At 63.4% G+C, this 57,020-nt stretch carries 49 protein-coding genes (1 of these 49 running past the window's edge); 21 read left to right on the top strand and 28 right to left on the bottom strand.

Features of this window, described 5'->3' with window-relative positions; genetic code table 11:
- Positions 1-2,280: the 3' portion of a winged helix-turn-helix domain-containing protein gene (locus EA187_RS19330; protein ID WP_127781354.1), read on the top strand. Its footprint begins 741 nt before the window's first position; 2,280 of the gene's 3,021 nt are visible here — the last part of the coding sequence; its start codon lies off the left edge, out of view; it ends in the stop codon at positions 2,278-2,280.
- Between the two features lie 35 nt (positions 2,281-2,315).
- Here the strand turns inward: EA187_RS19330 and EA187_RS19325 are convergent, their stop codons facing one another.
- Positions 2,316-3,200, bottom strand: coding sequence for a hypothetical protein (locus EA187_RS19325; RefSeq protein WP_127781353.1), 885 nt, complete (start codon positions 3,198-3,200; stop codon positions 2,316-2,318).
- Between the two features lie 155 nt (positions 3,201-3,355).
- On the opposite strand from EA187_RS19325, the gene EA187_RS19320 reads away from it, so the two are divergent.
- Positions 3,356-3,736, top strand: coding sequence for a hypothetical protein (locus EA187_RS19320; RefSeq protein ID WP_127781352.1), 381 nt, complete (start codon positions 3,356-3,358; stop codon positions 3,734-3,736).
- 126 nt (positions 3,737-3,862) lie between these two features.
- Here the strand turns inward: EA187_RS19320 and EA187_RS19315 are convergent, their stop codons facing one another.
- The 7 genes from EA187_RS19315 to EA187_RS19285 all read right to left on the bottom strand — a co-directional run bounded on the left by EA187_RS19315 (position 3,863) and on the right by EA187_RS19285 (position 12,368).
- A complete protein-coding gene (locus EA187_RS19315; RefSeq protein ID WP_115608268.1) occupies positions 3,863-5,335 on the bottom strand; it encodes a hypothetical protein in 1,473 nt (490 codons plus the stop codon).
- A gap of 235 nt (positions 5,336-5,570) precedes the next feature.
- The gene (locus EA187_RS19310) at positions 5,571-6,452 is read right to left on the bottom strand and encodes a helix-turn-helix transcriptional regulator (RefSeq protein WP_127781351.1); all 882 of its coding nucleotides are present in this window, start codon (positions 6,450-6,452) and stop codon (positions 5,571-5,573) included.
- Positions 6,453-6,640: 188 nt separating this feature from the next.
- Positions 6,641-7,693: a coproporphyrinogen III oxidase gene (locus EA187_RS19305; RefSeq protein WP_115608271.1), complete on the bottom strand. Its 1,053-nt coding sequence runs from the start codon at positions 7,691-7,693 to the stop codon at positions 6,641-6,643.
- Between the two features lie 107 nt (positions 7,694-7,800).
- Positions 7,801-9,258: an LA_2272 family surface repeat-containing protein gene (locus EA187_RS19300; RefSeq protein WP_127781350.1), complete on the bottom strand. Its 1,458-nt coding sequence runs from the start codon at positions 9,256-9,258 to the stop codon at positions 7,801-7,803.
- Positions 9,259-10,734 carry a hypothetical protein gene (locus EA187_RS19295; RefSeq protein WP_127781349.1) on the bottom strand — a complete coding sequence of 492 codons (1,476 nt, stop codon included), beginning with the start codon at positions 10,732-10,734 and terminating at the stop codon, positions 9,259-9,261.
- Entirely contained in the window at positions 10,731-11,297 is a 567-nt protein-coding gene (locus EA187_RS19290; RefSeq protein WP_127781348.1) for an RNA polymerase sigma factor, read from the bottom strand. Before EA187_RS19290 ends, EA187_RS19295 begins: the two co-directional genes overlap by 4 nt.
- 120 nt (positions 11,298-11,417) lie before the next feature.
- Positions 11,418-12,368 carry a DUF7107 domain-containing protein gene (locus EA187_RS19285; RefSeq protein WP_127781347.1) on the bottom strand — a complete coding sequence of 317 codons (951 nt, stop codon included), beginning with the start codon at positions 12,366-12,368 and terminating at the stop codon, positions 11,418-11,420.
- 149 nt (positions 12,369-12,517) lie between these two features.
- Here EA187_RS19285 and EA187_RS19280 point away from each other — a divergent pair, with 149 nt between their 5' ends.
- The gene (locus EA187_RS19280) at positions 12,518-13,201 is read left to right on the top strand and encodes a hypothetical protein (RefSeq protein ID WP_127781346.1); all 684 of its coding nucleotides are present in this window, start codon (positions 12,518-12,520) and stop codon (positions 13,199-13,201) included.
- Between the two features lie 196 nt (positions 13,202-13,397).
- On the opposite strand, the gene EA187_RS19275 is transcribed toward EA187_RS19280, so the two are convergent.
- Positions 13,398-13,901, bottom strand: a complete 504-nt coding sequence (locus tag EA187_RS19275) for an FKBP-type peptidyl-prolyl cis-trans isomerase (RefSeq protein ID WP_115608280.1) — start codon at positions 13,899-13,901, stop codon at positions 13,398-13,400.
- Positions 13,902-13,947: 46 nt separating this feature from the next.
- Complete coding sequence (locus EA187_RS19270; RefSeq protein ID WP_127781345.1) at positions 13,948-15,249, bottom strand: tetratricopeptide repeat protein; 1,302 nt, start codon at positions 15,247-15,249, stop codon at positions 13,948-13,950.
- A 62-nt stretch (positions 15,250-15,311) separates the two neighbouring features.
- On the opposite strand from EA187_RS19270, the gene folK reads away from it, so the two are divergent.
- Positions 15,312-15,851 carry a 2-amino-4-hydroxy-6-hydroxymethyldihydropteridine diphosphokinase gene (gene folK / locus EA187_RS19265; protein WP_115608283.1) on the top strand — a complete coding sequence of 180 codons (540 nt, stop codon included), beginning with the start codon at positions 15,312-15,314 and terminating at the stop codon, positions 15,849-15,851.
- Between the two features lie 249 nt (positions 15,852-16,100).
- Here folK and uvrB read toward each other — a convergent pair whose 3' ends face one another.
- Entirely contained in the window at positions 16,101-18,146 is a 2,046-nt protein-coding gene (gene uvrB / locus EA187_RS19260; RefSeq protein ID WP_127781344.1) for an excinuclease ABC subunit UvrB, read from the bottom strand.
- Positions 18,147-18,677: 531 nt separating this feature from the next.
- On the opposite strand from uvrB, the gene EA187_RS19255 reads away from it, so the two are divergent.
- Genes EA187_RS19255 through EA187_RS19245 form a run of 3 tightly spaced genes read left to right on the top strand, consistent with a single transcriptional unit; the run spans position 18,678 to position 19,746 of the window.
- On the top strand, positions 18,678-19,283 hold the full coding sequence (locus EA187_RS19255; protein WP_127781343.1) for a hypothetical protein: 606 nt from the start codon (positions 18,678-18,680) through the stop codon (positions 19,281-19,283).
- Positions 19,284-19,296: 13 nt separating this feature from the next.
- Positions 19,297-19,500 (top strand): hypothetical protein, encoded by a 204-nt coding sequence (locus EA187_RS19250; RefSeq protein WP_115608286.1) that lies wholly within the window; start codon positions 19,297-19,299, stop codon positions 19,498-19,500.
- A gap of 42 nt (positions 19,501-19,542) precedes the next feature.
- Positions 19,543-19,746 (top strand): hypothetical protein, encoded by a 204-nt coding sequence (locus EA187_RS19245; protein ID WP_127781342.1) that lies wholly within the window; start codon positions 19,543-19,545, stop codon positions 19,744-19,746.
- 96 nt (positions 19,747-19,842) lie between these two features.
- Here the strand turns inward: EA187_RS19245 and EA187_RS20500 are convergent, their stop codons facing one another.
- Positions 19,843-20,007, bottom strand: coding sequence for a hypothetical protein (locus EA187_RS20500; protein ID WP_164856412.1), 165 nt, complete (start codon positions 20,005-20,007; stop codon positions 19,843-19,845).
- A gap of 163 nt (positions 20,008-20,170) precedes the next feature.
- Positions 20,171-20,692, bottom strand: a complete 522-nt coding sequence (locus EA187_RS19240; protein WP_127781341.1) for a hypothetical protein — start codon at positions 20,690-20,692, stop codon at positions 20,171-20,173.
- A gap of 190 nt (positions 20,693-20,882) precedes the next feature.
- On the opposite strand from EA187_RS19240, the gene EA187_RS19235 reads away from it, so the two are divergent.
- Positions 20,883-21,239, top strand: a complete 357-nt coding sequence (locus EA187_RS19235) for a hypothetical protein (protein WP_115608296.1) — start codon at positions 20,883-20,885, stop codon at positions 21,237-21,239.
- A gap of 399 nt (positions 21,240-21,638) precedes the next feature.
- Here EA187_RS19235 and EA187_RS19230 read toward each other — a convergent pair whose 3' ends face one another.
- Together EA187_RS19230 and EA187_RS19225 are read right to left on the bottom strand one after the other, a co-directional pair.
- On the bottom strand, positions 21,639-22,877 hold the full coding sequence (locus EA187_RS19230) for a hypothetical protein (RefSeq protein WP_115608298.1): 1,239 nt from the start codon (positions 22,875-22,877) through the stop codon (positions 21,639-21,641).
- A gap of 319 nt (positions 22,878-23,196) precedes the next feature.
- Positions 23,197-23,538 (bottom strand): hypothetical protein, encoded by a 342-nt coding sequence (locus tag EA187_RS19225; RefSeq protein WP_127781340.1) that lies wholly within the window; start codon positions 23,536-23,538, stop codon positions 23,197-23,199.
- 106 nt (positions 23,539-23,644) lie between these two features.
- Between EA187_RS19225 and EA187_RS19220 the strand changes: the two genes are divergently transcribed.
- A complete protein-coding gene (locus tag EA187_RS19220) occupies positions 23,645-24,547 on the top strand; it encodes an AlbA family DNA-binding domain-containing protein (RefSeq protein WP_164856411.1) in 903 nt (300 codons plus the stop codon).
- A gap of 69 nt (positions 24,548-24,616) precedes the next feature.
- On the opposite strand, the gene EA187_RS19215 is transcribed toward EA187_RS19220, so the two are convergent.
- The 5 genes from EA187_RS19215 to EA187_RS19195 all read right to left on the bottom strand — a co-directional run bounded on the left by EA187_RS19215 (position 24,617) and on the right by EA187_RS19195 (position 34,433).
- Positions 24,617-27,031 (bottom strand): ATPase, T2SS/T4P/T4SS family, encoded by a 2,415-nt coding sequence (locus EA187_RS19215; RefSeq protein ID WP_127781338.1) that lies wholly within the window; start codon positions 27,029-27,031, stop codon positions 24,617-24,619.
- A gap of 277 nt (positions 27,032-27,308) precedes the next feature.
- On the bottom strand, positions 27,309-28,832 hold the full coding sequence (cysS, locus tag EA187_RS19210) for a cysteine--tRNA ligase (RefSeq protein ID WP_127781337.1): 1,524 nt from the start codon (positions 28,830-28,832) through the stop codon (positions 27,309-27,311).
- Between the two features lie 427 nt (positions 28,833-29,259).
- Positions 29,260-30,945: an AIM24 family protein gene (locus tag EA187_RS19205; protein WP_127781336.1), complete on the bottom strand. Its 1,686-nt coding sequence runs from the start codon at positions 30,943-30,945 to the stop codon at positions 29,260-29,262.
- A 169-nt stretch (positions 30,946-31,114) separates the two neighbouring features.
- Entirely contained in the window at positions 31,115-31,912 is a 798-nt protein-coding gene (locus tag EA187_RS19200) for a hypothetical protein (RefSeq protein WP_127781335.1), read from the bottom strand.
- 769 nt (positions 31,913-32,681) lie between these two features.
- Entirely contained in the window at positions 32,682-34,433 is a 1,752-nt protein-coding gene (locus tag EA187_RS19195) for a hypothetical protein (protein ID WP_127781334.1), read from the bottom strand.
- A 713-nt stretch (positions 34,434-35,146) separates the two neighbouring features.
- Between EA187_RS19195 and EA187_RS19190 the strand changes: the two genes are divergently transcribed.
- A complete protein-coding gene (locus EA187_RS19190) occupies positions 35,147-36,286 on the top strand; it encodes a DegT/DnrJ/EryC1/StrS family aminotransferase (protein WP_127781333.1) in 1,140 nt (379 codons plus the stop codon).
- 22 nt (positions 36,287-36,308) lie between these two features.
- Here EA187_RS19190 and EA187_RS19185 read toward each other — a convergent pair whose 3' ends face one another.
- Complete coding sequence (locus EA187_RS19185; protein WP_164856410.1) at positions 36,309-37,040, bottom strand: sigma-70 family RNA polymerase sigma factor; 732 nt, start codon at positions 37,038-37,040, stop codon at positions 36,309-36,311.
- Between the two features lie 371 nt (positions 37,041-37,411).
- Between EA187_RS19185 and EA187_RS19180 the strand changes: the two genes are divergently transcribed.
- The 5 genes from EA187_RS19180 (at position 37,412) to EA187_RS19160 (ending at position 42,074) form a co-directional block, all read left to right on the top strand.
- Positions 37,412-38,014 (top strand): RNA polymerase sigma factor, encoded by a 603-nt coding sequence (locus tag EA187_RS19180; RefSeq protein WP_115608442.1) that lies wholly within the window; start codon positions 37,412-37,414, stop codon positions 38,012-38,014.
- A gap of 113 nt (positions 38,015-38,127) precedes the next feature.
- Positions 38,128-39,324 (top strand): anti-sigma factor, encoded by a 1,197-nt coding sequence (locus EA187_RS19175; RefSeq protein WP_127781331.1) that lies wholly within the window; start codon positions 38,128-38,130, stop codon positions 39,322-39,324.
- A gap of 81 nt (positions 39,325-39,405) precedes the next feature.
- A complete protein-coding gene (locus EA187_RS19170) occupies positions 39,406-39,846 on the top strand; it encodes a hypothetical protein (protein WP_115608418.1) in 441 nt (146 codons plus the stop codon).
- Between the two features lie 234 nt (positions 39,847-40,080).
- A complete protein-coding gene (locus EA187_RS19165) occupies positions 40,081-40,902 on the top strand; it encodes an FHA domain-containing protein (RefSeq protein WP_164856409.1) in 822 nt (273 codons plus the stop codon).
- Between the two features lie 149 nt (positions 40,903-41,051).
- Complete coding sequence (locus tag EA187_RS19160; RefSeq protein ID WP_127781329.1) at positions 41,052-42,074, top strand: MBL fold metallo-hydrolase; 1,023 nt, start codon at positions 41,052-41,054, stop codon at positions 42,072-42,074.
- Here the strand turns inward: EA187_RS19160 and EA187_RS19155 are convergent.
- Positions 41,996-42,460, bottom strand: coding sequence for a hypothetical protein (locus tag EA187_RS19155; protein ID WP_127781328.1), 465 nt, complete (start codon positions 42,458-42,460; stop codon positions 41,996-41,998). The genes EA187_RS19160 and EA187_RS19155 overlap by 79 nt on opposite strands.
- A complete protein-coding gene (locus EA187_RS19150) occupies positions 42,457-43,224 on the bottom strand; it encodes a tRNA1(Val) (adenine(37)-N6)-methyltransferase (protein ID WP_127781327.1) in 768 nt (255 codons plus the stop codon). The genes EA187_RS19155 and EA187_RS19150 overlap by 4 nt, the downstream gene beginning before the upstream one ends.
- A 285-nt stretch (positions 43,225-43,509) precedes the next feature.
- On the opposite strand from EA187_RS19150, the gene EA187_RS19145 reads away from it, so the two are divergent.
- The 4 genes from EA187_RS19145 to EA187_RS19130 are packed head-to-tail and all read left to right on the top strand — an operon-like array spanning position 43,510 to position 46,782.
- Positions 43,510-44,856 carry a 5'-deoxyadenosine deaminase gene (locus tag EA187_RS19145; protein WP_127781326.1) on the top strand — a complete coding sequence of 449 codons (1,347 nt, stop codon included), beginning with the start codon at positions 43,510-43,512 and terminating at the stop codon, positions 44,854-44,856.
- A 23-nt stretch (positions 44,857-44,879) separates the two neighbouring features.
- Positions 44,880-45,671 carry a DUF455 family protein gene (locus EA187_RS19140; RefSeq protein WP_115608428.1) on the top strand — a complete coding sequence of 264 codons (792 nt, stop codon included), beginning with the start codon at positions 44,880-44,882 and terminating at the stop codon, positions 45,669-45,671.
- Positions 45,672-45,695: 24 nt separating this feature from the next.
- On the top strand, positions 45,696-45,902 hold the full coding sequence (locus tag EA187_RS19135; RefSeq protein ID WP_115608430.1) for a hypothetical protein: 207 nt from the start codon (positions 45,696-45,698) through the stop codon (positions 45,900-45,902).
- A 58-nt stretch (positions 45,903-45,960) separates the two neighbouring features.
- On the top strand, positions 45,961-46,782 hold the full coding sequence (locus EA187_RS19130) for an MBL fold metallo-hydrolase (RefSeq protein WP_127781325.1): 822 nt from the start codon (positions 45,961-45,963) through the stop codon (positions 46,780-46,782).
- 98 nt (positions 46,783-46,880) lie between these two features.
- On the opposite strand, the gene EA187_RS19125 is transcribed toward EA187_RS19130, so the two are convergent.
- Both EA187_RS19125 and EA187_RS19120 read right to left on the bottom strand, forming a co-directional pair.
- Entirely contained in the window at positions 46,881-48,674 is a 1,794-nt protein-coding gene (locus EA187_RS19125; RefSeq protein WP_206524431.1) for an acyl-CoA dehydrogenase family protein, read from the bottom strand.
- A gap of 232 nt (positions 48,675-48,906) precedes the next feature.
- Positions 48,907-51,846 carry a 1-acyl-sn-glycerol-3-phosphate acyltransferase gene (locus EA187_RS19120; protein WP_127781323.1) on the bottom strand — a complete coding sequence of 980 codons (2,940 nt, stop codon included), beginning with the start codon at positions 51,844-51,846 and terminating at the stop codon, positions 48,907-48,909.
- A 303-nt stretch (positions 51,847-52,149) separates the two neighbouring features.
- Between EA187_RS19120 and EA187_RS19115 the strand changes: the two genes are divergently transcribed.
- Complete coding sequence (locus EA187_RS19115) at positions 52,150-53,163, top strand: hypothetical protein (protein ID WP_127781322.1); 1,014 nt, start codon at positions 52,150-52,152, stop codon at positions 53,161-53,163.
- 66 nt (positions 53,164-53,229) lie between these two features.
- Positions 53,230-53,796, top strand: a complete 567-nt coding sequence (locus EA187_RS19110; protein ID WP_127781321.1) for a putative metal-binding motif-containing protein — start codon at positions 53,230-53,232, stop codon at positions 53,794-53,796.
- Between the two features lie 82 nt (positions 53,797-53,878).
- Here EA187_RS19110 and EA187_RS19105 read toward each other — a convergent pair whose 3' ends face one another.
- From EA187_RS19105 to rsmD, 3 genes are all read right to left on the bottom strand, one after another.
- Positions 53,879-55,075, bottom strand: a complete 1,197-nt coding sequence (locus tag EA187_RS19105) for a pyridoxal phosphate-dependent aminotransferase (RefSeq protein WP_206524430.1) — start codon at positions 55,073-55,075, stop codon at positions 53,879-53,881.
- A gap of 87 nt (positions 55,076-55,162) precedes the next feature.
- Complete coding sequence (coaD, locus tag EA187_RS19100; protein ID WP_127781320.1) at positions 55,163-55,648, bottom strand: pantetheine-phosphate adenylyltransferase; 486 nt, start codon at positions 55,646-55,648, stop codon at positions 55,163-55,165.
- Positions 55,649-55,757: 109 nt separating this feature from the next.
- A complete protein-coding gene (gene rsmD / locus EA187_RS19095; RefSeq protein ID WP_115608441.1) occupies positions 55,758-56,360 on the bottom strand; it encodes a 16S rRNA (guanine(966)-N(2))-methyltransferase RsmD in 603 nt (200 codons plus the stop codon).
- Positions 56,361-57,020: the final 660 nt, after the last annotated feature.

Below are 57,020 nucleotides of genomic sequence, written 5' to 3'. Positions count from 1 at the left end.
CCCGGAGAGCTGGCTCTGCTGGCCGGGATGGCGGCGCTGAAACGAGCGCTTTATGCCCGGGCATTCTGGCGTCATATCGATCGGGACGAGGTACGCCGGGCGCTGGAGCAGGGGCTTTTGGTGGAGGAACTCGACCAGGTGCGCCTGGCTACCTCGCTCCTGGCGAGGTTGGAGGCGCCAGCGTTGACCCATGCGCAGCACTGGCGGCTCTTACAGGTGGTGCTTGATGATTTTGAGGCGCGCGAGCGCCTTGCCCCCGGGGGCTACGCCTTTGCCGAGGATGTGTTGGTGCTGCTTCGGGCTTTTGCGCTGGTCTGCGCAGACCCGGCGCTGGTGGAGGAAGAGCTGAATGAGGAGCAGACCCGGAGCTTTGAGGAGCTCTGTAGCCGGATTCATAAGGCCTCTCGCCAGCTGAGCGCGCGGCGCTACGCGTTGGAGGCGCAGGCCTGCCTTCAGCGCGCGCCAGACTGGGTGCTGCGCGCGATCCCCGAGGTGCGCCTGCGCCTGGGACAGCTCCTGAGAAGGGTGGGGCGCGTGGCCGAGGGAGATAAGCTGCTGCGCAGCCTGCTCCGATTGCGCAAACACGAGACAGGCAAACGAGCCTTCCTCTGGGCTCAGACCATGGCGGCCAACGAAGGCTGTGCCGACGAGGCGATCGAGGCGTTGCGGGACTTCATTGCCAGCCTCGACCGTGAGGATCCCCTTTATGCGTTTGCATGCCTGACGCTGGCGCGGGTGCTGATGGAGCGGGGGGCCTTCCGCAGCGCGCTTTCGGTACTTGAAGAGGGCATCTACACCGCTGGAGCTGACATCTGGACGTTGGAGTTATTGCGCAGCTGGCAGGGGATGTGCCTGTGTTTTACTGGCGAGCCGGAGGCGGCCCTCTATCAGGTTTCCGATGCGGTGGAGCGTCTGGCGGTGCCGGGGCTGGAGCTGGCCCAGGCGGAGGCCCTTCATGTGTTGGGGACGATGTATTTTGAGTTGGAGCGCTATGACCATGCGCGCGAGGTGCTGCGCCGTTCCGGTGCGCTTTATGTGCGCTTTGGTGATGTGCGAAATCTGAAGATGGTGGAGGTGGCCGAGTGCCTCATCTCGCTGATGCTTGGCGAGGAAGATCCGCCTGATCGCGCGGAGCTGGCCCGGACGCCGGCGGCCAGCTACTGGGCGTATTATCAGGCGGAGTTGAGCTTTGCCGAGGCGGTGCACGCGCTGCGTTCCGGGGAGAGGGCTGTGGCGCGGGAGAGGTTTGCGGAGGCCGTGCACCAGCATCAGGTGTCGGGCAGCATGCACGCGCTCTGGCGCGTGCTGCGCTCGTATGCGCCGCTGCTTATGGAGGGTGGCGAGGTCGGACCGGCGCGAGAGCTGGTGGCGATTTTGGGTTCGCCGGCGGCTCGGGAGAGCGCGCCGGAGGAGGCACCCGAGGCGCTGAGGGCGCTGGCTGGCCTGGGCGGCGATCTGAGCATGTGGGCACATATCGAGGCGGGGGCCCCGGACACCGCAGGGGCACCGACGCTCTTGCCGCGCGATGAGCGAGGGGGCCGGTGGCTGATGCGCTGGCGGGAGTGTTGGGAGGAGGTCCTCACGCATCCGAGCGGGCCGCTGCCCCGGGAGATCGAAGCGTATCCGGAGCTTGGGGCGGTGGCCCGGGCGTGGCGGGCTCTGGCTCAGGGCGACACGCTGGCCTGCCGCCGCGAGCTGGTCCAAAGCCAGGAGTTGACGCTTGCCGGAAGCCTCTTTGGCATGGTGCGTGGGCTGCTCTATCTGGCGCTGGGTTCGGAGGCCCTGCCCACGCAGCGCGCCGAGATGCTGGCCTTCTGGCGGAGTCTTTCTTCGGCGCAGGTGGTCGAGCAGCTCCGCTACTGGGAGGCCTTGCAGAGGAGCGGAGCGCTGGATCTGGATCCAGAGAGGGTGCTCTCCCGAACGCTTATGCGCTGGCTGACGATCGTGGAGCGTTGGCGTGTCAACGGAGAACTGCTTATCGATCGGGGGCGCGGCGTGGTCTACGCGGGGGAGCGCTACCACGAGCTGGGGGCGGATACGATGGGGTTTGCGATGCTCTGCTTTCTGGCAGAGCGCCAACCGGAGCGGGTGCCTATGGAGGCGCTTTTTGAGGGGGTGTGGCAACGCTCTTTCAGCCCGCCTTCGAGCACCAACAGCGTGTACGTGACGGTGCGCGCGCTGCGCCAGGAGCTCGACGATGGGCAGTGTGCCGAGTCGCTGATCGGCGTGGAGCGTGGGGAGGGTTATGTGTTGAGGGTGCCCGCGATGCTGGTGGGATGAGCCGCGTGGTGCGGAAGGTCTGCCCGTGGACGAGGCTAAGGATGCGCGAGGTGCGGCGATGTTGGCAATCCCTGTTTTGTGGGATGGGGCTGATCGGCCACCAGGGCGGGCTCGTAGACTTCGAAGAGGCGTTTTAGCTGGTCGGCGAAGAGCGCGTCGGTGCCGTCGATATGGCGTCGAATCCAGAAACCCACGGCGGATTTCACGACGTTGCCCTCATAGACCCCGCCGTCAAAACCACGGTTATAGAAGTAGTTGAAGTCGGCCTCGGGCGCGTCGAAAAAGTGGGGGTTCATCATGAAGAAGTAGCGCTCGTAGTGGTCGCGCGGCACGCCCTGCGGGCTCTGCATGGCGAGTTGCAGGCGCGTGGCCTCGGCCTGCAGGTACTCCGGGTGCTGCTGGAGGCGCTGGTAGGTGGCCCACAGGGTGGTGGCCAGGGGGCGCACCGCCTCGGTGTAGACCGCGCGGGTCCGGGGGAGCAGGGCCGGGTGGGTGGCCGCCGGAAGCGCCCAGTCGGCCAGGCGGCTCACAAACGCGGGGTTGTAGTGGCCAAAGCTGTCGGTGGCGTCGCGCACCAGCGTGCCCTGGTGGGGGCCGCTCTCAAAGACGGGGAGGTCGGTGTTGGCCAGCAGGGCCTCCGCGCTCAAAAAGGTGCGGGCCCGGCAGTAAAAGGTGTAGATGCCGCCGGCCGGGAAGTAGTCGAAGGTCTCGCAGGTATGCCGGGTTTGATCGAAGTGGAGCCAGGCGTGGGTGGCCAGCGCGCGCAGATCGAGGGTGAGGGTGGAAGAGGCGGCGGCCTCGGAGTTCGGCGCTGCCGCGTCGCTGGCGAGTGGGTTGGAGGCGCAGGCAGCGGCCCCGAGGAGCAGGCCGAGCAGGGCGGTCGGGACGAGGAGGCGGCGGGGAAGGAAAGAGAGGCGCATTATGATCTTTTTTTCAGGGAGTGGGCATGAACGAGGATGTCAATCCGGGGAGTCTATGCACAAGGGCAGGGATGCGTCGACGTGGTTTGAAGACTTCGTTACGCTCAAGGGGACGAAGCACCCGAGAGGGTTCGTGTAAAATGAGGAGAGACGCGATGCGATCAAGGATGATGCGAGGGATGCTGGCCGCCGGGGTCATGATCTTTATGGCGACCAACGCGGTGATGCTCGGGCTGATGTGGGGCATCTATTTTGACGAGATCATCACGGATGTGGACCAGGACCATGTGATCGTGCTCACCCGGGATCTCGGCGCTGGTGAGCGCCTCGGGCCGGCCAACTCGGTGATCGCCAACCTGCCGGTGCGGGAGATCCCCGCGCACGCGGTGCGCTCCAAAGATGTGATCTTTCACCAGCGCGACGTCCTCCAGCATGAGGGGCGCGCCGGCCAGATCCTCACCTACGATGTGCTGGTGGAGCGGCCGGTGTGGCGCGCGGAGAGTCGCCAGAGCCTGGAGCGGATGCTCGGGCAATGAAACTGCGTTTGGGCGCGTCATTAAAGGCTGATGTGCGACCCGGAGTCGGGGCATTGAGGCCCCCGGTCGGTGCGAATCATCCAACGAAGGTTGTGTGAAAAGACCGAGCGGGGGAGGTGCGCAGTGTCAATGGGCGCAGTAAGTCGCCATAAAGAGCTGACCGTTCATGGGATTGGGATCGCTGTCGATGCGCATCCAGGCCAGGGCCATGAAGTCTCCCAGGTTGGCCAGGATCGGTACGGAGGTGGAGACGCCTTGCTCAAAGGCGATCGGTTCGTCGCGAGGCGCGCCGCTGGCGTCGAATTCCTGGAGAATAAGCGCGCCCTGGTCGCGCCAGCTCAGCGCGATGGCACCGCCGGTCCAGGTGGCGTGGGTATCGTAGGTGTTCGCGCTGGTCGTGGTCAGGTCTTCATCGACAAGCACCGCTTCGCCATCGGCATCAAGGGTGTTGAGCAGGAAGTAGCGCGCATTGAGGATGCTGACGATCGCGTAGTGCTCGCCAGTCCACATCACCCAGGGGGTGTACGATTGGGAGTCGCCGACACGAATCGGAGCCTCGTCGATGGGGTCGGCCAGGGCATCGAAACGTTGGAAGAAGGTCGCGTCATTCTCGGCAGCCGCATTGGTATAGCCGCGCCAGACAAGGGCGGCGTGGTCTTCAACCCAGATCATATGCGGGGCGCTGTCGGCCTGATAGGTCGTCAGATCGATGGGACCGGCAAGAAGCTCACCGGTGGCGCTGAGGGCGGCCAGGCGGTGTGTCCAGTGGTAGTCACCACCTTCAACCAGACTCTCTTTCCAGGAGAGTAGCCAGCCCTGGTCGGTCGCGACGAGGTTAGGGCTGACGATGGCGCGATCCTCGACCAGCGGGGCGCTTACGCCCAGAGATTGCCCCTGCGCGTCAAAGCGTTCCAAAAAGAGGCTCTCTTTATTCTGAGTCGCGCTGAACTCGATGCGGGCCAACGCAAACATCTCACCATCGGATGCCAGCGCGTGCGGTCCGATCTCGTCGAAGAAGGGGGAGTCGGTCAGGGCGATGTTGTCGCCGATCTGCTGACCATCACGATCAAAACGCGCCATATAAAGGTCGGTGTTGGTCGAGTTTTCACCCAGGTCATCGCTCCAGACCACCGCGTAGGTCGCGCCAAGACCGGCGATAGCGCGCGGGGAGTAAACGTTGGTGTTAGAAGTGTCGGCGAGTAGCTGCGCCTCGCTCAAACCCTGCGCGTCGCAGAAGGGCTCCAGGCATTGATCACCGACCTCCACCAGCCCCTCGTCGCAGAGGCAGGTGATGGCATCGTCGACAACCTCGCAGCTGGTGCGCCCCTCCTCGGTGCAGGAGTCTTCCTGGCAGGTCGGGGGCTCCTCGGCGTCGGGTTCGTCGTCGACGTCAGGGGTATCATCGGTGTCAGGTTCGTCGTTGGCGTCAGGGGTATCATCGGTGTCGGGCTCGTTTGTGTCGGGCTCATTGGCATCGGGGCCGGTGTCGCTGAGATCGGTGTCGGGCTCCTGCGGGTTGGGGGCGTCAGGGTCATCGGAGCAGGCCGCAGCGAGCAGCGCGAAGATAAGCAGCGTAGACAGGGATGTTCGAATGTTCATCGGGTACCTCCAGAAATGTGAGGGTCATGCATCCATTCAGCAAGAAACCGAGGTCAGGCCGCTGAGCCGCATAGAATAAAGCGCTCATGCACGTTGCGAGGCCCTGTGAGGGCTCACTCGTGGCCGGACTCGGTGTCAGGGGCATCTCTTTAAGCAGAGATCATGCCACTCTTCTGGAGGGGGGACGGCACGTCGGGGTGGATGCGCGAGCTTTGCTCCAGACGACGCGCTCGCTTCAGGCCGGCGCCTTCTCCACCATCTCGGCGCTGCGCAGCCCCCGGGCTCCGACAAGCGCGGAATGAAGCGGGAAGGGGAGCATATCCTCAAAGATCTGGCCGGCGATGAGCCACTCGCTCATCAACTGGGCCCGGCTATTGAGGCCGAGCTTCTGGTAGATGCGCGAGACGTACTGATGGGCCGAGCGAGGCGTGAGACCCATGACCTCGGCGATCTCACGCTCGGTGAGCGAGTCGAGCAGAAGTTCGTAGCACTCCCGCTCGCGCGGGGTCAGCGGGTTCTGGTGGGGGAGCAGCCCGTGGCTGATGAGCAGGCGAACCAGATAGGGGCCACAGCGCTCGAAGAAGCATGCGAGCTGGGCGCGATCTTCCTCGTCGAATTCAGGTGCACCCGGCGGGCGATCGACGCCGATGATGATCTCGACGGTGTCTCCCAGGGGCAGCCCGCCCATCATCCGGTCCCCGGAGCCCAGCAGTGCCATCAACTCGCCGGTGGGGGTCTCCTCCCAGCGTCGTTCGCCGATGAGTTCAGGGCGCAGGAGCACCCGGAGCCGCCCGGCCGAGCGGGCGATGGCCACCGAGGATGGGAGATCGTTCAGGGGATTGCGTTGGCGCATCAGCTCACGGATGTGCGCCTGGTACTTCGGAGGCGTCGGCGGGCTGTAGCGATGGATCGGGGTCCAGCCCTGAATCGGCTCGTTTTGAAGGTTGCGGGGCAGCACCCGGTTGCGGGTCATCAGCAACACAAAGGCGCGGTGCCCGCCGGTGGCGCGTGCGGCCTGGTGGGCCAGGCACTCGGCGATGAGGTTGGGATGGTGTTGAGGGGCCCTGGCGAGCGCGCTGAGCGCGTCGCAGAGGCGTTGCCAGCGATCGGGGTGCATGAGGGCTCGGAGCAAAACATCGTGCCCGGGGCGCCCGGAGCGATTCCAGAGATCGCAAGAGGCGCCGCGCGTGGCGAGTAGGGCTCCAATCCTCGGCGGGGGCTCTGGAGGATGTCAAGGGGGGAGGGCCCTGCGGGCTTGGGGCTCGGGCGTATGTGGCCGGGGGAGAGGCCCGAAGCCCGCAGGGATCAGCGCGGTTTGAGGTGGTTGTCGACCGTAGGCGGGAGCGTGTTGCCGCTGGCCTGGAGGTCGAGGGCCTCGGGGTGGCGCTGGTAGTGCGCCCGCACGATGTTGGCCAGCTGTGCGCGCGTGGCGTTATCGACCGGGGCGGGGTGAGCGTCGGGGAGCGCATCGGCCAGCGCCTCCACAAGCTCATGCTGCGGGGCGGGAACCCTGGAGGCCCAGCTCCGCAGGAGTTCGCGATCGACGGCGGCCGGGAGCGAGCCCATGATGCCCACATCGTTCTGGTCGTGGACGAGCAGCCCGGAGGTGGTGCCGCGATCCAGCGTGAGCACCTGAAAGAGATAGAGCGTGTGGTAGTCAAGCTGGCGACGGCGCTCGTCGTCGGTGGGAGCCGGCGCGTCTTTGAGGCTCTCTTCGAGCAGCGCTCCGTAGGTCGTGATCACGGCCTCGCCATAGGCGCGGGCCAGGCGAAGATCGGCATCGAAGTCGCCGCTGGAGTAGCCCTCCAGGTAGAAGTGGGCCACTCCGCGGGTGCGCTCCAGCGCGGGGATATCGAAGTAGCGGTCGCCCTGGGCGTTGCCCTCGTCAAAGAGCTCGGCGTTGACGTCGCGAAGCGCGCTCAAAAAACGCGAGGTCTGCGTCTCATCGGGATGTGAGGGGTTTAAATCGGCCATGATGCGCCAGGTGCCCTGGCCGTCTTTGAGCTCGGTCCAGCTGATATGCATATGCATTGAGCTGGCGCGCGGGTGGGCCGGATGCACGATCGTGGAGATGGCCGTGGCCGAGGCCAGGCGTTTCTCGGGAAGGTCGTCGTAGTGCACGCATGAGACGTTGACCGAGGCGCGATTGAAGGTGGGAGTATCGGCCGTGGCAAGGCGTGTTCCGCCACCGTGGGTGCCCTCATCGCGCAGCCAGGAGATGGGCTTAAAGTCGGGTTCATCGTCGTTGGGTGCGGCGGCGACCAGACGAGCGGCGAGTTGGGCTTGAAGGGATTCGACGAGCTCCAGAGCGCGGGTGGCGCGGGGCGACTGGGGAGTGGTGCGATCGGTCGAGGTCATGAGGGCTCAGGGGCAAAAGGTTCAGGCAGGAAGCGCCTGATCGCGTTAGTGCGGGATCGAGGCGAAGACTCATCGGGGGCGTCAGACCGCCGGTCTAAGGCGGCCCATTAGAAGACGACGCCCACCATAAGATCCACCCAGAACTGGAAAAGCTCGTTCTGTTGTTGCGCCTCGATAAGGGCCACCGATGAAGCATAGGTGTGTGTCGACGAGGAGCCCGCGAAGAAAGCGTTGAAGGAGGGCCCGGCGATCAGCGCGAAACGCCTGGCGAAACGCCAGCCCAGAGGCGCTCGAAGATGCACCTGCAACCCCGAGGCTCCGTTGGAGGAGTCGGCGAACATGAGCACCGCGTCGATGTCGGCGAAGTAGGGGTGATCGTCAAAGGGCAGATGCAGTCCCAGCCCGGCACCGATGGCGCTGGCACCACCCAGCAGGGCGGTGCCGCTTTGAAAGAGATAGCGCAGCCGCCGCCCGCCCATGCTCAGGCCCGTGTAGAGGTGGCCGGGCAGCGCGTAGTAGCCAAATAACCTCGGGGGGTAATCCGTGGCGATGTTCACCAGTCCGACCGGCCAGTTGGCGTTTTGCGAGATGTTCACCACCCCGACCTGGGTGCCTGTAAGCTCGCCGGCGATGTTGACAATTCCGACCTGGGCGCCTCGCTGGGTATCGCTGACGTTGACTGCGGCGACCTGCGCCCCGTCGATGCGCCGGGAGTAGTTGAAGGCCGAGGCGACCTGGGCGCCTTCAAAATCGCCGTCGTTCCAGCTGGCTATGAACCCGATCTGGGTGCCGGAGCCCTGGCGCGCGGTGTGGTTGAACAGGCCGATCTGCGCGCCTTCGGCGCGCTCATGGCTGCCCACGACATTCAGCGTCAGCGGGGCGCTGGTCGGCCCCAGGCTCACGCCGGGAAGAAGTCCCAGACGAAGTGACCCGGGGGGCTCCCGTTCAGCGCGCGGCAAAGGCGCTTGAGGGGGGGCGGACTCGGCAACCTCGCGGGTACGCATCGTCGAGAGGTTGGCCAGGGATGCGGCTCTGCGGGCTGTCTCCCAGCGTACTTCGTCGTTGATACGGGCGTCGACGGAGGCGTCGGCGCGCACCTCCACAAGAGCGTTGGTCAGCGCGATGCTTTCCAGCGCGCGGGCGCGGCCCCGGGTGCGGGCCTCATCGCTGTGGGCCTGGTGTGCGGCGGTGATCACCCAGGCCAGGCGGCTTGCGGCCTCCCGGATCGCCTCGGAGTTGGCCTGGGGGCCGAGGGATGCGCGGTGTTCCAGGCTGGGCGTGCGCAGAATCACCACGCAGCGATCGCTTCCCTCCGGTACCCAGAAGAGGCGCCAGCGCGCCGGTGAGCTGTGGGTGGAGGTGGGGGCGTTGTCGGAAACATCGAGATCGGGAAGACGCAGCGCGAGCTCGGCACGCAGCTCGTCGGCTGCGTCTGTGTCAGCGCAGGCCGAGACGGTTTGCAACTCCAGACGCCCCCCGGAGGGCTGCGCCAGCGCCACAGCGGAGTGGGAGAGGTGGGCCGCGAGGAGCGCGAGGGTGAAAAGGGGGGCAAGCCTCGCGCGCACTCAGCGCCCCCCGCAGTGAGGGCTCTGCGCGCGGCGATCGTCCAGGAGCCGGCAGAGCTCGTTGATGGCGATGGGCGCGGCCATATCGTCGGGCCAGGTGTCGGCAAAGTAGGTCAGGTGGTCGATGGCGCGGCGCTCATCGCCCAGCTGACGGTAGTAGAGCAACGCCAGATCCAGGCGCACCGTGGCCGCGGCCCGGTCGCGGGGGCCGAGCACCTCGAGAAGATCTTCGTAGCGGTCGGCAGCCTCGGCGAAGTTGCGTCGGCGCATGGCTTCTTCGGCCTCCAGACGCAGGGTGGCCGGGCCGGGGGCGCGGGCGGTGGAGCCTTTCGCAGAGGTGGGGCGAGTGGAGGGAGGGCGCATGGTGATGCCGGCGTTTCGGGTCGGCGCGGCGCTCAGGTCGTCTGCCGACGATGGCGTGCTCGCGTGGGCCCGGGCGGCCTCGCGTGCCAGGGCCTGACGCGCTCTGTGGCTCTCCGGGTCGACGTGGGTGGTCACCGACTCCCAGCGTGTGGGGGTAATGGGGCGCTGCACTCCTTCGGCCCAGGCGCTGCCACCGAGCACCGCCTCCTCATCGCCCTCCTCGCCACGCACGACCACCTCGCCGGTGATCACACCGAGCTCCGACTGGTCCGCGTCGACATAAAAGGCCGTGCCCACCACGGTGGCCTCCCCGCCGGGAAAGCGCACCTGCAGGGTCTGATTCTCGTCGGGCAAAAACTCCAGCACGAGCGTGCCCTGGCGGGCCTCGATCTCCCAGCCCTGCTCCAGCACCGAGATGCCCCAGCGGGTGTCGTCGGAGGCAAAGAGGCGCAGCGCGTCGAGCTCCACGGTGGGCGCGCTCTCGGCGGCATCGGGCGTCGGTGCGGCTGACGGCGTTTGTGAGTCGGCCACCCCGGCGATCTTCGCCTCGGCGCTGGAAGCGACCCCCTCGTTCGCCGCGTCGGGAGCATCCGGGGAGTCGACCCAGCCTGAGAAGATCAGCGGCCAGGCCAAAAAGGCCACCAGCGCTGCGGCCAGCGCGATGATCAGGTGGGCGGCCGAGGCGCTGCGGCGGTTGGGCGCGTCGTCTTCGCTGGAGGTTGCTTTCGAAGACGCGCCACTCGGAGGTGGTCCGATGCGGCCGGTGGGCGTAAGGCGATGGGCCGGGCGCTCGCCAGTGGGCGGGGCGGCTGGCCAGGCTTCGCCAGGGGAGCCCAGGCGCGCGTCGTCGCCGCGAGTTACCCCGGTGTGGGGCGCATCCAGGGTCTGTTCGATGCGCGAGAAGAGCGCGTCGGCGTCAAAGGGCACCGGATCGGCCGGATCCCAGATGGTGGCCTCGTCGAGCATATCGCCCAGGCGTTCGACGTAGTTGCGGCACCCTGCGCAATGCTCCACATGCGCATCCAGGGTGGCCAGATCGCTGCCGGAGAGCTCCCCGCGGCGCAGATCGAAGGCATCGATCTGGATCTTTTTGCAGAGCTCGTTGCTGCTCATGGCCGCTCTCCACGTTGGGTGGCTTCGAGCACCTCGCGTAGCTCCTGGCGAGCGCGGCGAACCCGGGAAGCTACGGTGTTGAGCGGGTCGCCGGTCAGATCGGCGATTTCGCGCAACTTCATGCCCTCGATCTCGTAGAGCACAAAGGCTTCGCGATGATCCAGAGGCATCTTTTCCATGGCGGCGTAGAGGGCGCGCAGCTGATCGCGGGCTTCCAGTCGCCGCCAGGAGCTGCCGGACTGGCGCAGCGGGCGCCAGTCGTCAAGTGAGACGGTTTTCTTTCGCCGTCGCAGGTGATCGATGGCCACATTGCGGGCCACCCGGTAGAGCCAGGTCGTAAAGGTGCAGTCGCCGCGGTAGTCGCGCAGGCAGCGGTGCACCTGCACGAAGACCTCCTGAACCACGTCTTCCAGATCGCCGCCGGGCCCGACCAGCCGACCCACATGATGCGCCACATAGCCGACGTGGCGCTCATAGAGCTGCCGAAACGCAACGCGATCCCCGCCAGCTGCGCGGGTGATCAACGTCGCGTCGACGTCAAACTGGGGTTCGGTCTGGGCCATAATGACGGCTCAACATCGGTCAACGGCTAGGGTGGCGCCGGGTGTCGGCGGATCTTCGGAGAAAGTCCGAAGCGTTGCAAGCGCTTACACTTGTGGCCGACACCCGGGCATGGCTTCTTCTTAGAAGGGTACGCACAGACCATCGAGGCAGCGCGAGTTATCTGCACAGTCACTGCTCACGGTGCACTCCGGATTGCTCTCGTGGGCGGCCACACAGTAGCCCTCCACGCAGGTATCTCCGGTGCCGCCGATGATCTCGCAGTCTTCGTCGCAGGTGCAGGCGGAGCGGCATCGCGCGTTGACGCAGTCTTCATCGGGGTTGCAATCCGCGCCTACCCGGCACTGGGGACCCGGGCGGTGATCGGGGCGGCAGACACCGGCGCGACAATACTCGCCCTCGCCGCAGGCCGCGTCGCTCTCGCAGCGGTCCAGGCAGAAGCCGTTGATGCAGCGTCCTTCGCCGCAATCCTCATCGTAGACACACTGGTCGCCGCCCTCACGATCGGGCTGGCAGATGCCGTCCTGGCAGACCTCGGAGGTGGGGCAATGAAGATCGTCGGTGCAGGTGACCTGGCAGCGCCCGTCGAGGCAGAGCGAGCCGAAGGGGCATTCGTTGTTGAGCACGCAGCCGTCCAGAGGGCCGCAGCCGGCCTGGCCCCCATCATCGACCGGGCAGTCGGCATCGTCGCCGCTATCGGAGCCATCATCGCCGGAGTCGGTGCCCCCGTCGCTATCGTCGCCAGGGCCGGCATCGCTGCCGCCATCGCCTGTATCGGCGCCATCATCGCCGGGGCCAGCATCGCTGCCGGTGTCGTCATCATAAGGGCTGTCACTGTCGCGGCAGCGGCCGTTCACGCAGCGCTCATCGTCGTTGCAATCCGAGCTCCAGCTGCACTCCGCCTCGGCGCAGACATCGTCGTCACAGACGCCGCTAAAACAGTCGCTGTCCCGATCGCACTCGCAACCGACTTCGCCCTCGCCTCCCCAGGCGTGGCCCTCTTCGACAATCAGGCAGGCGCTCGAGAAGAGCAGCAACCCCATCACCATCAACAGCTTGAGCAGATGTACCATGGTCGACCTCCAGAAGAAGTGGGTCGGGCGGTCGATTTTTCGCCCGTTTTTTCACACAATGACGAGCGCCCCTCGATCGAGGCCTCAAACCCTTGGTCGAAGATGCGGCGAGTTTTTGTGCGAACCTTTTCACGCGCTCTGGAGACAGTATGACCCCACCCCTCTCACCACCGCTTCGTTGGCCGATGATTCTCCTTCTGGCCGGCGTGCTCGCCTGTGGTGACTCCACAGATTCGCCCGATGCCAGCGAGCCCGATGCTGGCGAGCCCGATACCAGCGAGCCCGATGCAGACGAAGAGCCCGTGGATGTGGATATCTCTACGGGGGAGGGACCCCGGGTGGAACCCACCGAGACTGCGCCCACGCTGGAGATCGGGGGGCAGAGTTACGTCTTCTCCCGCGCCTACTTCGGCCTGACCCATCCCGATGCCAGCGACTCCGGGCGCACCGAACTCTACATCGAAGCTCTGGAGGGCGGAGATGAGGGCTGCCCCACCGAGACCGGTGCTTCGCCGGCGCGCAACATGCTCGTGCAGGGCGTCTTTCTTGATGACGAGGGCGTGCCCGGCGCCGAAGACGCCGGGCTGATTATCCTCGATTACATGGGGGATTTTGTGCCGCCGGAGGCCAACCCGCCCGTCTTGCGCAACGATGGCAGCCCGCAGTTCACCCTCGTAGAGGCCGAGATCTGCGAGAGCTGCGTCGGCGAGCCTCAGCCCGAGGGCTTTCTCAAACTCTTTGTGGCCAGTGACACCACCGAGGGCGGTGTGATCCGTGGCATGATCGAAGCCACCCATTGCGAATCCCTCGACCTGCTACCGCCCGCCGGCTGACCCGAGGCGCGCGTACCGTTGAAGTCTCAATGCGGCGGTTGTGTGTGTTGTAGGGTGTTGTTTTTAAAGGGTTTTTGGTGCCCCTGTGTGCGGAGCACCCTTCGCCCTGACTGAAAAAACAAAAAAAGCGAACGCTGCTTCGGGGCAGCGTTCGCTTTTTTTGTTCGATCGGCTCCGGCGGTGCCGGCGGCCTCGCTCAGTGCGAGTGGGTGCCGTCGATGCCGTGCGGGTGACCGTGGTCAAGCTCGTCGGCGTTGGCGTCGCGGATGCCCTCGATCTTCACGTCGAAGAAGAGGGTTTCGCCTGCCAGGGGATGGTTGTTGTCGACCATGATCTTGTCGCCTTCGATTCCCACGACCCACAGGGGCATCTGGGAGCCGTCGGGCATCTGGGCGGCGAACATCATGCCTTCGTGAATCTCGGCGCCGGGGGGGAAGGCGCTGCGCTCGACGGGCTGCGGGCCGGGGCCCTGCTTCTCGCCATAACCATCGGCCGGGGCGACCTCGGCTTTGAAGGCGTCGCCGACTTTTTTGCCGGTCATCTGGCTCTCCAGGCCGGGCACGATGTTGCCGGCGCCGTGGAGGTAGGCCATCGGCTCCTGACCTTCGGAGGAGTCGAGGACTTCGCCCTCTTTGTCGGTCAGGGTGTAGTGAAAGATGACGACTTTGTCGTCGGCGACGACAGCGTTGAGGTCGGACATAAAAGCTCCTGAAACGTGAGCGTGTTTGTGATGCCAAAAGATCAGGTCAAGGCGTCAAAAGCGCGTCGACGCCAACCCGTTCGGCGTAGCGTGGGTCCAGCTCCTGGACCTTTTGGAGCAAGCTAGTTGCGAGAGGGCGATCATTCAAGCGCCGCAGGGCTATCATCGCCAGCTCATAGGCCTGCCGGGCGTTGAGAGCGGGTTGTTTTTGCAAGAGCTCGATCTGGCTGCGCACCATCGCGTCGGGGGCGCCGGAGCGCGAGGCGATCTGCAAAAGCCCCAGCCCGGCGGCGATGTTATTGGGCTCGAACTCCAGGGCGCGGCGGAAGTAGCGCTGGGCTTCTTCAAAATGATCTTCGCCGCGGGCCATGGTGATTTGCCCGTCGGCCACCATGATGGCGGCCTGCTGTTGCGGACCGGGAGCGGAGGGCTGAAGCACCGCGGAGTTTTGCGCCGTCGGAAGTTGATTCAGTGCGAGCGGGGGTTGATTCTGCGCGGCCGGGGGTTGCGCGGTGGGAAGTTCGTTTTGCGCGACCGGATTTTGAGCGACCGGGGGTTGGCTTTCTTCGCCCGAATTCTGCTCCGCGGTGGGCTGGTTTTGCGCGACCGGGGGTTGCGCCTCAGCGTTATTCTGTGCGGTGTTTTCGGTGTTTGCGCTGCTCACGGCGTTCTGGGTGGCCCCGGTGGTGCGAGCCTGGCGGGCCTCCAGCCGGTTGATCTGCTCGGCGATGCCCGCGGCGTTGAGTCCGCGGAAAGGGCCAAAGGCCGGGTCGAGCTGGCGGGCGCGCTTAAAGGACGCAAGCGCCTGGCCGGCCGCCGAGCTGTCGCGCTCCATGCGTGCCAGCTGCAGGCTGGCGTCGAGCACGTGCACCACCGCCTCGTCGCCACGTGTGGCTTTGAGCTGATCAATAAGCTCGCGGGCCTGGGGTTCTTGCCCCAGCTGCACATAGCTCCAGGCCAGTGCCGGAGCGGCCGGGGAGGCGGGGCCGCCGGCCTCCACCGCGTCCTGATAAAGCGCCACAAGCTCCATGTAGCGCCCGGTGAGCAAAAAGACCTGCTCAATCGACTCCAGGCGCTGCACCACATCGGGGCGCGTGAGCAGCGTGGGGGCGTTTTGCACAAAGCTGTCCGCGATTTCTCGGTAGTTGGCGCGCTCGGCCTCCGAGAGCCGCGTTGGCGCGGAGGCGCGGGCGGGCTCGGCCTGAAGATCGCGTCCCGACCAGGGGCTTAAGTACACAAGCGAGTCCGCCTCTGGTAGGTCTGCTTCCGAGCAGCCGGCGGTGACCAGGGCGATGGCGCCCAGGAGCGTCAGGCGCAGCGCGCGGCCAGCAAGTCGATGTCGCGTCATCAGTTCAGTCATCAGGGTGCCAGACATGGCGTCCTCGTTTTGAGCCCGGGAGCAGCGAGACGTTGAGCAAACTCACTACAGCCAGAAAGCCTTCCCGGGCGATCATCGCGCTGGGCACCAACCTGGGCGATCGGGCCCTGGCGCTCAAGCGCGCGCTCGACGCCCTCGACCACCTGCCGTGCAGCCGCCTGGGCGCGCTCAGCGCGTTTTATGAGACGCAGCCGCGCATTGTCGAGGACCAACCGCTCTTTTTAAACGCCTGCGCCGAGCTCTTCACCGAGCTCGCTCCGCTCGATCTTCTCGACGGCCTGCTCGCCATTGAGCGCGCGATGGGGCGAGTGCGGCTGCAGCCCAAAGGACCGCGGGCCATTGATCTGGATCTTTTGTTTTATGAGGACCAGATCCTCGATCATGCCCGGCTAACGCTTCCGCATCCGGCGATTGCGGAGCGCGCTTTTGTGCTCGTGCCCCTCTGCGATATCGCCTCCGATCTCACGCACCCGGTGCTTGGCGTCAGCGCCCAAAACCTTCTCGAAGGCTGCGATGATGCGGGCTGGGTGCGGGTGTTCGAAGAGGCGCCGGCGCTGAAGGTGTTGTTGTGATTGCGTTGGATACTTCAATGAAATCAGTGGCTTGATGGGTTCGCTATGATCGGGTGCCAGGCACCCGATCATGGTCAAGAAGATCGAATGCCTGGCACCCGATCGTGGTCAAGAAGATCGAATGCCTGGCACCCGATTATGGTCAAGAAGATCGAATGCCTGGCACCCGATCATGGCTGGAAAACGATCGAACGCCTGGCACCCGATCATGGGCAATGTGATCGAATGCCTGGCACCCGATCGACCTGATTAACCCACCCCCAAAAACCTCGCCTGCACCGCACGCAACTCATCGCGCAACTTGGCAGCATCCTCGAAACGCAGCTCGCGGGCGGCGACCTTCATCGCCTCGCGCAACTTCTCGATGCGCTTTTCCAGAAGTTGCGGCGTCTCTTCGGCGTCGGGGCTCAGCACGCCGGAGGTGTCGTCGAGCAGGGCAGCGGCCTTCTCGTAGGGGCTGGCGTCGGGAGCTGCGTCGGGATCCGGCGGCACATGCTGCTCCAGATCCGAGATCTTTTTGGTGATCGTGCGCGGGGTGATGCCGTGTGTTTCGTTGTACGCCTGCTGAATCTCGCGACGACGGTTGGTCTCCTCGACCGCCTCTTTGATCGAGCGGGTGAGGGTGTCGGCATAGAGGATGACCTTGCCTTTGGAGTTACGCGCCGCTCGCCCGATGGTCTGAATCAGGCTGCGCGTCGAGCGCAAAAAGCCTTCTTTATCGGCGTCGAGGATTGCCACCAATGAGACCTCGGGGATGTCCAGCCCCTCGCGCAGAAGGTTGATGCCGATGAGCACGTCGAAGACGCCTTTTCGCAGGTCGCGAATCAGGTTCATGCGCTCAATGGTGTCGATGTCGCTGTGCAGGTAGCGCACCTTCACGCCGAGCTCTTCGAGGTATTCGGTGAGATCTTCGCTCATGCGTTTGGTGAGCGTGGTCACCAGGACGCGCTCCCCGGCGTCGACGCGCTGGCGAATCTCGCCATAGACGTCGTCGACCTGCTCGAGGGCCGGGCGGATCTCGATCTCAGGGTCGATAAGGCCGGTGGGGCGGATGATCTGCTCGACGACCACGCCCTCGCATTTCTCAAGCTCGTAGTCGCCCGGGGTGGCCGAGACGAAGATCACCTGGTTGATGTGATTCTCCCACTCCTCGAACTTCATCGGGCGGTTGTCCATCGCGCTGGGCAGGCGAAAGCCGTGCTCCACCAGCGTGGTCTTGCGGGAGCGGTCGCCGCGGTACATGCCGCCGATCTGCGGCACAGTGACGTGCGACTCGTCGATGACCAGCAGGTAATCGTCGGGAAAGTAGTCGAACAAACAGGGCGGGGCGGCGCCCGGGTCGCGGCCGGAGAAGTGGCGCGAGTAGTTCTCAATCCCGTTGCAGAAGCCCATCGTCGCGATCATCTCCAGGTCGAACTGCGTGCGCTGCTCCAGGCGCTGGGCCTCCAGCAGCATCCCGCGCGCCACAAGCTCCTCGAGGCGCTCGCGCAGCTCGGCCTTGATGGACTCCATCGCCAGCTTCTTCTTCTCGGGGAGCACGGCGTAGTGGGTGTTGGGGTAGACGGCGATCTTCTCAAGCTGGCGCAGGCGCTTTCCGCGCAAAGGATCGATCTCGTAGATCGCCTCCACCTCATCGCCGAAAAACTCGATGCGAATCGCCTTATCCTCCTCGTGCGCCGGGAAGATCTCGACCACGTCGCCCCGCACCCGAAAGGTACCGCGGTGGAAGTCCATGTCGCGACGCTTGAACTGCATCTCCACCAACTTCTCCAGCACGCTGTCGCGGCGCACCTCATCGCCCTCCTCCAAAAAGAGCAACATCCCCATATAGGCCTCGCCACTCCCCAGGCCGTAGATGCAGCTGACCGAGGCCACGATGAGCACGTCGTTGCGCTCAAAGAGGCTGCGCGTGGCGGAGTGGCGCATGCGGTCGATGGCGTCGTTGATCGCCGAGTCCTTCTCGATGAAGGTGTCGGTCGAGGGGATGTACGCCTCGGGCTGGTAGTAGTCGTAATAACTTACGAAATACTCCACGGCGTTATGAGGAAAGAGCTCCTTGAACTCCGCGTAGAGCTGGGCGGCCAGCGTCTTATTGGGCGCCATGACCAGGGTGGGTTTGTTGACCTGCGCCACCGTGTTGGCGATCGCAAAGGTCTTACCCGTGCCGGTGGCGCCGAGCAGCGTCTGGTAGCGCTCCCCACGCTGCAATCCCTCGACCATCTGCTTGATCGCCGTGGGCTGGTCGCCCTCTGGCGAGTACTCGGTCACAAGCTCAAACGTTTTGGACTCACGCACGGCCACACCTCTACGTCATTCCGGTTTACCACCGCTTCGCCACGGCGACTCTGCGCCGGCGCATCACCACCTGTGATCCGGCGCGTGTTCACATGAATGGTAAGCGCCAGAATGCCGGTACATCTGTACAGGCGTGGGTGGTGAAGATCAACGGTTGGGTCCGAGAACTATTCCACCCGATGGTCAGCCCTTGCGTCCCATCAACATACCGCTCCCATCTCGTAGAGGCGCCCCTTGTGGGCGCCCATTCGCCCCCCGAGCACCGATCCCGTAAAAGCCTTTGTGTAAGGCCCAACACACCGACACATCGAGAAGGGGGCGGGCACAAGACCCGCCCCTACGACATGGTAGGGGAATGACCGAATCCACCTCTCCCGTAGGGGCGCCTCTCGTGGGCGCCCCCGCGAACCTCGATGAACGGAGCGACTGATAAGTTTTTGATTTTATTTGGTTTCCTGTTGCGACTTCGGCTGCGGCGAGCGATGAGAGAGAGGTAGGCTCGCCGAACGCAACTGCTTTCAGGAAGGAGCGATGACTTCATTTCAACGACTTGATTATCAACGCACGATCATCGGGTACCACGGCTGCGATAAGGCTGTGGCGGCCGAGGTCTTGCAGAATCATCAACATCTACGCCCCAGCGAAAATACCTACGACTGGCTCGGCAAGGGCGTCTACTTCTGGGAGCACGCACCCCGGCGCGCGCTGGAGTTTGCCCACGAACAGAAGCGCCGTGGCAAGGTCGAGGAACCCGCGGTCCTGGGTGCTTACATTCATCTGGGACGGTGTTTCGACCTCACGGATGTGGAGCACACGCGGCAGCTGGGGGTGGCCTATGGTGACTTTAAAGACATTCTGACAGATGAAGGCCAGCCAGTGCCGATGAATCGAGCAGCGTCAAGCGACGACCATGACCTCCTCTTGCGAGAGCTCGATTGCGCGCTCATCAACTGGTACATGCGTCGGTTGGACAGGCAGGCTGGAGTTCCTTACGCTTATCAGACGCTGCGCGGCGTGTTTCAGGAAGGTGCTGCGGCCTTTAACGGTTCAACGATACGAGAAAAGTCGCACATCCAGATCTGCGTGCGAGATACCCAATGCGTCATCGGATACTTCTTGCCGACCACGCATTTTTGAGTAGGAGAAGACGATGAGTGAAAGCCCCTACGACATTTTCGCCAATTACGACTACCGCAAGACTGACGAGTATAAGCTGCACGAGCGGGCAATGGCGCGTGTTCGTGCGATGACCCGGGAAGAGAGGCGCCAGACGATGATCGACGCCGGGATTCTCAGCGAAGATGGCGAGCTCGTGGAGCGCTACGGGGGTACCGCGCCCAATCCGGAGGATTGAAGCGTTCGGAGCACCTGATGCGTCTTTGAGCAGGACAAGACGATGAGCAAAGACCCCTACGACATCTTCGCCAACTACGACTACCGCCAGACGGAAGAGTACAAGCGGCATGAGCGGGCAATGGAAGAGCTTGACGCCATGACCCCTGAGGAGCAGCGCCAGACGCTGATCGACGCCGGAATTCTCAACGAGGACGGCGAGCTTGTGGAGCGTTACGGGGGCACCGCGCCCAATCCGGAAGATTGAGCGACGCGCCTTCTGGTTGAGAGCAAAAAGACGCCGGTGTGGCCTTGAGGGCCGCGCCGGCTTTTTTGTGTGGCGAGCTGGTGTGCCTTTCAGGCGTCAATTCCCCGCCGGCGCCTCCACCTCGCTGGCCTCTGCGGAGCTGGCTTCGGCGGAGCCGACTTCTGTGGTGTCGGAAGTCTTGGGTTGGCCATCCAACGCGAGCACGATGGCGATCACCGCAATGAGCGCGACGATGGCGAGTGTGATCAGAACCTGTTTCATCGCCTCCCTCCTGGCGAGTGGGTGGGGCGCCCGGGCGTTCGCTGATGGCGTGGCGCGCGGGTGGTCTGCCCCGGTCTGGGTAGTCAATGAGGTCAGACTACCGCGAAGGGGGGATGATAGGAAGTGGCGAGACGTAGCGAATGGTGAAGGAGGAGGGGCACGCCTAGAACCCGACAGGAATTCGCACCTCTGCAGGCAGCGCGTCGTGGATCCGATGCACCTCGGAGGGCGTATACGAACCGTCGCCATAGGCCTGAATCAACGCGTCAAAGCACCAGCGAAGCGCCTTTTTGCCCGCCACCTGCCGCGCCACGATGTTGAGGATCGCCGCGCCAATCTGCTCCTCGCCGTCGACGCAATAACGCCGAAACGCTGCGCGCGTTGCATACCCCTTCAGGATCGCCAGCGTGATCTCGCCCAGACCGCCGGGGATCTTTTCAAAATTGATCAGTCGCTCACCATCGACCGTGGCCACCTCCAGCGCGCGGCAGAAGTAGGCGGCGAGCACCGCGAAGGTGATGTCGTCGTCGAGCTCCAGGCCCGGTGCGTCGCGGAGGTCGAGGGCGGCTTCAACGAGGCGGGCGGTGAGGGGATCGGCAGAAAGTTCGCTCTGGTGGAACCAACGCGCGGTCTCGGGGGAGAGCAGGTCGAGGGATTGGGGATCGAGGGAGAGTGGGGGAGTCATGGGACCTCCGGAGCGTCGGGGCAAAGCCAGAGTGGCGCGAAGTGTTCTCTCGATATAGCAGGCCGACCGGTGGGCGGCGAACCGTCAAATGATCGTTATACGACCACCTGATGTTTCGCAGATCTGGGTGCGCCCCGCTATCAGGAGGTGAAAGGGCCCAACACCCCACCCCAACACCTCAGGAGTTTCGATGAGCTTCTTCATCCCCGACCGCAGCAACCGCCCCACCGACGCCGACGACCCCACCGGCGGCACCCGTGAGCTGGCCACCGACAACCCTCCTAAAACCATCGAGTTGGCTGATGGTCGGGTGGCAGTCGTGGAGGCTGCCAACGTCGATGGTTTTCATATGGTCTACTATTACTTCGACGCCACGGGCCTGGAGGGTGCCACCACCGCGGATCTGCAAGCGTTTATGGCGCGCTCGGGGTATCGCTTTGGCGCCGAGCAGCATCCGGAGGTCTCGATGTACTTTTCGAGCTCGGCGACGAGAGACGCGCAGGGGAGGGGGATCTGGGAGTTTTGTGTGACGTATGAGTGGGGGTGATCGAAGGGGAAGGGCGGAGGCGTCCGGCCCCTGAGGTAAAAATTTCTCTCCCGGGGCGGAAGCTTCCGGCTCCCGAGGTAAAAATTTCTCTCCTGAGACGGAAGGCTCCGGGCATGGAGCGAAAAATCTGCGCACAAGTGCGGAAAGCTCCGATGTTCTGGCGAAAAATCTGCGCATAAGTGCGGAAAGCTCCGGGCCTGGGGCGAAAAATTCATCTCCCGAGGCGGAAAGCTCCGGGCCTGGGGCGAAAAATTTATCTCCCGAGGCGGAAGGCTCCGGGCCTGGGGCGAAAAATTTATCTCCCGAGGCGGAAGGCTCCGTGTTTTCTGTGAGATGTTTCGTCTCCCCCCCCTACCGCTCTCCCCTAATTGAGAAAATTCACCGGCTTTTTCGGCAGGATCACGCCGGGGCCGGCGAGAGCGAGGGTGTGCCTGGAGTATTGAGGGAAGCGGCGTGGGACCAGGTCGCGCGTTTCTGCTCGATGGCGGACTTGAGTGTGGCAAGCTCTTCGATACTCAGGCCGTCCCCGAAGACGGCAAAACTTGCTGTGTTCCAGCGGACTACAAGATGGTTGTCTTCGAGCATTCCTAACCACGAGCCCAGCGCACCGCGGTTAATGAAGAGTTTGTTAAGGTCTTCAAAAGGAATTCGGGCCTGTTGACGGACCGATGTTGGGCCAGACTCGATGAGTATGAGGCCGTCATCGTCGATCAGCAGGGTTCGAGCCCCGTAAGCGCGAAACAGGTCTTTAAATGTGTAAATTGTCAGGAGATAGAGTGCGGCGAAAAGCGTGCCACCCACCGTGGCAATAATGAGGAAGGGTAGAAGAAAGGATTGATCTAAAAGAGGAGAAAGGAACGCGTTTAAGTTTGTGGTTAGTTTATATAGTAGAACAATTGCCAATACGACGAGGGGCACAACAAACAGGCTTCCGAAGAGGGCGCTGATTATCGCCGGCCCCTTTGGATAGGGAGGAAGGTCAAAACTCGTCGGGTACTCAGGCGATGACATGCTGTCAGGTGTTTCGCTGGTTGAGCCGTTAGCGGTTAGTGGCGAAATGAGGCCACTTTCATAGCTGATATGGGAGATGTGTTCCGAAAAAGTTAAGCATACATCGTGGGCTTCTAAAAGGCTGTCGTAGATCGCGAGGCCATGTGTCCGAACGTCGTTTTCAAATAAATTTATATTCAACAAGGTACGGAAGGAGGCGCCTTGTTCGGTAGACCCGAGATCGACCGACGCAGGTTGACGTAGGGAACGTGGCTTTTTTGAGAATAACGTCCAGAGGCTTCGCTGCTGAAATGTGGCGGGTTCCGGTGAACGTTTGAACGTCCACGCTACAGGGTCAGTTTTTGTTTTTGCGTAGGCTGAGGCAATGATTGGCAGGAAGAGTAGGGTAAGCGGGATAATGGAAACATAAATAAAGCTGGATTCGTCCGAAAATGCGCTCCAGCCGTAGGTGTCCAAAACATCGAAGAATGCTATTAACGCCACCGTCGCCAGGATAAGCATGAACATGAACCCCGGCTTATTACGATGGAAAAGGGTGGTTTGAAGGGCATAGGGGGTTCTTTCGATGTGAATCGCATCGTCGTCAAGTTTAGCTTGGAGAACGGGTGGGGCGTTTCGAATGTACATAATGGCTCTTTGGCTGGTTAATGGGGGCATTGTCGTCTGATTATTTAGCGATGATGAAGCTCAGGGTTTGAAGCACGCTCAGGGAGGGCGATGTTTTGCGAGAGGAATCCATTTGGATTCAGCGCCGAGAAAACGCTTTTCACAGCGCACAACGCTATGTGGGGGAAACTCCCAGATTTCCGTGTCGGCACTGAAGTCGTTGGGAATCAGGAGTCGGAAACGGTCACCTCCCAGGCGCTGCGCGGGAACGGGGCGCCAGGCGTCCAGTCCTTCGTCGAGGAGGCGGACATATATTGTGGTGGTTGAGGTCATGAGCAAATCACAGGTCTTTCAGGTCTTCAGCAAGGTCGCCCACGAGCTTATTCGGTACGCGGTGCCACCACCAGCTCAGGTCGCTCTTGTCTCGGGAGTGCTTCCAGGGTGGAGATTCAACGAAGGTTGTGACGCGACGATATACGTCATCGAGCACCTCAACTCTTTGTTGGATGAGAGCACTGACGGAGTCCGAGTTGAGTTCAACAAACATTCGCTCCAAATGATCGCGAATCGATAAATCATTCTCATAATCGTAAATGGTGAAGGTGTAGCCACGCGCGACATCACGTATAAAGTCGGCCCACCTATCTAGGAGAGATTGAGGTCTTTCGGTGTTGGAGTTCATTATATCTTCGAGGTTCTCGATAATTGGTTGATGATTCCGAAAAGATTATCTGATAAGATGTAGGGAATCTTATTAAACAATCGGCTACATACATTGCGGAGGCAACGTGAATGAAAAGGATTTGTTGGACCTCTTGGGTAATAGCGAGTCTGAGTGGCTGGATTATAAGCAGCAATGGCCAGACAACACAGTCACTCTGATTCACGACCTTCTTTGTCTTATGAATGCCTATGCAGAGAGTGATAGGTTTCTCGTTTTTGGTGTGGATGATTCCCAAAACGTGGTTGGTGTTGAAAGTGATGACAATAGAAAGAGTGCTGCCGAAGTCCATGACTTGATTAGAAACTCGAAGTTTAATCGTTCTACCTCACTCAATGTGAAGTCATTTGACGTGCACGGAAAAACTGTAGATGTTGTCATTATTGCCGACCGTCCGGATAAGCCGTTTTATCTTAAAGCAGACAAGCGAAAGGGAAAGGAAACGATTCGGGCGGGCGTTATTTATACACGTTTGGGGAGCACGAACATTCCTTTGAAGGAATGTGCGCCAGATGACTTAGTTGAGTTGATGTGGCGAGAGCGATTTGGCTTCGATTTAACACCACTTGAGCGTTTTGAACGGCTGGTCGATGAAAGAAGTGAATGGGTTCATGTTGAAGATGATAGTTATATTTACCATAATAAATATCCTGAGTTTACGATATGTGACGGCAAGGGCCTGAATCTTGATTTTAAGGAGAGCTGGACGGTGAAGTTTATGTCGTGTCGCGCCTCGAGCTTTGAGGTAGAGCTTAAATATCACTCTACAATCTTGAAGAGGTTAGTTTTTGTGAATTGTGATGGCGGTCGTTATCGTCTCCCGTTGCCGGATCCTATTCACAAGGACAACGGTGGCGGATATAAGATTGAAAAAGATAGTCTCGCGTTTCGAGTTGCTCATCTTTTTTCGCAGGCATTTGATGATATTGAGACGATACTTAGAGGTGCTGGAGTGAATATTATAGAATAAGGATCCTCTTGGATGACTAGGATTAAGGCCGGCGACCCTTCTCCGGTTTCCCCCCTCCACCGCCCTCCCCTAATTCAAAAAATTCACCAACTCCTCCGGCGGGATCACCCCCTGGCGGGCCAGGTCGATGGCGCGCTCGGAGAGCGGTGTGAGGCCGGAGGCTTCAGCGGCCTGGCGCAGGCCGGAGGAGGGTTCGTCGGCGGCCAGGGCGGCGCGGAGCTGGTCGGTCAGGGGCAGAAGCTCGACGACCGGGGTGCGGCCGCGGGTGCCGTCGCCGGCGCAGGCCGGGCAGCCGGCGCCGCGGTAGGTTTTAAAGCCCATCGGGGCCCCTTCGGGGAAGAGCTTTTGGGTGAAGGCGGCCGGGGCGGTGAAGGGTTCGCGGCAGTTGTCGCAGATGCGGGCGGCGCTGCGCTGGGTGAGGATGGCGCTTAGGCCGTGGGCCAGGGCTTCGACCGGGACGCCGAACTCGCGCAGACCCTGCAAGACGTGCAGGGCGCTCTTGCCGTGCAGGACGCCGACCACGCGCACGCCGCGGCGCGCAAGGTTCAGCGCCTGCATGACGGTTTGCGGGTCGGGAAAGTCGCCGATGCCGAGGACGTCGACGTCAAAGCGCACGAACTCGGAGATGGCGGCGTCGAAGCCAAAGCCGCGCTCGGGTTGGATGAGCGCCTGCTGCACGCCGGGGATGGTGGCCAGGATGTCGTCTTCCAGCGAGGCGACCTTGAGGCGGCGGTCGGCGCCCAGGCGTTTGAGGAGCGCGTAGAAGGTCTGGGATTTTTGTTCGTGGCGCGGGCCGACAATGAGAAAGAGGCCCGGGGGCCCCTGGAGGACGGCGTCGAGATCGCCGACCACCTCCGCGTCGAAGCCGAGCTCTTCGAGTCCCGCAGGCTCCTCGCCGCGGGAGAGCAGCTTGATGGAGAGCTGTTCGCCGAGGATCGAGGGCATCACGTGGATGTGCAGGTGGTAGGTGCGGGCGTCGCGCACCCAGGAGAGGCGCCCGCGCTGGGGGATGACCTGCTCCAGGGGGTCGAGATGCGCGCTCATCTTCAAAAATTCGACGAGGTAGGTGATCTCGGGGGCGTCAAAAGCCAGCTCGGCCACCTCAGTCAGGCCGGAGGCCATGCGCAGACGTACCGAGGCGCCGTCGGGCTGGTTGTCGATGTGGATGGTGGAGGCGGAGACGCGGTGGGCGGCGCGCAGCACGTTTTCGAACTTCTGCTCGACGCGGGTTTTCAGGTTGTCTTCGTGCACGTCGCCCGGGCGGCGGCCTTCGAGGAGCGTGTTCCAGAGGTGGTCGAACTCCTCGTGGCTTACCAGATACGTCTCGATCTGGGTGGCGTCGAGGATGCGGGCCAGCTCGATGGTGGGGGCGTCCGGGTCGATCGTGGCGACGGTGAGGCGGCCCTGGTAGACGAGGAGCGGGATCACCTGGTGGTGGCGCAAAAAGGCCCGCGGCACCGAGTAGACGAGCTCGTGGTCGGCGATCTTTAAGAGCGTGTCGACCGGCGCGAGCAGAAAGCCGCGCTGAATGGCGAGCGCCTTGATCAGATCGCGCTCCTGGATGCGGGCGCTCTCCACCAGCGCCTGGCCCAGGCGCTGGCCGCGGGCGTCGGCTTCGAGCGCGGCGAGTTCGATGTCGGAGCGGTCGGCGACGCCGAGCTCGACGAGGATGTCGCCGAGTTTGGAGGAGAAGCGCAGCTGGCCCAGGCTCTGCTGATCGTAGGTGTCGGGGCCGGTGCGTTCGATGCACACGATCTCGGGGTTTTTATCGCCCTCGGCCACCGGCACGACCATGCGGCCTCCGATGGCCAGGCGTCCCTTGAGTTTTTCGGGCACGCGCGGTGCGATGGCCGAGAGCAGGATGGCGTCGTAGGGGGAGTTGAGCGCGTATTCGGTGAGGCGCGGGCCGTGGAGGATATCCACGTTGGCGATCCCCGAGCGCTTGAGGCGGCCTTCGGCGAGTTTGGCGAGCGGCAGGCGGCGCTCCACCGAGTAGACAAAGGAGGCCAGGCGGCTGAGCAGCGCGGCGATGTAGCCGGTGTCGGTGCCGATCTCCAGGACTTTGGCCTCCGGGGTAAGTTGCAGCGCGGCGATGAGCTTTCCGACAACTTCGAGCGGGGGCAGCGCAGTCGCGGCGCTTAAGGGCTGCTCGGCATCCTCGCCGGCGGCCATGAAGGTGCGGCGCGCGACCTGATTGAGGACCTCGACCACGCGCGCGTCGTGCACGCCGCGCGCGGCGTACCAGTCGCTGTCATGCTGCTCATGAGGCTCGGGGAGCGCGGGCGGGTCGAGGGCGATCTCGCTGACTTCGCTTAAGACTTCGATCTGAAGATCGTCGTCGAAAGGATCGACGAAAGCCTCTGAGCTCTCGCTGACCTCGCTGACCTCGCTACCTTCGCTGACTTCAGAGGCATCGGAGGCGTCGCTGACTTCAGAGGCATCGGAAACTTCGGAGACGTCGGAAACCTCGGATACTTCGCTCACTGCCTACCTCTCGGATGGATGGCTTCAAAAAACAATGCGTTGATGAGCAGTTATCTTAGATCACATGAAGAGGGGGGGACAAAGCGAAACGCCGTGCACGGGTGCCAGGGCATCGATCATGATCGGGTGCCAGGGCCTCGATCATGATCGGGTGCCAGGGCATCGATCATAATCTCGCACGGGTGCCAGGGCATCGATCATAATCTCGCACGGGTGCCAGGGCATCGATCATGATCGGGTGCCAGGCACCCGATCCCACCGTCCCCCCTGATTAAAATTACTTGATGCGCCAGGTGGTGCCCTCGGTGCTGTCCATGATCTCGACCTGGAGGGCGTCGAGTTCCTCGCGGATGGCGTCGGCGCGGGCCCAATCTTTGGCGTCGCGGGCCTCTTTGCGCTGGGCGATGAGCGACTCGATGTGGTCGGCGTCGAGCTCAAGTGCTTTGACCTTGAGGTCGCGCAACTCCAGCAGCGCGCGCTGCGGCTCACGCTGAAGAAGGCCCAGGATGTTGCCGGCGGTGGTCAGAAGCTCGCGCAGCTTAAAGAGGGTGTAGGGCTCATCGCCTTTGGGCTTCTTCTTGGACTGGGTGGCGTCGTTGATGGCGCGCGCCAATTCGCCGATAAGCGCCAGGCCTCGCGGGGTGTTGAAGTCGTCGGCCATCGCCTCATCGAAGCGCTCCATGAAGCCTTCGATGAACTCTTTGCGCTCGGCCACAAGGCCGGTCTGGGGCGGGGTGGCCTCGGCGGCGTCGAAGCCGGCGCGGGCCAGGGCTTCATCGATGCGGGTGATGCAGGTGTAGAGGTACTCGACGCGGCTGGCGGCCTCTTCGAGCTGCTGGACGGCGTAGGTGATCGGGCTTCGGTAGAGCACCGTATGCATGAAGTAGCGGATCGCCTCGGGGTGAAAGCCCTGCAGGACGTCGCGCGTCGTCCAGAAATTGCCCAGAGATTTCGACATCTTACGCTCAATTCGCTCGCCGTCCTCCGTGGTCTCGGCGACGTTGACCATGCCCACGTGCATCCAGTTGCGGGCAAAGGGCGCGTGGCCGCAGGCCGCCTCGGACTGAGCGATTTCGTTTTCGTGGTGCGGGAAGATCAGGTCGCGGCCGCCCCCGTGAATATCAAAGCTGTCGCCCAGGTAGCGCTGGCTCATCGCCGAGCATTCGATATGCCACCCCGGTCGCCCAAAGCCCCAGGGCGACTCCCAGCCCAGCTCGCCGGCCTCGGCGCCCTTCCACAGGGCGAAGTCAAAGGGATGCTCCTTGATGTCGGAGGCCTCCACGCGGCCCGAGCGCCCCGCCTCCATATCGTCGAGCTTGCGGCCGGAGAGCTTGCCGTAGTCGTCAAAGGAGCTGATGCGAAAATACACATCGCCCTCGACCGCGTAGGCATGCCCGCGCTCAATGAGGCTTTTGACCATCGCGATGATGTCGTCGATATGCTCGCTGACCTTCGGCTCCACATCGGCGTGCGCCACGCCCAGCTGGCCCATATCCTCGTCGAGCGCCTCGATGAAGTGCTGCGAGAGCGAGAGCGGGTCGATGCCCTTCTCGGCGGCGCGCTTGATGATCTTGTCGTCCACGTCGGTGTGGTTGCGGACAAAGGTCAGGTCGTAGCCCACGTGGCGCAGAAAACGCTGCACCACATCAAAAAAGATAAAGACGCGCGCATGCCCGATATGCGTCAGGTCGTAGACCGTCACCCCGCAGACATACATGCTGACCTTGCCGGGCTCGGCCGGCTCAAGGGTTCGCTTCTGGTCGCTCATGGTGTCAAAGAGGGTGATCGGTCGGATGCTCATGCTACGTCGCTCCATGTTTTTCGTTCAGGGGGGCCAATAGTTCGTTCAGGGGGCTAACTGCCGTTGGTAGGGCTCTAGCACACGGAAGCGGCGGTATAAAACACGCATCAGCATCAGCCCCCAGGACGAATCCTGCGGCGTCGCTGCGGGCTCGCGGTAGCGCTGCTACAGCTTCGCCCTTGCTCCTTGCAGGGCTTCGCCCTGGAGAGCTGATGATCTGGTGGTACGCGTTAGAATAAGGTTCTGTCCGGGTGCCAGGCGTTCGATCGTGTACGGGTGCCAGGGCATCGATCATGCTCATCGTGACCGGGTGCCAGGGCATCGATCATGAACATCGTGACCGGGTGCCAGGGCATCGATCATGAACATCGTGACCGGGTGCCAGGCGTTCGATCCTGATCATCATGTACGGGTGCCAGGGCACCGATCAGATGCCGAGAAGGCGTCGCGTCGCATCGAGGAAAAATCCTGCGACGACTTCGGCTGGTGAGCGATCGCGCTTTCGGGCGGCGGGGTTTTTCTCGAAGAAATAGGTGCCGCGGCCTTCAAAAAGATCGACGACCAGGGGTTCGCGCTCCGGGTCGAGAAGGTAGGGCAAAAAGGTGGCGGCGCGGCGAGTGCGGTAGCTGAGGCGGGTGTCGAAGCCGAGGACGTTGGGCTGGCGTTTTTCGGCGCGGGCCGAGGCGTCGTGGAGAGGGTGCGCGCTCACATCCCCGTAGCCCTCCAGAATGAGCGAGCCGGTGCCGCTGAAGATCAGAAAACGCACCTGGGAGGTGGCCCAGGCGTGGAGGTTAAAGAGGCGCCAGCGGGCCTCGATGCGGATATCGCCGCGCACTGCCACCACGCGTGAGGCGCGAAAGACCAGCCCGGGGTGCTCGTGGAGGTCGACGCGCATCAGGTAGGCGTCGGCGTCGTGGGGAGAGCCCAGGAGCACCTCGCGGAGGGGCTCCTGGTCGGGATTTTGTGCGGCAGGTTCGCCAGCGGTTTCAGGGGGGTGTGTGCCCTTGAGTCGGGTGAGCAAGGTCAACCCGGAGATAAACGAGATGTTGGGGGCGCGCCGGTCGAAGAAGAGGGCGGTGGAGGCGCCCTGGCGGTCGGAGAGGATGTAGCCGGGTCTGGCCAGCAGGCGATCGCCGGGGGCCAGGGAAAGGGTGAGGGTGCGCTCGGCCGACGAGCATTGAAGTTGGGGACAGGCAAACACGGCGCTGCCGGACTCGCCATCGGCGGCGTCCCGGTCGGCCGGCGGCGGGGCCAGCTGAATGCCCGGCGCGCGGGTCAGAAGGGGAAGGCCGACAAAGTACCAGAGCGTGCGGCGGATGTAGGGGGAGAGCGCGATGAGCAGGGCGATGGCCAGCAGGCCCGGCCAGCGTTTCTGGAACTCGAGGATCAGCCAGCGCTCGCGGCGCAGGCGTTCTTCTTCGGTCTGGTAGCTGTGGGCCTGCTCAAGCAGCGCAGTGCGGGAGGCTTCGAGCTCCAAGAGCGCCCGCTCACTCTCTTCAAGGTGGGCCTCAAGCTCGGCGGTGGAGGCGTTGAGGCGTTCTTCGGCGCTGGCGCGGAAGCGCTCGGCGTCCTGGCGGGCCTGGGTTTCGATCTGGCGCGCGCTGCGGGCGACGGCCTGGCGTTGCATCGCGGCGGAGGCTTCCAGGCGTTCGACCTGGGCGCGAAGGGTGCGACAGGTCCACCAGTCCACCGGGTTGAGGCTTGCGCAGTAGCGTGCCTCCATGCGGCGAGTGCTTTGTTCGACGGCGCGCCGGCTCTGCTCGACGCTCTGGCGGGTGCGCGCGACCTGATCGCGGGCGGCGGCCTCCATGCGCGCAAGCTCGGCGCGGGTTTCCTGCTCCCAGCTCTGCAGCGCGCGCTGGCGCTGGTGGTCGATGGCCACGATGCGGGCCTGGTGACCGCTGGCGAGTGCCAGCTGCCGGGCAGCCTCGGCGATGTCGCGCTCGCGTGCGTTTTGAAGATCATTGAGGCGCTGCGGGGTCTCGACCACTTCGCGAAGATGCGGCCCGGCCTGCCCCAAAAGGAGCGCGCCTGCAAAGAGCAGTAGCATCAGCCCGGCCACGATCAGCAGGGCTTTGAGCAGCGCGGCGGTCAGGGCGGCAACAAGGCGCATGGCGGCGTCTTCCGGGCGATGAGAATGGGGCGGCGAAAGGTTGTGCGGGGGAGGCGCGCGTGTGGGCGCATTCAGAACATCGGGCGCCCACACCGATCATCCCGCCGACTTGAAACGCCGCGGGTGTCGGCCCTTCCTGCCGGGGGGAGGTGGTTGATGGTGTCGGGCACTATGTGCGGCAGAAGCGCGTCGAGGGTTCGTCGATCTGGCCGTCGCAGGATTCACCCTGGGCCGGACAGTTGAAATCATTGACGCAGACGCGCTGGCAGGAGGCCTCAAGGCCAGCGCGCGGCCGCACGCAGATCGTACCCGCCACACACAAGCCCAGGCTTCCCCCACAGGGCTCACCGGCCTCAATCAACCCCGCTCGCCCGCAGTACGCGCCGCGCTCGCCAGTTTCGGGATGGGGGCGCACCACGCAGTCGGCGCCGGCCGGGCAGTCCTGCTGCAGAAGATCGCAGGGGGTGGCGGCCGGCTCGCAGGTGCCCAGCGCCTCGTGGCCGGGCAGCGAGCCGGAGCACCACTGGTGTTCGGGGCAGCTCTCCAGCTCGGAGGCGTCGCAGACAATGCGGCAATGCGGCTGCTCTTCGCCGGCGGAGCGCTTGCACACCATGCTGGCGCCGCAGTCGATATGCACCTCGCAGGGCTCGCCATCGCCGCGGGTGTCGTTGAGCAGGGCGCAGCGCGGCGCGTCGCCGGCCGAGGCGCCCAACACACAGGCGGTGGGACCGGCCTGGCGTGTGGGGCAGGTTTGAGCGAGCAGGTCACAGCTCTGTGGGAAGGGCTCGTCAAAAGGACCGGCGTCGGGGAGGGCGGCGTCATCCGAGCCTGCATCGGGCAAGGGACCCAGCGGTACGTCGGCGTCGGCGCAGGCCGCAGCGAGCAGAAGTGTGGTGAGCAGCGCGAGGAGCGTGCTCAGGGGGCGATGCCGAAGGTCGGGCGTAGGGGAGGTGTGTGCTCTGTTCATAGGTGGAGCGTAGCGCGGTGGTGGATACACCACAACACGGTGGGCCTTATCGTGATGGTGGGCCATGGAGAGCGGTCTGTATGTGCCCGCCTGTCAGGGTGACCTCCCCCCAAAAGCGGTCGAGGTGTGGCATTGTGCAACAGCACCTCCCATGTCAGGAGGTCTGTGTGTGCCAACCTGTCACGGAGACCTCCCCCCAAAAGCGGTCGAAGTGTGGCATTGTGCAACAGTACCTCCCATGTCAGAAGTCTGTGTGTGCCAACCTGTCACGGTAACCTCTCTCAAAATGGCACCTCCACCCTCGTCGGGCCGGGGTCGGCACGAGCGAAGGGGGGCTTCGACCCTTTTGGCCGGGGGGTAACCCCGCCGCCGCAAGATCGGACTCGGTCGTGGGGAGGGTGCCAGGCGTTCGATCATGTCTGGGGGCCGTTGATCGGGTGCCAGGGCATCGATCGAGACTCGTGTGCGGGAGCGGTTGATCGGGTGCCAGGCGTTCGATCATGTCTGGGGGCTGTCGATCGGGTGCCAGGGCATCGAACATGACACGTGATCGGGATCGTTGATCGGGTGCCAGGGCATCGATCATGACACGTGATCGGGATCGTTGATCGGGTGCCAGGGCATCGAACATGACACGTGATCGGGATCGTTGATCGGGTGCCAGGGCATCGAACATGACACGTGATCGGGATCGTTGATCGGGTGCCAGGGCATCGAACATGACACGTGATCGGGATCGTCGATCGGGTGCCAGGCACCCGATCGTTTTCTAACCGTCGAAACGATCCGAGTCGCCCTCGTCAAAAAGACTCGCCAGGGCGTCGAGGTCGTCGGCCAGGCTCTGGCGGCTCGGTGTGGGGCCGGCGTCGTTGGCTGCCGCAGTAACGTCGGATGTAGATGCGCTCGAGGCGCCGAGGTAGTGGCGAGGATCGATGCGGCAGCGCTGCCAGCGCCAGAGGGTGGCGAGTTCTAAGAGCGCCAGGCGAACTTCTTCGACGGTCTGGCTGCCGACCTGGTCGAGATGGCGAAGGCGGCGCTCATCGCCGTCGATGTCGTCGAGGGTGTAGCCGTGCGGGTCGGTGCCCAGGGTGGCCAGGCCACGCTCCAGACGGCCGGCGTCGGCCGGGGGCAGATGAAGGTCGGCCAGGCTCAGCGCCATGAAGCGAGCGTCGAAGAGGGCGCGCAGGTTAGGGAGGATGGCGCTCGTAGCCGGGAGGGTGAAGCTCGACGGGGTGTCGGGCGGGGCGGGTCGAGCCGAGCGAAGCGAGGCGCCGTAGGTCGCCACCAGGTTGAGCTCGGTGCGGTAGGTGATCAGAGCGCATTCGACGCGATGGGCCGCTGGCGAGTCGGGATGGTTGCGCGCCCAGGCCTGGGCCTCGCGGATCGGGCGCAGGCGGTCGAGCCCCATCGTTTCCAGCAGCGTGTCGTCGAGGAGCAGCACGGCCACCGGATGGCCACCGATCTCATCGCGATGTTGCAGCGCGCCGTCGCCGTCGCAGTGGTAGGGGGTTAACACCTCATCGAGTGTGATGGGCGCGTCACCCTTCTTAAGGCCGCCCTGCTTGAGAAGTTGTGTGGCACAGAGCTCTTCGACCTCGCTCAAAAAAGCCTGCCGTGCGTCGTCATCGTCGACGAGTGCGGCGATATGTGCGTGCAGGGTCAGGCCGCGGGGCTCGGCAAAGGCGCGCCAGACGGCCTGGCGTGCGCCCAGCAAGAGTCCCTTTCGGGAGATCTGCTGGCGGCCGCCGAAAAAGCTGCCTTCCACGCGCCCGCTCACCGGACGGCCGTGGCGGTCGGTAGGGTCGATCAGGGCACGCAGAAGATCGAGCTCCAGGCGCTGCCAGGCATTTCGACGCCCGGGTTCCCCCATCTCCGCGAGCAGCTCAAGGGTGCGTTCCAGGCGAACATCGCGAAGCTCATAGCCAAAGACCAGGTAGGTGACTCCCTCAAAAGTCAGCGGCCAGCCGCAAAAGGTGCCCTCCCGACGCGCAAGCTCCCCGTCGCGAAGCAGCACCCCGGCGATCTTCAGCTCCACGTTCGGATTCAGCGCGCAGCAAGCCCGATCCCGGGCGGCCATCTCCCGGGGGTGGTAATGGAGCACCTGGAGGTTGGCACGCTGCAAAGCTCTCAAAACGTCCCGCAACGCCGGATCTTTGATGGCCGAGCGCACACGCCCCTGCAGCGGTTCTTTGCCAAAGATGCGGCCGCCGGAGTCGCCGTAGAGCGTGGCGGGTACCAGCACGCAGGCCCGAAGATCGCGATCGATCAAGTCGAAGTAGAGCCCGGCCGCCTTACAGACCTCGTTGAGCACCGAGAGCTCCGCGCGGGCGATCACCGCGTTATGCACCTCCACCCCGGCGCTGTGGATCGCGTCGAGAAGGCCGGTCAGCCTACGGGCGCGCTCCTCGCCAGCCTGTCGCTCTCGCCGGGCACATAGCGAGATCAACTCGCCGGAGCAGGGTTGCTCCGAGGCGGAGATCGATGAGGCGTTGGGATCGTGCGGATCACCGGGATGGGTCATACAGGTTCCTGGCCTGGGGCCCGTTAACGTCGGGGGCGTTGCGAATGCGGGTGGCGCCATCGCGCCCGGGGGCCGCCTTATGGGGCCGCTGCATCTAAGGAGGCAAGTCTCGAACTTCTTCCCATCGTCAACGCATGTGCCCTCGGGAGGGTGAAAACGGTGATCTTCAGCATATCGCCGGCGAGCCAGAGGGCGTATCCAACATCAGGTGGGTCGCATTCTCAGCAGACACACTCGGTCGAACGATCGGGGCCGCGGGTGGCATTCCCCACGTGCGAAGGCCTGGCACCCGAAGGGCGATCATGCGCGATGCCCTGGCACCCGTACGAAGCCCATGCGCGATGCCCTGGCACCCGTACGAGGCCCATGCGCGATGCCCTGGCACGCGTACGACGATCATGCGCGATGCCCTGGCACCCGTACGAGGCCCATGCGCGATGCCCTGGCACCCGTACGAAGCCCATGCGCGATGCCCTGGCACCCGTACGACGATCATGCGCGATGCCCTGGCACCCGTACGAGGCCCATGCGCGATGCCCTGGCACCCGTACGAAAACCTCTCGCTCGTTGCATCGCGGGCCCCTCAGTGCAAGTCTACGACGCTCACCTGCGGGTGATTATCTTTTATGGGAGGTGGAGCGCGCCGCGGGGAGCGGGGAGGGCGCGCTCCAAAAGGCTCCCGTCAATCGCCTCTGACTGCGAGATGACCAGCGATGAATCCACCGAATAAGACGCGAATCTACCTCTCTCCTCCGGACATCGGCGAGCTGGAGCGGCGCTATGTGCAGGAGGCTTTTGATAGCAATTGGATCGCGCCACTGGGGCCCAATGTTGACGGCTTTGAGCAGGAGTTGGCCGCCTATGTGGGGTCGGGCCATGCGGCAGCCCTTGTAAGCGGGACGGCGGCGTTGCATCTGGCGCTGAGGTTGTGCGGGGTGGGGCCGGGCGATGAGGTCGTGGTCTCGTCTCTGACCTTTGTGGCCAGCGCGGCGCCGGTGGTGCAGCTGGGCGCGCGTTGCATCTTTGTGGATGCTGAAACCGACTCCTGGAACCTCGACCCGGCGCTCGTCGCCCAGCTTTTCGAAGATCGCGCCCGCGAGGGTCGCCTGCCCGGCGCGCTGATCGTGGTGCACCTCTACGGCCAGTCCGCCGACATCGATCCGCTTATCGAGCTTTGCGATCGCTACGGCGTGGCGCTGATCGAAGACGCCGCCGAAGCGCTCGGAGCGACCTATAAGGGCAAAAGCCCGGGGAGTTTCGGGCGAGCGGGGATCTTCTCGTTTAATGGCAACAAGATCATCACCTCGTCGGGCGGCGGGATGCTGGTGAGCGATGACGCCGATCTCATCGCGCATGCCCGCAAGCTCGCCACCCAGGCCCGCGATCCTGCCCCCCATTACGAGCACACCGAGCTGGGCTATAACTACCGCATGAGCAACGTGGTCGCCGGCATCGGCCGCGGCCAGCTCGCCACGCTCGACCAGAAGGTCGCCGCGCGCCGCGCCAACTTTGAGCATTATGTGGAAGGTCTGGGCGGTCTTCCCGGTCTTGAGTTTCAGCCGGAGGCCGCCTGGGGTACGCACTCGCGCTGGCTGACCTGTCTGACCATCGATCCGCAGGCTTTTGGCACCGATCGTGAGGCCATCCGCCTGGCGCTGGAAGCCGAAAATATCGAGGCCCGCCCGGTCTGGAAGCCGATGCACCTTCAGCCGGTGTTTCAAGAGGCCCCGATGGTCGGCGGTGCGGTCAGCGAAGATCTTTTTGAGCGCGGCCTCTGCCTGCCCTCCGGCTCCTCGCTGAGCCCGGCTGACCGTGAGCGCATCATCGCCATTGTACGGGGATGCGCACGTTGAGCCGTCCCCCCGGGCCGCGTGACTAAACCTGGGGGCTAAGCGACTCAAAATGCGACTCGCCCTCCACCCGTGCGCGCAGGGTTTTTAGAGCGCGCACGTGGGCTCGGGAGGCCCAGGAGACCGAATAGCCCAGCTCTTCGGCAAGCTCCGAGAGGGTGCGTTTCTCAAAGTAAAATCCCTCGATCAAAGCACGCTCCCGTTCCCCCAGCCCGGCCACAAGTTCGCGGACCAGGCTTTCGGCCTGTTCCTTCTCCAGCGCATCGAGCGCCGGGGTATGCCTCCCGCGTAGCGCCTGCTCCGGCGGCTGGCTGAGCACGTAGACCAGGTTGAGATCGCCGGCGATATCGCCGAGAAGATCCATGCGCTCCTCAATGGTGCGCTCCTGGCGGCTTATGTAGACCACGTGTGAGTAGGCCTGCATCACCTCATTGGCCGCCTGCTCATAGACGCTCTGCTGAGTGACCACCTGGGCGTGGCGACGGCAGGCATCGAGCATCGCCCCGCGTATTCGGTAGTAGGCGTAGGTCAGAAAGCGCGAGTTGATCTCCGGATCAAAGCGCTCGTAGGCCGTAAGCAGCCCGGTAAACCCCCAGCTGACCAGGTCGTCGAAGCTCAGCTCTTCGCCGGTGCTATGATGGACCTGGTGAGCGATCTTGTAGACCAGCTTCTGAAAACGCCGGATCAGCTCAAGGGTGTTATCGGGCAGAGGACCGGTGATGTCACGGGTGGCTTTCGCCTGGCTCGTTTGAATCATGGCGTCGGGGATCCGGCTTGAGCGCCGTAGCGCATCAGGTTGCCGCATCCTCTTTGCCGACGAGGTGTGTCTCGGTATCAGGCCATCGCCTCGATCATCGATTACAACGATCGTCGGCGCGCCCAAAACAGCACCGTACCCTCACCACAACAGGCGAAGAGGATGCTGACCTGTACACCGGGGGCCGCTTCGATACGGCCCAACCCCCACAACAATCAGGTCAAACGATTAGGAATGAAGCCACTCTAGCCCCTGCTTCTCCCGCTGGCAAGCTGCCCGGTTGCTGCTGACCATCCCCTGCACTACACTCCGCAACGCAGCGGCCATTTGGGCCCCTACCCAGTGAACCTCCACCTTTCTACGGGGTGTTTGTGGAAGATCAGGAACTCCAACTCGTTGAGCGCGCCCAGGCCGGCGATCGGGAGGCGTTTAAGGAGCTCGTCGAGGCCTACCAGCGTAAGGTCTACGGCATCTGCATCGGGATGCTCAAAAACCCCGATGACAGTATGGACGTCAGTCAGGAAGTTTTTATCAAGGTCTACCGCTACCTTGAGAAGTTCAACCGCCAGTCGAGCTTCTACACCTGGCTCTACCGGATCACGGTGAACATGTGCATCGACTTTCTGCGCAAGAAAAAGCGCGTGCAGGAGGTCGATTACGACGACGGGATCCTCCGCGGCAGCGACGAGGTCGAGGGCGATGAGCATATCCTTCCCTCGCGCCTGGGGCTGAACCCCGACAAGGTCTACGGCCGAAAAGAGCTTCGCCAGAAGATGCTCGAAGCCCTGGAGACCCTCTCGGAGAAGCACCGCACGATCCTGATCCTGCGCGAGGTCGAAGGCTTGAGCTACGAGGAGATCGCTGACGTGCTCAACATCTCCAAGGGCACGGTGATGAGTCGTCTCTATCACGCGCGCCGCTATTTCCAGGCGGCCGTGGAGAGCTACGTGGGAGATGAGCTTAAGGTGAGCTAAGCGCTGATCTTTGTTTTGAATAGCGCTTCGTTGACCTGCGTCTAGTTCGCAGGACAGGATCTTCCGCTCACATCACCCGCAAGGCCGTCTCCGACAGGGAGACCGAGGCCCCGATGACCCAAGAGAATCTGACATACGAGCAGGCGCTACGCCTGCAGCGCTACGTCGACCGGGAGCTCCCCGATGAGGAGCGCGCCGCGATTGATGAGGTCCTGGCCATGCGCCCGGGCTGGCAGATCTATGTGGCGGCTCTTCAGGAACTCAAACTCGCTGTGGAGATGGCGGCCGAAGCCGCCTGGGAGCGCGCTCCAACAGTCGACGCCGCCACCATCGCGCGTCTGGCTCAGGCTGCCTCCGAGCTCAGTGAGAGCTCCCTCGATGAGCTCGCCCCGATGCTGGAGCGTTTTCACGACGGGGAGGTCGATGAGGCCGAAGCCGCCGTGATCGCCGCGCTCTTAGAGAGTCGCGATGACGTGGCCGATTACCTGGCCGAGCTCGACGCCATGGGCCAGGGTATCCGAGGGAGTGATCTGAGCGCCGGTGCTGACTTCGGTGACTTCTGGCAGAAGATCGAGGCCGGTATTGACCCGACCGCGAGCGAAGAGCGCAACGCCCCGGCCCAACCGTTGAATCACCCGGCGCGCTTTGATGCCGATGAGCATCGGGTGCTCCTCTACCGCTACCACGATAACGAGGTCAGCGCGGAGGAGCGCACCCTGGTCGAGCGCTGGATCGCCTCCGGCGAGCCGCAGGTCGACGCCACCCTGGGAGCCCTGGCTGAACTTCACGTCGGCCTCAACGCCGGCGTAGAGCTGGCCCAGGACACCGCTGACTTCGCCGACCTCTGGGAGGGCGTTGCCGCCGGCATCGATCGCGCCGACGCCGAGGAGGCCGCCGGCAACGTCGTCTCTCTCCAGGACCGCAAGAGCGACAAAGCCGCTGCGCCCCGCTCGATCGTGCACTCGCCAATCTTCGCCCTGGCCGCCGCGGTCGCCCTGCTTGTCTGCGGCGCGATCGTCAGCCAGACCTTCATGCAGCAAGAGAAGATCGTGGAGACCCGCACCGTCGTCATCTTTGATAGCGTGGAGTACGCCCCCGGCTCCTCGGTGATGATCCACACCCCGCAGCTCACCGGCTTAAGCGCCGAAGAAGCCGCCGAAGAGGTTCCCATCCTCTGGGTGATGGAAGATGAAGATCCCGCATCTTCCGCCGTCGACGAGCACGACCCCGCACCGGCTGACGATCCCGTTGAAGATCCCGGCGTTGGCGACGTCGAAGTTCAAGAGCAGCCACCGGGGCTCCCCATTTGATGCTTTAGCACCACGCTTCTTCGAATGTTGCCCCTGAATTGAAAACGTGTTTTGACCGCCACCGCCCACGCGAGACCCACCATGCGAACGCTTCGAAACCTGCTGACATTTGCCTTTGCCTTCGGCCTGCTCCTGAGCTTCAGCGTCAACGCCAGCGCTCAGGAGAAAGTCACCGTCGAGGTCCGAGCGATCGCCGCCGGCAGCGCCGGCGAGGGCTTCGACAGCCAGCTCTCCGATTTGCGCCGACGCCTGGAACGCGGCTTTGCCGGCTACTCGAGTTTTCGCCAGGTCGCCAGCTCTCGCCTCGCGTTGGGTGCCGGTGAGTCGGATGATGTGACCCTGCCCGACGGCTCGACGCTGACGATGACCTCGCATGGCAAAGAAGAGAACTTCGTGAAGTTGGGGCTCTCCATCGGCGATCGTCTCAACACCACCCTGCGCGCCACTCCCGGCAGCACCTTCTTTCAGGCCGGACTCAACTATCAGGACGGCATCCTCATCCTGGCGATCACGGTGAGGTAGCAGGTTCGACCCGGTCAAAACGTCTCGCAAACGCACAGGCGGCAGTCATCGGGCTGCCGCCTGTGCGCGTTTCTGGACACCCTGAAAAGCCCTGTGCTAAGGTCTCGCCACGCTTGACCTTCTGGGCGATGGGACCATCGTCAACGTTCATCACAACGCCCGTTATCTGACCTGCGACGTATGCAGGATCGGAATCCAACGAATCTCTCGAACAACACGCTCGGGGTGAACCCCATGACCGACCAAAATCGCAAAACTCTGCGCAGCTTCTACTGCCGAGATTACCTCTGGGAGCTTTTTGAGCAGATGGCTCAGGAGCTGGGCTGTTCGATGGACTACCTGATCAACGAGTCGATGCGTCAGTACGCACGCAGCCGCGACTACGCGGTAGGCCCGGATCAGCAGCAGGATGCCGGCTTTGGCCCGGGGCCGCAGTCGGGAGGCTACCCTGCGGGAAACAACCCGGGGCTGGGGGCACCACCGCAGACCGGCGGCGATCGATTCAATGTCGGTGGCTACGGCGGCGGTCCGGGTATGGATCATCGCACCTTCGATCGGGTGCCGGCCGTCGGTCAGGCACCGGCTCCTGCCGCGCCTCGTCCCCCGCAGCCCCCGGCGTTTCAGCAGCGCGGTCCGGGCGGACCTCCCCCTCCTCCGCCTCGTCCCAACGCCGGCGGTTGGCCCCAGGAGCCCCCACAGGCGCCGCGCCCCCCGCAGGCTCCCCAGACGCAGCCTTCTTTTGGGGCTGAGCCAGCCTACGGCGCGGCCACCCTGCCGCCGCTTTACCTGAGCTTTAACAACAACCGCTACACCGTCGACAAAGAGAAGTTTGTCATCGGGCGCGGCAGCCAGCATACCGATCTGACCATTCGCGATGGCAACATCTCGCGCAAGCACTGCATGGTCATTCATCGCAACGGCAGCTACTACATCAAGGACCTGGGCTCGACCAACGGCATCGAGTTCCGCGGCAATCGCATCGAGTCCAAAAAGATCGAAGAGGGCGACGTCTTCTTCCTGTGTGACTACGAGCTGCGCTTCTCTTACCGCGGCTAAGGCTTGTCGCTGCTCCAGGTGAGCGCTATGACATCGGGGCCGGTGACGTGAAGTCACCGGCCTCCGGCACTTCTTGCCCGCGGCGATCGTTGAGAGCGCCTCAGGCGGGCTTGCGGCCAGCCACGATTGCCCCTCCCTTGAGACAGGCCATGTACCAGATCGAACAGCTCGGCGAAGATCTTTTTCGCATTGCGCTTCAGCGTCACCTGGAGTTCAGCCCGGAGGCGCTGCGCGCGCCGACCAACGTGTATCTATGCGGGCCGGCACCCTGGGCGCTGATCAACGCCGGTCACCCGTCCGTCCACGCTGAAGATCTGAGCCATGCGCTCTCGGAGTGCGGGGTGCGCGCCGACCAGATTGACCGCATCATCGCCACCTCCTGGGAGATCGACTGCGTGGGTGGCGCGCAGAACTTCCCCAACGCCGAGCTCTTCGTGCTCAGCCCGGACATGTTCGCCCCGGGCGATCTGGAGATGATCATCGAGCGACGCCGCGCCGCGCTCCGCGAGCGCACCTCCGAGTTGGCTGCAGCTCTGGAGGGGTTTGATGCCGGGATCGTCCACACCTGGCTTGAGCGTTTCTACCCACGCCAGAGTCGCGCGCTGAACTTTGTGCCCTTGCGCCAGGGGGCGCGCGTGCGTGCCGGTCGTCTCGATCTGCAGGTCCACCCATGCTCCGGCATCACCGCCGGCCATATGGCGCTTTTCGATGAGGCCAGCGCCATCCTGTTCAGCGGCGACGTCGCTTTAAGCGGCCTTCCCGCCCGCATGGACGACGCGGCGGGCTATGCCACCAGCATCGAGCGCCTGGCTGCGCTCAATCCCGAGCGCGCACTCCCCAACCACGGACGCCCCTTTGAGCGCGCGCGCTGGACGCTTGTACGGGCCTCGCGCTTTCTCACCAACACCCTCTCCAGCGCGGCATCCGCACTCTTTAACGGCCCGACCATCGTGGAGTTTATCGAGCGCGATCGCGGCTATGAGCTTCACGAGCCCGTCGAGCTGCTCTGGAACTTTGAGCTCTTCAAGGTGCTCTTCGATGAGCTCGTGCGCACGCGCACCATTCAGGCCGAAGGGGAGGGTGTGACGCGTCGCTACGGTGTCGATGTCGACGATCCCCGCGCCGAGGTGCGCTCGGCTGGCTCAAACCCCTCGAGCTCCAGCTCGTCGTAAGGCGCGCCCGGCTTCGGCCAGCCCACAAGCCTGAACTCCGCGCTCTCGTCGGAGGCCCGTGCCTGCGTGAGCAGCGCCTCCACCAGCACGTCATCCTTGCTGATAAGCTCAACGCGCTCCCACCTTCCGTAGATCCAGATCTCGAAGGGCGGCGCCTCACAGCGGCAGGGGTTGTAGCGCCCCACAAAGCCCACCGCCCCCTGCGAAGCCTCGGGCGACTCGGCCTCGCGCACGCCCTCGCGTAGCGCTCGATCGGCGATCTGGGCTGCCCGCTCCAGAGGTGTTCCCGTGCTGGAGCACCCCCACAAGAGCGTCTGGGCCAGCGTAAGCCCCGCCAGCAGCCCGCGTGTACTCCCTCCTTTGCGCAACGCCCGTCGCCCGATCACCCTTCGACCTCCTCCATCCCCAGGCGTCGGCGCACCTCGGCGCTGTAGCTCCCCTCGTCGTTACGGATGGTCAAGGGCGCGCGGATCTTCAGATCCGGCGCCGAGGGCCGTCGAAAGCGGTACTCGGTGAGGTAGGCCGGTCGATCGGCGCGGTCGTGGTAGTGACGAAGCTCGGCCAGGCGAAGATCGGTGACGCCGGCCGCCGCAATCACGTCGAGGTGACGCACCGGCGGGGCGATCAGCTGCAACCATCCTTTATGCTCAAGCAGGTAGGCCGCCGCGCGGATAAAATCCTCCAGCGTGCCGTGCAGCTCATGATGGGCCTGCGCCCGCTGAGCGTTGGCGCTGGGGCGTCGCGCGCCCTCGGCATAGTAAGGCGGGTTGGCCAGGACCAGCGCGGCGGACTGCGGGGTAAAGAGCTCGCGACGATGGCGAAGATCGCCCTCGATCACCTCCACGTTCTCTAGGCCGTTCTCCTCGATGTTGCGGCGCAACAGGGCGGCCAGCTCCGGCTGACGCTCCACGGCCACCACCTGCACATCGGGCCGATGCCAGGCCACCGTCAGCGCCACCGCGCCCTGGGCCGCGCCCAACTCCACGACGGTCGCGCCGGCCGCCAGAGGCGGAAGGTCGCTGGCAAGCAGCAGGGCATCCAGCCCGAAACGATACCCGGCGCGCGACTGCCACAGCCGCAGTGCTCCGCCAAAGATCGCATCGCGCGTCAAATCCCCGGCTGTGTTCTCTAACGTCGTGGCGTCGCTCATCAACTCTGACTTCTTGCGTAAAGGCGCCCGGGCGACAGGTCGCGCCGATCGCGCGCGCTGTCCCAACTTCAAAGGATGCGCATTATGGACCAGCCCCCACCGCTTTGAACAGCTCGCACCGCCGGCGCTCCGACCGATCTTCGCCCCCGGACCCGCGCCCGAAGCCTGACCGACCGGTCACACCCCCGGTCGGCGCGCCAGTGGCGAAGCGTCTCGTCGCATGGTAGCGTGCCGCGTTTTTGCTCGTCCTGCCACGCTCCGAACCCCCCTTTTCAGGAATGCACGATGTCGCAGCGCACCTGGCTTAAAAACGCCACCCTGGTCACCATGAACGCCGCCGCCGAAGTTGTTGAAGGCGATCTTCTGATCGAAGACGGCCGCATCGCCGTCATCGGTCAGGTCGATGAGGCGCGTGCCGAAGGCGCGCGCGTGCTCGATATGAGCGGTCACATCATCACCCCCGGGTTTGTGCAATGCCACATTCACTTATGCCAGACCCTGATGCGCAACCACGCCGATGATATGGTGCTCATCGACTGGCTCAAGCGCCGCATCTGGCCTTACGAGGCCGCGCTCACCCACCAGACCCTCGGCGTCAGCGCGCGGGTGGGGCTGGCCGAGCTGATTCTGGGCGGCACCACGGCCATCCTCGATATGGGCACCGTTCATCACACCGATGCCATCGGTGAGGCGGTCGAAGAGAGCGGCATCCGGGCGCATATCGGCAAATGCATGATGGATCTCGGCGATGAGGTTCCCGCGCCCATGCGCGAGGTCACCGCCGAGAGCCTCAAAGAGAGCCTGCGCCTCTATGACACCTGGCATGGCAAGGCCGAGGGCCGCATCCAGTACGCCTTTGCGCCTCGCTTCGCGGTGAGCTGCACCGAGGAACTTCTGCGCGAAGTCGGCCAGGCCTCCCGCGACCTCGGGTGCCATATTCACACGCACGCCTCCGAGACGACCTACGAAAACGTCTTCACCCAGGAGCGCTACGGCGTCAGCAACATCGCCTTCCTGGAGCAGGTTGGCATCACCGGCTCCCGCAGTGTGCTCGCCCACGGCGTGCATGTCAGCGATGAGGATTGTCAGATCCTCTCGACCACAAAGACCTGCATCTGCCACTGCCCGTCGAGCAACCTCAAGCTCGCCAGCGGCATCGCCAACATACCCCGCTACGACAACATGGGCGTGCGCGTGGCGCTGGGCGCCGACGGGGCCCCCTGCAACAACAACCTCGACGCCTTCATTGAGATGCGCCTGGCCGCACTTCTTCAAAAACCCTTCCACGGACCGGAGGTCATGCCCGCCGAGCGCGTGTTGCGCCTGGCCACCATGGATGGTGCCCGAGCCCTGGGCATCGACGACAAGGTCGGCTCGTTGGAGGTTGGAAAGTCCGCAGACCTTGTGGTCTTCGACCTCGACAACGATCCAGGCTGCGGCCCCGGCGGCGACGTGTACGCTCGCCTTGTCTACACCGCCCAGAAACATAACGTGCGCCACGTCTTCGCCTCCGGCCGACAGCTGGTCGATAAGGGGGAACTTGTTGGCGTAGACCTCGGCCAGCTGATGGCGCGTGCACGTCAGGCGCATCATGAAACCGCCGAGCGTATGCAGCAGTTCATCAGCGGTTAACTTCCCGAACCACCGGATCGACCATGCGCCTTCGCGACTTCGCCGAGCGCCTCCTTCACGCCACCACCCTTGAGCAAAAACTCGCCGGGCCCGAGGGTGGCTTTCACGCGCTCGACGATCGCGATCCGGGCCCGCCGCAGGCCTGGAGCGCCCCGAGCCGCCCCGCCGAGCTCGCCATCGCGCCCCGCTCCCGCCGCGTGAAGTTCCCGCACCCCGACAATCTGGCCGAGCCCGAGATGGCCGTGCGCGCGCTGCACACCTTTGCCAACCACGAGCTCATGGCCATTGAGCTGATGGCCTGGGCGCTTCTGGCTTACCCCGACGCCCCGCCGGCCTTTCGCGCCGGCATGGTTCGCCTGATCGCCGATGAGCAACGCCACCTCAAACTTTATGTCGATCGCATTCGCGAGCTCGGCGCCAACTTTGGCGATCTTCCCGTCAACGATCACTTCTGGCGCTGTGCCCCCTCGCTGACCTCACCGCTCAAATGGGTCTGCGCCATGAACCTGACCTTTGAGCAGGGAAACCTCGATCACGCCCCCTATTTTGAGCAGCATTTCCGTCGGGTAGGCGATACGGTCACCGCGCAGATCCTGGAGCAGATCTTTGAAGATGAGATCCATCACGTGGGCTTCGGCGCGCGCTGGCTCAAAGAATATACCCCTGAGGGGCACTCCACGTTTGAAATTTACTGCCAGAACCTGACCTTCCATAATGAGCCCGCCCGGGCTCGAGGCGCCATCTTCAACTCCGACGCCCGCCGCGCCGCCGGCCTCGACGAGATCTTTGTTGAGGGTATGCTGCGCGCGACGTGATGCTCCCCTTTTTAAAGGAACTCCATGCGATCCAGGCCCAAATCCCAGCCCAAGAAGTTCCTCGATAAAGACGATCCCGAGTACAAACGCGGGATGCGTCACTACTCGATCATCATCTTTATCGTGGGGGGCATCGGTGTGGTGCTGCTTTCCTTTTTCATCGCCCGGGCCGAGAGCAACGGTGCCGCCCCCATCGTCGATGCCAAAGTGCGTCGCGTGGTTGCGGAGTGATGTAAGGTGCTGAATTCGTTGTGGTATCGGGTGATGCTATGCGGCCAGTGAGAGCGCTGTGATCGAGTCGTTTTATCTGTTTCATTGCGGATACATCCGCGTCCCTTCCTTCATGATGATCGCCAAGAGCGGCATGCAGCGAGTACGGCTTCCGCTGCTGGCCGGCGTCGCGTTGCATGCGGAGCGAGGGCCACTGCTTTTTGATGCGCCCTTCGGTCCCAACGGCCCCAATAACCTGGGGGGTGCCATCGGCGGGGCGATGCGTCTCTTCGGCATGCGCTTTGAGTCGGAGTGGGCGGTTACCGAGCGGGTGCGCACGCTCACCGGCGCTGCGCCCGACGAGATCGCGCACGTCTTTATGACCCACCTCCACTACGATCATACCGGGGGGCTGCCCTTCTTAAGCGCCGCGCGCTGCCATGTGCGCCAGCCGGAGTGGGCGTTTGTCACCGCCTCTCGAAGGCCGCTGGCCGGTTACGCCCGCGGCGATCTTCGGGATCTCGGCGAACGTATCGCTCCTTTTGAAAAGGCCCCCCGCTTTGGCGAAGACCTCTCCGGGCTTGATCTTCTGGGCGACGGCTCGGTCTGCGCCTTCGCCACCCCCGGACACTCCCCCGGACACGCGAGCTACCGGGTGAAGATGGCCGACGGCCGACACATCATCTTTGGCGGCGACGTCGCCTTTACCACCACGCAGGTCGTCGGCGAGCTGGGCCTGGGCTCGATGCCCCGCAACGTGGCGGTTTCACGTGATGAGGTGCAGCGCTCCATTGAAGAGTTGCGCGCGCACCTTCTGCAACATCCCACCGACGTGCTGCTCACAAGCCACGATCTGGAGCTTGGCGAGCGTTGCATACAGGAAGGCCCGATCGCCATCTGAGCGCCCCCGTGTTGGGGACGCCCGAAGCGACCGGGCCTCATTCGCCCCCTCTCGCTGCTTCACGGGAGGGGGACTGAAAGCGCTTTGGATTCAAGGGTTTAGAAGGGGTAGCGCTCGCGCTCGACGACCGCATCGGCCACGAGCTTCTGCAGGCCGATCACGTCAATGCGCGGGTGCAGCGTGAGCTTATCGAGCGCCTTGAGGTGGGCGTCGAGCTTCTCGCCATCAGCCAGGTTGTAGAGCAGGCGTTCGGCCGCGTCGCGGATGGTGTTGTAGGACTCCGCCAGCGTCACAAGCGTGGCGGCCCGATGCAACTCGGTGGCCTCAAAGCCCTTCGTCTCAACCATCTGGGCGGTGCGTGCCACGGTGCTGTCCATGGCGTAGATCGCACTGATCATATCGGCCAGCTCAAAGAGCAGCTCCTGCTGATCCCGCAAATCGGCCATATGCTTCTGAATGGCGTGGTTGGCACCGTAGACCACGATCTTCTTGGCCTGCTCGGTCAGAAACTTCTCGAAGGCAAGCGTCGGATCGTCGCCCTGAGCGGGCACCTCGGGGGCCTCACCGGCCAGGGTCACCTCCAGCTTCTGGATCATGTCAAAGAGGTTGAGCTGCCCCTTCATCGTGCGCTTGAGGATCATCCCGGGGATGAGCATGCGGTTGATCTCGTTGGTGCCCTCGAAGATGCGGTTGATGCGGCTATCGCGGTAGAGGCGCTCCACCTCGTACTCGGCCGAGTAACCGTAGCCCCCGTGGATCTGCACGGCTTCATCGGCCGCAAAGTCCAGTGCCTCCGAGCCGTAGACCTTCATGATGGAGTCCTCGACGGCGAACTCCTCAATGGCCTTCATCATCTGCTCGGCGTAGTCCTCGGCGTTGGAGTCCAGCGTGTCCAGGCTGCGGTCCATGTAGCCGGCGACTCGGTAGGACATCGACTCCAGGGTGTAGAGCCGGATGGCCATCTTCGCGAGCTTGGCGCGAATGGCGCCAAACTGCGCGATCGGCGTGTTGAACTGCACGCGCTCTTTGGCGTAGCGCGTGGCCACCTCCAGGGTGCGCTTGCCGCCGCCCAGCGACCCCACTCCGAGCTTAAAGCGCCCGATATTGAGGATGTTGAACGCGATCTTATGCCCCTTGCCGATCTCGCCGAGGAGGTTCTCTTTCGGGACTTTGACGTTCTCCAGGTTCAGAAGACGCGTCGAAGAGCCCTTCAGCCCCATCTTATGTTCTTCGGCTCCGGTGGAGACGCCCTCGCGGTCGGCTTCAACGAGGAAGGCCGTGAACTTATCGCCTTCCACCTGCGCAAAGACCGTAAAGAGGTCGGCGAAGCCCGCGTTGGTGATCCACATCTTGGAGCCGTTGAGGATGTAATGCTCCCCATCCTCGGTGAGCTCGGCGCGAGTCTTGGCGGCCAGCGCGTCGGAGCCGCTGCCGGGCTCGGTCAGCGCGTAGGCCCCGATCACCTCGCCAGTGGCGAACTTCGGCAGCCATTTGGCCTTCTGCTCGTGGTTGCCAAAGAAGAGCAGGGGCTGCATGCCGATGCCCGTATGTGCCCCGTAGGTCGTGGCCCAGGCGGAGTATTTGGAAAGATGCTCAATGACGATCATTGAGGTCGTCTTATCGACCTCCAGGCCGCCGTACTGCTCGGGGATGTCGATCATCAAAAGCCCCAGCTCCCCGGACTTTTTGAGCAGCGCGACCATCTCCGAAAAATCACCCGAGGGGTTCTTCTCCAGCGTCTCGACCTGCGGGAAGACCTCTTTGGTCATGAAGTCGGTGGCTGTCTGGCCAAACATGCGCTGATCCTCGGAGAAGTCCTCCGGGGTGAAGATGCGTTCGGAGCCGACTTCGCTGGTGAGAAAGGCACAGCCCTGGGGGTTTTCGGCGCTCATGATCAAAGATCTCCAGAAGTTGCAGGTTCAAGATACGACTATGGAATGAATGACGGGTCATTCATCGGGGCATCGTCCGAAAGTTTACGCACCGCGTCAACTGTGGCGAGCGCGCAGAACGTACACGTTCCTACAGTTTAAGGGAGCTTAAACTTCCCGATGCCATCGATCGGGGCGGAGCCTTCGAGCGAAAACGACAGAAAACGCAGGAGAGGAGTTTGCGTCGGGGAGCTCAGATCGGCGGTTCAGCGCCGGGGGTGAGGATACCCTCCACGCGTGTGAGTAGCTCTCGGTAGCGGGCCTCGTCGCGCCAGTCCGGGTGGACCTGGTAGCTCACCACCTCGCGGCGTCGCCCCGGGCTTGTGTGACGCTCCACCACACCCCAATCCTCCAGCAGGCGCAGCGCGTTGAGCAGGGTGGGCTTGGAGAGGCTCTCTTCAAAGCCGAGCTCGGAGCGCTCCAGCTGCTCGCGCCCCGTTGCGATCACATCTTTGATGAGCGCGTCGCGCTCCACCGGTGCCTCTACAAGCTCATGAAGTCGGCGGAAAACCAGCGCGTAGGCTTCCACAAAGGTCAGGACCATCCGCCGCAGATAGTCGAGCTCGGGCCGAGGGGAGGCGATCGTCACCATGCGCTCCTCGCCGGCGCCCTCGATCCTCACCCAGCCCGAGGCCGAGAAATAGTCGAGGGTGCGCATAAAGACGTTCTCAAACTCGGCGCGCTCCTCGTAGATCCACTCGTATTTGAAAAGACGGCTCAAAAAGAGGGTCTGGTCCATGAGGCGATCCAGCGGGATCGCGTTCGACTCGAAGCTCGCGATCGCCGACGCCAGAAGACCCTCGGGCACGAAGTGGTGCACCAGCGTGTTGCGATAATACGCGATCTCATGGCGCGCCTGAGGTGCAAGTGTGTAGCAGGCCCGATCGCCGGGGTGGGTGATGCGCACCTGTTTTTCTTTCTCAAAGATCGCCAGCGCCCGATCGATCACCGAGGCCACCGCCCGGCCCATGGCCGACTCGATATGCTGGCGCTCCAGATCGTTGGGATCGGCGTCTTCATCGTAGTTCAGGCTCACCGGCGGGGTGTCGTGCGGGTGGGCTGCGCGCAGTGCGTCGATGGCGGCCTGGCGGCTGGCCAGCGCCTCGCGCAACGCGCCGGAGAGGCGCACCGGTCGGCCCGGCTGCGTCATAAAGTGCAACAAGAAGCCCAGCTCATGGAGCAGGCGCGCTCGCCCGATGCTCGCGTCGCGATCCGGGTTGTTGAGCAGCACCGTGGCCACAAGCGCGGTGGGGGAGACTGTGGTCACCCGGTTGATGTCGTAGATGATGCGGTGTGCCAGGCGCACGGTGAGCGCGTCGAGGTCTTCGTCTTCGGGCTCCAGCCGATCGATGCCAAAACGCCCAAAATAGTCGGCCAGATCGATGGGCTCATCAAACTCCACATAGAGTCGCCCCTTCTTGCTGGTCAGAAACTTCGGCGTCTTCAACAACCCGGCCAGGCTCTCCTTCTGCTTCTCCTCGCCCAGAAGCTCGCGACGGTAGGTGCGCTCCTCGATGATCTTCTCGTAGCCCACCGAGATCGGCACGATCTTAATGGCGTCGAGACGCCCGCTGGCAAAAGCGCGCACCATCATGTCGAGCATGCCGTAGCGCGGCTTGATCAGCTTGCCGGTGCGGCTGCGCGTGCCTTCAATGAAGAACTCCACCGGGTACTTCTCTTCGAGCACGCGGATCAAGTACTCGCGAAAGACCACCGGGTAGAGATCTTCGCCTTTAAAGGAGCGTCGAATGAAGAAGGCCCCCGCGCGCCGAAAGAGCGGGCCCAGAGGCCAGAAGCTCAGGTTCACGCCGGCGGCGATATGCGGGGTCATCAGCCCGTAATGGTAGAAGACGTAGCTCAAGACCAGGTAGTCGATGTGGCTCTTATGGCTGGGCACGAGCACAATGGAGCTGGTCTTGGCCTGCTCGCGCACCCGCTCCAGGCCGGGCTCATCGACCTCCAGGCCGTCGTAGATGCGATACCAGACCAGACTTAAGGTCGCGCTGAAGATCTTGATCATCAGCAGGCTGGGATCGGCGGCGATCTCATCGAAGAGCTTTTGAGCTTTGCGGCGCACGCTGATCTCATCTTCGCCGCTTTTCTCGGCGTGCTCGCGCATCGCCTCTACGAGTTCGGGCCTGGCGAGCACCTCCCGCCCGACCTGCTCGCGCGGCGAGGCGGTGGGGCCGAGGATGACGTGGCTCTCCTGACGGATCTGCTCTTCGAGGCGTGCCCTTAGAAGCTCGGATGCATCGGAGGAATCCGCCCCGGGATACTCGCGCAAAAACTCCTTGAGGTTGATGGCGCCGGAGACCTGCACCATGGGCTGGCCGAACTTAAAAAAGGTCTGCCAGAAGGTCTGCACGTAGTTGACCAGCTTTCGCACAAAACCGGGCGACTGCACCGTGCCAAAAAGCTCATCAAGCAGACTTGCGCGCCGCGGCTCCGGACGTTTTTCCCAGAAGAGGCACAGCGGCACCACAAAGATCGGCGTATCCTGGCGGCGTTGGGTCTGAATCAAGCGGTAGAGGTAGGGCTGGCTGTAGGCCACCCGATCGCGCTCTTTCTGGCGGGGGCGTTGCAAGAAGAGGAAGGTCGCCTCATCGCGCAGGATCAACGCCTCCATCTTGCGCGGCCCCTCAATCCGGCGTCGCGTCACGAAGCTGACCACCCGCTCCCAGAGTGCGCGAAACGGTCGCACGATCAGGTCGTTGGCAAAGCGCGCCCGCGGCAGCTCATGCTTCAAAAAGGCGTAGTTAAAATAGAAGTAGTCCAGCCGGCTGTGGGTCTGCATCGTGTAGACCACAGTGCCGCGCTCGGCGCACTCGCGCAGCTGGTCGATGCCCCGGCGCTCAAAAAGCACGTGGGCAAAGAGCAGGCGGCCTAAAAAGCCCAGCCAGCGGCCCAGGCGCTCCAGCATCGCCGAGGACATCGGGCGGCGCGAGAGCTGCTCGGCCAGCTGCAGCCGGCTTTCGCGAGCCTCCTCGCTGAGCTCCACCTCGGAGGCTTCTGCAAGCCCCTCCTCAAGAACGGGAAGATCGTGAGGAAGCAGAGCCTGGTCGGTCTCAGCCGAGGCGTTGCGGTGGGCCTTCTCGTCGGGATCCCCCGCTGTGCGGTCCGGTCTTACGGACATCCTCGTCTCCGGGGTTAGGCGCGGTGTTTCGAGCTGGGCGGTTATAATCGGGCGCAGGCTATGGGGCAACCGCGTCGCGGGGCAAGCACTTCGATCGGGTTGCGGGCATTTTGTTGCGCCCCTTCGCCGGGCTATGCTACTCCCAGAGGTAGTCGGATCGGCCCGGCGAGGAGATGGCGAGGTATCCACGCGCCACGCTTTGTAAGGGTTGAATCGGCCTGTCGATACGTCAGCCGTCCTTTGTTGAGCTTTTTGGAGGCTGGCAGAACCCCGCTGAAGTTATCTCGAAGCAGAGAGCGCTCCATGAGAATCCTGTCTCGCCAGCTCGCCGCGGCTCTTATCGCCCTGGCACTGGCTCTGGCTTTGCTGCCGGCCACCGCCCTGGCTCAGGGCATGACCTTCGATGAAGAAGACGTCGAGCCTATTGATGAAGATGGCATGACCTTCGATGTGGAAGACGTCCAGGAGTTGGAGGAGACCCCGGCCGGCACCAACGCGCCTGCGGTGGGGGTGCTCGCGGTGCCGCTCTCCGGGCTGAGCTCAGGCGATCGTGAGGCGCTCCAGGATGCGCTACGTGAGGCGGTGAGCACCATCCCCAACATCGCCGTCTTTGGTGACGCCGATCTTCTGCCGGCGATCGAAGACCGCGACCCGGAGTACTGCTCGGCCGAGTCGCTCTGTCTGGCCAACGTGGGCCGCGCCGCCCAGGTCGATCGCATCGTTCAGGCGCGCGTCAGCCGCACCGGGGGAGGCTACACGTTGAACATCGACTACTTCGATGTGCGCGATCGCCTCTTCTTGAACTACCACACCAACTCCGATCTGAGCTCCTTCTCGGCGGTGCTCGACGCGGTGCAGGCCGGCGTCAATGACGTCTTCGGCGTGCGCGATCGCCGCCCCGAAGATCCCGGTTTTGTGGAGCGCGATGTCGATGTGCGTCGCATCATGGCCTTTGCCACCGCCGGTCTTTCGGCGGTGAGTCTGGGTACGGGCATCTTCTTCGGTCTTAAGGTCGACGATGGCCTGGCCGAGATCGAGCAGTATGCCCGCAACGAAGACGGCACCTACATCGATCTGACCCAGCGCGAGGCCCAGCGCCTGCAGCGCGACATTGAGAGTGATGCGCTCTCGGCCAACGTCTTCTATGTGCTCTCGGGCGGGTTGGCGGTGACCAGCGTGTTGCTCTTTGTGCTCGACGGCGACGATGCCGAAGAGCTGGCCGTGGGCCAGGACGACCAGCCCTGGTACCGCGCGGTGCGCCTCAGCCCCAGTTTCAGCCCTGAGGGCGTGGGTGTGGGCGCGCGGCTGCGCTTCTAAGGTTTCGCGACTTTTTGCGACGTCTGCGGGCCTGAGCGCCCGCGTGACTTCAGATTGAGGACGATCATGCGACTTCGCCTTCTACTCTCCGCGCTGGCTCTTCTGGCGCTGACCCTTTACGCCGCGGCCTGCTCGGTGGCTTTTGATGCCTCCGAAGAGGGCGTCTTCTACTGCGAGAGCGATGAGGACTGCCTGACCCCGCGTTTTGTCTGCAACACCGACAATGTCTGCGCGGCGCGCGGCGTCACCCCCGACTTCCCCTGCATCGATGAGGATGAAGACGGCTACGGAGCTCCCGACACCGACCGCCGCAACTGCCAGTTCCCCCAGGAGGACTGCGACGACACCAACCCCGACATCAACCCGGGTAAGGCTGAGGTCTGCGACGGCATTGATAACAACTGCAGCGGTGAGCCGGACGTCTTCACCTGCACGAGCACCTCGGACTGCCCCAGCAACGCCAAAGACCCCAACGGGCAGGACGTCAACTACACCTGCAACGAGCAGACCGGCCTGTGTCAGGCGCTCCCGGTGGTCAGCTTCTGCCCCGGCAACCCCTGTCCGGAGTGCGGTGTGGCTCTGGAATGCCGCAACGGCGTGCTCGACACGGTGCCGGAGTCCTGCACGATCTAAGCGTGCTTGAACATAGCGCATAAAAAAGCCGCGTCCCGGAAGGGGCGCGGCTTTTTTATGCGTTCACATCTCCGCTCTTTCTTCAGCTGGAGTAGCGTTGAAGTGCCTGGTGCATGCGCCGGACGCCTTCTTCGATTAGCGCCTCGCTGGTCGCATAGCTCAGCCGCAATCCGCCCGGGTAGCCGAAGGCCGAGCCGGGAACCACCGCGACCTGGGCCTCCTCCAGAAGATACTGCGTCAGCGCGAGATCGTCGGCGAACTTGCCCTCTCCCTCTCCGATGTAGGCCGAGAAGTCCGGGAAGGCATAGAACGCGCCGGTGGGCTCGGGGCATACCACCCCGTCGATGGCGCGCAGCATGCCCACGATGAGATCGCGGCGTTTTGCAAAGGCCTCGCGCCGCTCGGTCAGCACCGCCGCGTCGAGTTCAAAGGCCGCCAGCGCACCGTACTGCGCAAAGGAGGTGGCGTTGGACGTCGACTGGCTCTGCAGGGTTCCCATCGCCGCGATCACCTCCACCGGACCGATCGCATAGCCCAGGCGCCAGCCGGTCATCGCGTAGGTTTTGCTGAACCCGTTAAAGGTGATCACTCGCTCCTCAAGCTCCGGGGCCGAAGCCACAAGATCGGGCGCGATCTCACCCTCGTAATAGAGCTCGTCGTACATCGCGTCGTAGAAGACCACGACGTCAGGGAAGTCCTTGAGCACGGCGGCCAGCTCGCGCAGCTCATCAGCGGAGTAGGTCGCCCCGGTGGGGTTGGATGGCGAGCAGAGGATCAACCCGCGGCAGGGCGCGGCTTCGAGTGCGGCGCGAAGGCTTGAGGCCGTGAGCTTGAAGTCATCTTCGGCGCGGGTGTCGATGATCGCAGGCTCGGCACCGGCCAGGCGCAGCATCGCCGGATAACTCACCCAGTAAGGCGCCGGAATTAAGACGCGATCGCCCTCATCGAAGATCACCTGGGTGGCATTGTAGAGGGCCTGTTTACCACCGACGGTGACGATCACCTGGTTGGCAGCAATCTCGCGACCGCGGCTGGCATAGCTTGTGGCGATTGCCTGGCGAAGCTCCATCAGCCCGGAGGCCGGCGTGTAGCGCGTCTTCCCGCTGTGAAGCGCCTCCACGGCCGCATCCACCACGAGTTGCGGTGTGTCGAAGTCGGGTTCACCGGCACCAAAACTGACGATATCCATGCCCTGTGCTTTGAGCTCTTTGGCGCGCGCGGTGATCGCGAGCGTAGGCGAGGGCTCCACCTGCCCGATTCGATGGCTGAGTTTGATCACGATTTTTCCTTCATAAGGTGGGAAGCCCCGCAGGGCTACAGTTTCATTGACAACATCGGCACGACCCGGCCATCGCCAGCCATCCGATCAGCTCTGCGCAAACTTCGCCTTGAGGGCTTCCTGCACATGCGGCGGCACCTGCTCACGCACTGAGCCCCCGAAGCGCGCAACCTCTTTGACCAGCCCGGAGCTCACATAGAAATGCGACTCCTCGGTCATCAGAAAGACGGTCTCGATCTCATCGTTGAGCTTGCGGTTCATGTTGGCCATCTGCAACTCGTACTCAAAATCGCTTACCGCCCGCAGACCTCGTACGATCACCTCGCAACCTCGTTGTGCGGCGTAATCGACCAGCAGGCCCTCAAAGGTTTCGATCTTGAGCCGGGTCTCGTTCGGAAAAGACCGGCGAATCAACTCGATGCGCTCCTCGCTGCTAAAGAGGGGCGTTTTGCGGATGTTGATCGCAATCCCGACGAGCACCTCATCGAAGATCTTAAGCCCGCGCTCGATGATGCTGATATGACCGTAGGTCAGAGGATCAAAACTTCCCGGATAGATCGCCTTTCGCGGCATAGATGACTTCCTTGGTTTCGCTCGGGACCGCCTGCGGCGGCGTGGTCGTAAAGACTGATGATTAAGGGAAATGCGTGCTCGCAGCAACTGCGGGGCTGCTGCAGGGGCGTCAGCGCGTTGCGTCCTCAGGGCGATCGACGGGCGTCACCCCGGTGGCGTCATCGCGATCCTCGCGCCGGCGAAGAAGCTGGATGCGAGTGCGACCGTAGATGCGCTCGTCTTCCAACGCGAACGCCGGCGTGTGGGGAACGGCCTCATCGATATCGGACTCCCAGACCACAAGGGCACCAGCGGTGACCCGGGGACTGGTCGCCATCTTCTCCAGCGCCTTATGCGCCAGGGTGGTGTGGTAGGGAGGATCGATAAACCAGAGATCCGGTGTCTCATCACCGAGATGCTCCTCCAGCCCCTGGTTAAAGGTGCACCGTTCTATGATCGCTCGCCGCCCAGCTCGGGTCCGTTGTGCGTTTTCTTTGATCAGCGCGGTGGAACGGCCGGAGCGATCAAAGAAGTAGGCGCGACTGGCACCTCGGCTGATCGCCTCCAGGCCCAGCGCGCCACTGCCAGCGAATCCATCGACGACCACCAGATCACGAACATCACCCAGGATCGAGAAGAGCGACTCGCGGATGCGATCGCTTGTGGGGCGGATCGCGTCTGTAGGCAGGCTGGCAAGTTTACGGCCGCGAGCAGAGCCGGCAATGATGCGCATCGATCGTCCTTAAGAAAAGAGGGCGTCGCTCCGGGCGACGCGTCACTGAATCGAACCTCTGTATATAAGGAGCGAACTCCGCTGTGTAGGTCGATACACGCTCGGAGGCTCGCACCGCGGTGAAACTCTCCGCCCGATCACCCCGAATCGCCCGCGATCGCGCTCCGAAGCGCTGCGATCGTCGCGATCGTGTTCTCAGAAAATGAAGCGTGAATGGTATTATCGTTTGATTTCAAGGGGTTGCGGTGGTTTGGGCCTTCGATGGGAAAATAAATCACAAAACACCTTGACCGAATCCGCGCCATCGCCCATAAAGCGCCTCCCGACGACGAGGGCCGCCAACGCGGCTCAACATCGAAAGGAAAAAAGGATGCAAAAACATCCTTGACGAGGCGAAAGCAACAACGTAGAAACCGCCTCCGCTCAACGCGACGCCAACACGGGCCGCAGCGAGCAGCGTCAACATGAATTTCGAAAGTTTAGAAACTTGAAAAAAAACTTCGAAAAACATCTTGACGAGTCGGAGGCAGCAACGTAGAAACCGCCTCCGCTCAACGCGACGCCAACACGGGCCGCAGCGAGCAACGTCGACATGGATTTCGAAAGTTTAGAAACTTGAAAAAACTTCGAAAAACATCTTGACAGAACAAAACGCGGAAC

Source organism: Lujinxingia sediminis (assembly GCF_004005565.1).
Taxonomy (GTDB): domain Bacteria; phylum Myxococcota_A; class Bradymonadia; order Bradymonadales; family Bradymonadaceae; genus Lujinxingia; species Lujinxingia sediminis.
This window is presented reverse-complemented; position numbering and strand designations above follow the sequence as displayed.

Coding starts and splice junctions, on each gene's coding strand:
- EA187_RS19110 (WP_127781321.1), top strand. CDS start 53,230: ATGCGACTTCGCCTTCTACTCTCCGCGCTGGCTCTTCTGGCGCTGACC.
- EA187_RS19190 (WP_127781333.1), top strand. CDS start 35,147: ATGAATCCACCGAATAAGACGCGAATCTACCTCTCTCCTCCGGACATC.
- EA187_RS19165 (WP_164856409.1), top strand. CDS start 40,081: ATGACCGACCAAAATCGCAAAACTCTGCGCAGCTTCTACTGCCGAGAT.
- EA187_RS19145 (WP_127781326.1), top strand. CDS start 43,510: ATGTCGCAGCGCACCTGGCTTAAAAACGCCACCCTGGTCACCATGAAC.
- EA187_RS19280 (WP_127781346.1), top strand. CDS start 12,518: ATGACCCCACCCCTCTCACCACCGCTTCGTTGGCCGATGATTCTCCTT.
- EA187_RS19205 (WP_127781336.1), bottom strand. CDS start 30,945: ATGCGCCTTGTTGCCGCCCTGACCGCCGCGCTGCTCAAAGCCCTGCTG.
- EA187_RS19150 (WP_127781327.1), bottom strand. CDS start 43,224: ATGAGCGACGCCACGACGTTAGAGAACACAGCCGGGGATTTGACGCGC.
- cysS (WP_127781337.1), bottom strand. CDS start 28,832: ATGAGCATCCGACCGATCACCCTCTTTGACACCATGAGCGACCAGAAG.
- EA187_RS19170 (WP_115608418.1), top strand. CDS start 39,406: ATGCGAACGCTTCGAAACCTGCTGACATTTGCCTTTGCCTTCGGCCTG.
- EA187_RS19120 (WP_127781323.1), bottom strand. CDS start 51,846: ATGTCCGTAAGACCGGACCGCACAGCGGGGGATCCCGACGAGAAGGCC.
- EA187_RS19230 (WP_115608298.1), bottom strand. CDS start 22,877: ATGTACATTCGAAACGCCCCACCCGTTCTCCAAGCTAAACTTGACGAC.
- EA187_RS19175 (WP_127781331.1), top strand. CDS start 38,128: ATGACCCAAGAGAATCTGACATACGAGCAGGCGCTACGCCTGCAGCGC.
- EA187_RS19315 (WP_115608268.1), bottom strand. CDS start 5,335: ATGAACATTCGAACATCCCTGTCTACGCTGCTTATCTTCGCGCTGCTC.
- EA187_RS19320 (WP_127781352.1), top strand. CDS start 3,356: ATGCGATCAAGGATGATGCGAGGGATGCTGGCCGCCGGGGTCATGATC.
- EA187_RS19245 (WP_127781342.1), top strand. CDS start 19,543: ATGAGCAAAGACCCCTACGACATCTTCGCCAACTACGACTACCGCCAG.
- rsmD (WP_115608441.1), bottom strand. CDS start 56,360: ATGCGCATCATTGCCGGCTCTGCTCGCGGCCGTAAACTTGCCAGCCTG.
- EA187_RS19290 (WP_127781348.1), bottom strand. CDS start 11,297: ATGGCCCAGACCGAACCCCAGTTTGACGTCGACGCGACGTTGATCACC.
- EA187_RS19250 (WP_115608286.1), top strand. CDS start 19,297: ATGAGTGAAAGCCCCTACGACATTTTCGCCAATTACGACTACCGCAAG.
- EA187_RS19160 (WP_127781329.1), top strand. CDS start 41,052: ATGTACCAGATCGAACAGCTCGGCGAAGATCTTTTTCGCATTGCGCTT.
- EA187_RS19200 (WP_127781335.1), bottom strand. CDS start 31,912: ATGAACAGAGCACACACCTCCCCTACGCCCGACCTTCGGCATCGCCCC.
- EA187_RS19270 (WP_127781345.1), bottom strand. CDS start 15,249: ATGACGCGACATCGACTTGCTGGCCGCGCGCTGCGCCTGACGCTCCTG.
- EA187_RS19185 (WP_164856410.1), bottom strand. CDS start 37,040: ATGATTCAAACGAGCCAGGCGAAAGCCACCCGTGACATCACCGGTCCT.
- EA187_RS19240 (WP_127781341.1), bottom strand. CDS start 20,692: ATGACTCCCCCACTCTCCCTCGATCCCCAATCCCTCGACCTGCTCTCC.
- EA187_RS19115 (WP_127781322.1), top strand. CDS start 52,150: ATGAGAATCCTGTCTCGCCAGCTCGCCGCGGCTCTTATCGCCCTGGCA.
- EA187_RS19235 (WP_115608296.1), top strand. CDS start 20,883: ATGAGCTTCTTCATCCCCGACCGCAGCAACCGCCCCACCGACGCCGAC.
- EA187_RS19295 (WP_127781349.1), bottom strand. CDS start 10,734: ATGAGCAGCAACGAGCTCTGCAAAAAGATCCAGATCGATGCCTTCGAT.
- coaD (WP_127781320.1), bottom strand. CDS start 55,648: ATGCCGCGAAAGGCGATCTATCCGGGAAGTTTTGATCCTCTGACCTAC.
- EA187_RS19195 (WP_127781334.1), bottom strand. CDS start 34,433: ATGACCCATCCCGGTGATCCGCACGATCCCAACGCCTCATCGATCTCC.
- EA187_RS19310 (WP_127781351.1), bottom strand. CDS start 6,452: ATGCACCCCGATCGCTGGCAACGCCTCTGCGACGCGCTCAGCGCGCTC.
- EA187_RS19135 (WP_115608430.1), top strand. CDS start 45,696: ATGCGATCCAGGCCCAAATCCCAGCCCAAGAAGTTCCTCGATAAAGAC.
- EA187_RS19125 (WP_206524431.1), bottom strand. CDS start 48,674: ATGAGCGCCGAAAACCCCCAGGGCTGTGCCTTTCTCACCAGCGAAGTC.
- EA187_RS20500 (WP_164856412.1), bottom strand. CDS start 20,007: ATGAAACAGGTTCTGATCACACTCGCCATCGTCGCGCTCATTGCGGTG.
- EA187_RS19305 (WP_115608271.1), bottom strand. CDS start 7,693: ATGACCTCGACCGATCGCACCACTCCCCAGTCGCCCCGCGCCACCCGC.
- EA187_RS19275 (WP_115608280.1), bottom strand. CDS start 13,901: ATGTCCGACCTCAACGCTGTCGTCGCCGACGACAAAGTCGTCATCTTT.
- EA187_RS19225 (WP_127781340.1), bottom strand. CDS start 23,538: ATGAACTCCAACACCGAAAGACCTCAATCTCTCCTAGATAGGTGGGCC.
- EA187_RS19325 (WP_127781353.1), bottom strand. CDS start 3,200: ATGCGCCTCTCTTTCCTTCCCCGCCGCCTCCTCGTCCCGACCGCCCTG.
- EA187_RS19285 (WP_127781347.1), bottom strand. CDS start 12,368: ATGGTACATCTGCTCAAGCTGTTGATGGTGATGGGGTTGCTGCTCTTC.
- EA187_RS19140 (WP_115608428.1), top strand. CDS start 44,880: ATGCGCCTTCGCGACTTCGCCGAGCGCCTCCTTCACGCCACCACCCTT.
- EA187_RS19255 (WP_127781343.1), top strand. CDS start 18,678: ATGACTTCATTTCAACGACTTGATTATCAACGCACGATCATCGGGTAC.